Annotated in this window: 55 protein-coding genes and 5 pseudogenes (1 of these 60 only partly in view); 24 read left to right on the top strand and 36 right to left on the bottom strand. The window is 68.1% G+C overall.

The genetic code is table 11. The features are described from left to right. Positions 1-126: 126 nt before the first annotated feature. The 3 genes from ACIRVH_RS25595 to ACIRVH_RS25605 form a co-directional block, all read right to left on the bottom strand. A complete protein-coding gene (locus tag ACIRVH_RS25595) occupies positions 127-1,290 on the bottom strand; it encodes an IS630 family transposase (RefSeq protein WP_403957174.1) in 1,164 nt (387 codons plus the stop codon). Positions 1,291-1,409: 119 nt separating this feature from the next. After that, positions 1,410-2,135 (bottom strand): dienelactone hydrolase family protein, encoded by a 726-nt coding sequence (locus ACIRVH_RS25600; protein ID WP_403957177.1) that lies wholly within the window; start codon positions 2,133-2,135, stop codon positions 1,410-1,412. A gap of 443 nt (positions 2,136-2,578) precedes the next feature. Continuing rightward, on the bottom strand, positions 2,579-2,890 hold the full coding sequence (locus tag ACIRVH_RS25605; protein WP_403957180.1) for a hypothetical protein: 312 nt from the start codon (positions 2,888-2,890) through the stop codon (positions 2,579-2,581). A gap of 424 nt (positions 2,891-3,314) precedes the next feature. Here ACIRVH_RS25605 and ACIRVH_RS25610 point away from each other — a divergent pair, with 424 nt between their 5' ends. Continuing rightward, positions 3,315-4,310, top strand: coding sequence for an aromatic acid exporter family protein (locus ACIRVH_RS25610; protein ID WP_403957183.1), 996 nt, complete (start codon positions 3,315-3,317; stop codon positions 4,308-4,310). Positions 4,311-5,015: 705 nt separating this feature from the next. On the opposite strand, the gene ACIRVH_RS25615 is transcribed toward ACIRVH_RS25610, so the two are convergent. Both ACIRVH_RS25615 and ACIRVH_RS25620 read right to left on the bottom strand, forming a co-directional pair. Next, on the bottom strand, positions 5,016-5,378 hold the full coding sequence (locus tag ACIRVH_RS25615) for a DUF952 domain-containing protein (protein WP_403957185.1): 363 nt from the start codon (positions 5,376-5,378) through the stop codon (positions 5,016-5,018). 7 nt (positions 5,379-5,385) lie between these two features. Continuing rightward, positions 5,386-5,565, bottom strand: a complete 180-nt coding sequence (locus tag ACIRVH_RS25620) for a hypothetical protein (protein ID WP_403957188.1) — start codon at positions 5,563-5,565, stop codon at positions 5,386-5,388. A gap of 930 nt (positions 5,566-6,495) precedes the next feature. Here ACIRVH_RS25620 and ACIRVH_RS25625 point away from each other — a divergent pair. After that, complete coding sequence (locus ACIRVH_RS25625) at positions 6,496-6,846, top strand: hypothetical protein (RefSeq protein ID WP_403957190.1); 351 nt, start codon at positions 6,496-6,498, stop codon at positions 6,844-6,846. 145 nt (positions 6,847-6,991) lie between these two features. On the opposite strand, the pseudogene ACIRVH_RS25630 reads toward ACIRVH_RS25625, so the two are convergent. Further along, positions 6,992-7,336 (bottom strand): annotated as a pseudogene (locus ACIRVH_RS25630) (transposase); the annotation flags it as partial. Positions 7,337-7,480: 144 nt separating this feature from the next. Here ACIRVH_RS25630 and ACIRVH_RS25635 point away from each other — a divergent pair. Then, entirely contained in the window at positions 7,481-7,879 is a 399-nt protein-coding gene (locus ACIRVH_RS25635) for a DUF3592 domain-containing protein (protein WP_403957193.1), read from the top strand. Positions 7,880-7,993: 114 nt separating this feature from the next. On the opposite strand, the pseudogene ACIRVH_RS25640 reads toward ACIRVH_RS25635, so the two are convergent. Further along, positions 7,994-8,388 (bottom strand): annotated as a pseudogene (locus ACIRVH_RS25640) (transposase); the annotation flags it as partial. 238 nt (positions 8,389-8,626) lie between these two features. Between ACIRVH_RS25640 and ACIRVH_RS25645 the strand changes: the two are divergent. After that, complete coding sequence (locus ACIRVH_RS25645) at positions 8,627-9,175, top strand: hypothetical protein (RefSeq protein WP_403957196.1); 549 nt, start codon at positions 8,627-8,629, stop codon at positions 9,173-9,175. Positions 9,176-9,364: 189 nt separating this feature from the next. Here ACIRVH_RS25645 and ACIRVH_RS25650 read toward each other — a convergent pair whose 3' ends face one another. Together ACIRVH_RS25650 and ACIRVH_RS25655 are read right to left on the bottom strand one after the other, a co-directional pair. Next, a complete protein-coding gene (locus tag ACIRVH_RS25650) occupies positions 9,365-10,657 on the bottom strand; it encodes a hypothetical protein (RefSeq protein ID WP_403957199.1) in 1,293 nt (430 codons plus the stop codon). 27 nt (positions 10,658-10,684) lie between these two features. Continuing rightward, entirely contained in the window at positions 10,685-12,223 is a 1,539-nt protein-coding gene (locus ACIRVH_RS25655; protein ID WP_403957202.1) for a methyltransferase domain-containing protein, read from the bottom strand. Positions 12,224-12,350: 127 nt separating this feature from the next. Between ACIRVH_RS25655 and ACIRVH_RS25660 the strand changes: the two genes are divergently transcribed. After that, on the top strand, positions 12,351-13,130 hold the full coding sequence (locus tag ACIRVH_RS25660; protein WP_403957204.1) for a class I SAM-dependent methyltransferase: 780 nt from the start codon (positions 12,351-12,353) through the stop codon (positions 13,128-13,130). A gap of 607 nt (positions 13,131-13,737) precedes the next feature. On the opposite strand, the gene ACIRVH_RS25665 is transcribed toward ACIRVH_RS25660, so the two are convergent. Further along, positions 13,738-14,292, bottom strand: coding sequence for an AAA family ATPase (locus ACIRVH_RS25665; RefSeq protein ID WP_403957207.1), 555 nt, complete (start codon positions 14,290-14,292; stop codon positions 13,738-13,740). Positions 14,293-14,602: 310 nt separating this feature from the next. Here ACIRVH_RS25665 and ACIRVH_RS25670 point away from each other — a divergent pair, with 310 nt between their 5' ends. Genes ACIRVH_RS25670 through ACIRVH_RS25680 form a run of 3 tightly spaced genes read left to right on the top strand, consistent with a single transcriptional unit; the run spans position 14,603 to position 17,786 of the window. Continuing rightward, positions 14,603-15,493: an alkaline phosphatase family protein gene (locus ACIRVH_RS25670; protein WP_403957210.1), complete on the top strand. Its 891-nt coding sequence runs from the start codon at positions 14,603-14,605 to the stop codon at positions 15,491-15,493. Positions 15,494-15,498: 5 nt separating this feature from the next. Next, a complete protein-coding gene (locus ACIRVH_RS25675; RefSeq protein WP_403957213.1) occupies positions 15,499-16,767 on the top strand; it encodes an MFS transporter in 1,269 nt (422 codons plus the stop codon). Further along, the gene (locus ACIRVH_RS25680; RefSeq protein WP_403957216.1) at positions 16,764-17,786 is read left to right on the top strand and encodes a TolB family protein; all 1,023 of its coding nucleotides are present in this window, start codon (positions 16,764-16,766) and stop codon (positions 17,784-17,786) included. The genes ACIRVH_RS25675 and ACIRVH_RS25680 overlap by 4 nt, the downstream gene beginning before the upstream one ends. A 155-nt stretch (positions 17,787-17,941) precedes the next feature. Here the strand turns inward: ACIRVH_RS25680 and ACIRVH_RS25685 are convergent, their stop codons facing one another. Next, positions 17,942-18,736 carry an SDR family NAD(P)-dependent oxidoreductase gene (locus tag ACIRVH_RS25685; RefSeq protein WP_403957219.1) on the bottom strand — a complete coding sequence of 265 codons (795 nt, stop codon included), beginning with the start codon at positions 18,734-18,736 and terminating at the stop codon, positions 17,942-17,944. Between the two features lie 423 nt (positions 18,737-19,159). Between ACIRVH_RS25685 and ACIRVH_RS25690 the strand changes: the two genes are divergently transcribed. Together ACIRVH_RS25690 and ACIRVH_RS25695 are read left to right on the top strand one after the other, a co-directional pair. Next, positions 19,160-19,267: a hypothetical protein gene (locus tag ACIRVH_RS25690; protein WP_403957221.1), complete on the top strand. Its 108-nt coding sequence runs from the start codon at positions 19,160-19,162 to the stop codon at positions 19,265-19,267. A 41-nt stretch (positions 19,268-19,308) separates the two neighbouring features. Next, positions 19,309-20,244: pseudogene (locus ACIRVH_RS25695) on the top strand (IS5 family transposase). A 14-nt stretch (positions 20,245-20,258) separates the two neighbouring features. On the opposite strand, the gene ACIRVH_RS25700 reads toward ACIRVH_RS25695, so the two are convergent. Further along, positions 20,259-20,552: a YciI family protein gene (locus tag ACIRVH_RS25700; RefSeq protein WP_403957224.1), complete on the bottom strand. Its 294-nt coding sequence runs from the start codon at positions 20,550-20,552 to the stop codon at positions 20,259-20,261. 68 nt (positions 20,553-20,620) lie between these two features. Beyond that, a complete protein-coding gene (locus tag ACIRVH_RS25705; protein WP_403957227.1) occupies positions 20,621-21,112 on the bottom strand; it encodes an AbfB domain-containing protein in 492 nt (163 codons plus the stop codon). Between the two features lie 205 nt (positions 21,113-21,317). On the opposite strand from ACIRVH_RS25705, the gene ACIRVH_RS25710 reads away from it, so the two are divergent. Beyond that, positions 21,318-21,629, top strand: coding sequence for a DUF6192 family protein (locus ACIRVH_RS25710; protein WP_403957979.1), 312 nt, complete (start codon positions 21,318-21,320; stop codon positions 21,627-21,629). On the opposite strand, the gene ACIRVH_RS25715 is transcribed toward ACIRVH_RS25710, so the two are convergent. Together ACIRVH_RS25715 and ACIRVH_RS25720 are read right to left on the bottom strand one after the other, a co-directional pair. Continuing rightward, complete coding sequence (locus ACIRVH_RS25715; RefSeq protein WP_403957229.1) at positions 21,556-22,059, bottom strand: VOC family protein; 504 nt, start codon at positions 22,057-22,059, stop codon at positions 21,556-21,558. The genes ACIRVH_RS25710 and ACIRVH_RS25715 overlap by 74 nt on opposite strands. A gap of 497 nt (positions 22,060-22,556) precedes the next feature. Next, positions 22,557-23,195, bottom strand: coding sequence for a TetR/AcrR family transcriptional regulator (locus ACIRVH_RS25720; RefSeq protein ID WP_403957232.1), 639 nt, complete (start codon positions 23,193-23,195; stop codon positions 22,557-22,559). A 69-nt stretch (positions 23,196-23,264) separates the two neighbouring features. On the opposite strand from ACIRVH_RS25720, the gene ACIRVH_RS25725 reads away from it, so the two are divergent. From ACIRVH_RS25725 to ACIRVH_RS25740, 4 genes are all read left to right on the top strand, one after another. Beyond that, entirely contained in the window at positions 23,265-24,869 is a 1,605-nt protein-coding gene (locus tag ACIRVH_RS25725; RefSeq protein WP_403957234.1) for an FAD-binding oxidoreductase, read from the top strand. Between the two features lie 206 nt (positions 24,870-25,075). Beyond that, the gene (locus ACIRVH_RS25730; protein ID WP_403957237.1) at positions 25,076-25,606 is read left to right on the top strand and encodes a hypothetical protein; all 531 of its coding nucleotides are present in this window, start codon (positions 25,076-25,078) and stop codon (positions 25,604-25,606) included. Positions 25,607-25,785: 179 nt separating this feature from the next. Continuing rightward, complete coding sequence (locus ACIRVH_RS25735; RefSeq protein WP_403957239.1) at positions 25,786-26,163, top strand: nuclear transport factor 2 family protein; 378 nt, start codon at positions 25,786-25,788, stop codon at positions 26,161-26,163. A gap of 719 nt (positions 26,164-26,882) precedes the next feature. Beyond that, positions 26,883-29,012: a HelD family protein gene (locus ACIRVH_RS25740; protein WP_403957242.1), complete on the top strand. Its 2,130-nt coding sequence runs from the start codon at positions 26,883-26,885 to the stop codon at positions 29,010-29,012. A 198-nt stretch (positions 29,013-29,210) separates the two neighbouring features. Here ACIRVH_RS25740 and ACIRVH_RS25745 read toward each other — a convergent pair whose 3' ends face one another. Beyond that, the gene (locus tag ACIRVH_RS25745; protein ID WP_403957245.1) at positions 29,211-29,579 is read right to left on the bottom strand and encodes a nuclear transport factor 2 family protein; all 369 of its coding nucleotides are present in this window, start codon (positions 29,577-29,579) and stop codon (positions 29,211-29,213) included. 339 nt (positions 29,580-29,918) lie between these two features. Beyond that, positions 29,919-30,416 (bottom strand): N-acetyltransferase, encoded by a 498-nt coding sequence (locus tag ACIRVH_RS25750; protein WP_403957248.1) that lies wholly within the window; start codon positions 30,414-30,416, stop codon positions 29,919-29,921. A gap of 267 nt (positions 30,417-30,683) precedes the next feature. Here ACIRVH_RS25750 and ACIRVH_RS25755 point away from each other — a divergent pair, with 267 nt between their 5' ends. Continuing rightward, positions 30,684-31,301, top strand: a complete 618-nt coding sequence (locus ACIRVH_RS25755) for an SUKH-4 family immunity protein (protein WP_403957250.1) — start codon at positions 30,684-30,686, stop codon at positions 31,299-31,301. Positions 31,302-31,552: 251 nt separating this feature from the next. Here the strand turns inward: ACIRVH_RS25755 and ACIRVH_RS25760 are convergent, their stop codons facing one another. After that, entirely contained in the window at positions 31,553-32,080 is a 528-nt protein-coding gene (locus tag ACIRVH_RS25760; protein WP_403957252.1) for a GNAT family N-acetyltransferase, read from the bottom strand. Between the two features lie 226 nt (positions 32,081-32,306). Next, positions 32,307-32,528: pseudogene (locus tag ACIRVH_RS25765) on the bottom strand (transposase); the annotation flags it as partial. Positions 32,529-32,746: 218 nt separating this feature from the next. On the opposite strand from ACIRVH_RS25765, the gene ACIRVH_RS25770 reads away from it, so the two are divergent. Together ACIRVH_RS25770 and ACIRVH_RS25775 are read left to right on the top strand one after the other, a co-directional pair. Further along, positions 32,747-33,193, top strand: coding sequence for a hypothetical protein (locus tag ACIRVH_RS25770; RefSeq protein ID WP_403957255.1), 447 nt, complete (start codon positions 32,747-32,749; stop codon positions 33,191-33,193). 162 nt (positions 33,194-33,355) lie between these two features. Further along, positions 33,356-33,580: pseudogene (locus ACIRVH_RS25775) on the top strand (transposase family protein); the annotation flags it as partial. 194 nt (positions 33,581-33,774) lie between these two features. Here the strand turns inward: ACIRVH_RS25775 and ACIRVH_RS25780 are convergent. Beyond that, positions 33,775-34,419, bottom strand: a complete 645-nt coding sequence (locus tag ACIRVH_RS25780) for a dihydrofolate reductase family protein (RefSeq protein WP_403957981.1) — start codon at positions 34,417-34,419, stop codon at positions 33,775-33,777. A gap of 324 nt (positions 34,420-34,743) precedes the next feature. Here ACIRVH_RS25780 and ACIRVH_RS25785 point away from each other — a divergent pair, with 324 nt between their 5' ends. After that, positions 34,744-35,301, top strand: coding sequence for a hypothetical protein (locus tag ACIRVH_RS25785; protein ID WP_403957257.1), 558 nt, complete (start codon positions 34,744-34,746; stop codon positions 35,299-35,301). Between the two features lie 238 nt (positions 35,302-35,539). Here ACIRVH_RS25785 and ACIRVH_RS25790 read toward each other — a convergent pair whose 3' ends face one another. From ACIRVH_RS25790 to ACIRVH_RS25820, 7 genes are all read right to left on the bottom strand, one after another. Next, positions 35,540-35,893, bottom strand: coding sequence for a VOC family protein (locus tag ACIRVH_RS25790; RefSeq protein WP_403957260.1), 354 nt, complete (start codon positions 35,891-35,893; stop codon positions 35,540-35,542). Positions 35,894-37,020: 1,127 nt separating this feature from the next. Next, positions 37,021-37,338 (bottom strand): hypothetical protein, encoded by a 318-nt coding sequence (locus ACIRVH_RS25795; protein ID WP_403957263.1) that lies wholly within the window; start codon positions 37,336-37,338, stop codon positions 37,021-37,023. 414 nt (positions 37,339-37,752) lie between these two features. Continuing rightward, on the bottom strand, positions 37,753-38,274 hold the full coding sequence (locus ACIRVH_RS25800; protein WP_403957265.1) for a hypothetical protein: 522 nt from the start codon (positions 38,272-38,274) through the stop codon (positions 37,753-37,755). 211 nt (positions 38,275-38,485) lie between these two features. Next, on the bottom strand, positions 38,486-38,896 hold the full coding sequence (locus ACIRVH_RS25805; protein WP_403957268.1) for a hypothetical protein: 411 nt from the start codon (positions 38,894-38,896) through the stop codon (positions 38,486-38,488). 128 nt (positions 38,897-39,024) lie between these two features. Continuing rightward, on the bottom strand, positions 39,025-39,558 hold the full coding sequence (locus tag ACIRVH_RS25810; protein ID WP_403957271.1) for a CbrC family protein: 534 nt from the start codon (positions 39,556-39,558) through the stop codon (positions 39,025-39,027). Positions 39,559-39,784: 226 nt separating this feature from the next. After that, positions 39,785-40,168: a hypothetical protein gene (locus ACIRVH_RS25815; protein ID WP_403957274.1), complete on the bottom strand. Its 384-nt coding sequence runs from the start codon at positions 40,166-40,168 to the stop codon at positions 39,785-39,787. A 336-nt stretch (positions 40,169-40,504) separates the two neighbouring features. Further along, complete coding sequence (locus ACIRVH_RS25820; RefSeq protein ID WP_403957276.1) at positions 40,505-40,987, bottom strand: CPCC family cysteine-rich protein; 483 nt, start codon at positions 40,985-40,987, stop codon at positions 40,505-40,507. Between the two features lie 267 nt (positions 40,988-41,254). Here ACIRVH_RS25820 and ACIRVH_RS25825 point away from each other — a divergent pair, with 267 nt between their 5' ends. Next, a complete protein-coding gene (locus tag ACIRVH_RS25825; protein ID WP_403957279.1) occupies positions 41,255-41,569 on the top strand; it encodes a hypothetical protein in 315 nt (104 codons plus the stop codon). Between the two features lie 85 nt (positions 41,570-41,654). Here ACIRVH_RS25825 and ACIRVH_RS25830 read toward each other — a convergent pair whose 3' ends face one another. The 4 genes from ACIRVH_RS25830 to ACIRVH_RS25845 all read right to left on the bottom strand — a co-directional run bounded on the left by ACIRVH_RS25830 (position 41,655) and on the right by ACIRVH_RS25845 (position 46,276). Next, entirely contained in the window at positions 41,655-43,163 is a 1,509-nt protein-coding gene (locus tag ACIRVH_RS25830) for a DUF4246 domain-containing protein (protein WP_403957282.1), read from the bottom strand. A gap of 204 nt (positions 43,164-43,367) precedes the next feature. Continuing rightward, positions 43,368-44,024, bottom strand: coding sequence for a TOPRIM nucleotidyl transferase/hydrolase domain-containing protein (locus ACIRVH_RS25835; protein WP_403957285.1), 657 nt, complete (start codon positions 44,022-44,024; stop codon positions 43,368-43,370). A 153-nt stretch (positions 44,025-44,177) separates the two neighbouring features. Further along, positions 44,178-44,306 carry a hypothetical protein gene (locus tag ACIRVH_RS25840; RefSeq protein WP_403957288.1) on the bottom strand — a complete coding sequence of 43 codons (129 nt, stop codon included), beginning with the start codon at positions 44,304-44,306 and terminating at the stop codon, positions 44,178-44,180. A 170-nt stretch (positions 44,307-44,476) separates the two neighbouring features. Continuing rightward, positions 44,477-46,276, bottom strand: coding sequence for an alpha/beta fold hydrolase (locus tag ACIRVH_RS25845; protein ID WP_403957291.1), 1,800 nt, complete (start codon positions 46,274-46,276; stop codon positions 44,477-44,479). Between the two features lie 464 nt (positions 46,277-46,740). Here ACIRVH_RS25845 and ACIRVH_RS25850 point away from each other — a divergent pair, with 464 nt between their 5' ends. Further along, entirely contained in the window at positions 46,741-47,583 is an 843-nt protein-coding gene (locus ACIRVH_RS25850) for a hypothetical protein (RefSeq protein WP_403957294.1), read from the top strand. A 357-nt stretch (positions 47,584-47,940) separates the two neighbouring features. Here ACIRVH_RS25850 and ACIRVH_RS25855 read toward each other — a convergent pair whose 3' ends face one another. After that, positions 47,941-48,723, bottom strand: coding sequence for a DUF899 family protein (locus ACIRVH_RS25855; protein ID WP_403957297.1), 783 nt, complete (start codon positions 48,721-48,723; stop codon positions 47,941-47,943). A gap of 182 nt (positions 48,724-48,905) precedes the next feature. After that, on the bottom strand, positions 48,906-50,018 hold the full coding sequence (locus tag ACIRVH_RS25860) for an ABC transporter substrate-binding protein (protein ID WP_403957300.1): 1,113 nt from the start codon (positions 50,016-50,018) through the stop codon (positions 48,906-48,908). A 421-nt stretch (positions 50,019-50,439) separates the two neighbouring features. Here ACIRVH_RS25860 and ACIRVH_RS25865 point away from each other — a divergent pair, with 421 nt between their 5' ends. Then, positions 50,440-51,315 (top strand): GNAT family N-acetyltransferase, encoded by an 876-nt coding sequence (locus tag ACIRVH_RS25865; RefSeq protein WP_403957303.1) that lies wholly within the window; start codon positions 50,440-50,442, stop codon positions 51,313-51,315. Between the two features lie 91 nt (positions 51,316-51,406). On the opposite strand, the gene ACIRVH_RS25870 is transcribed toward ACIRVH_RS25865, so the two are convergent. Then, positions 51,407-52,150 (bottom strand): methyltransferase domain-containing protein, encoded by a 744-nt coding sequence (locus ACIRVH_RS25870; protein ID WP_403957306.1) that lies wholly within the window; start codon positions 52,148-52,150, stop codon positions 51,407-51,409. Between the two features lie 159 nt (positions 52,151-52,309). Between ACIRVH_RS25870 and ACIRVH_RS25875 the strand changes: the two genes are divergently transcribed. Both ACIRVH_RS25875 and ACIRVH_RS25880 read left to right on the top strand, forming a co-directional pair. Further along, positions 52,310-52,807 (top strand): aminoacyl-tRNA deacylase, encoded by a 498-nt coding sequence (locus tag ACIRVH_RS25875; protein ID WP_403957308.1) that lies wholly within the window; start codon positions 52,310-52,312, stop codon positions 52,805-52,807. 1 nt (position 52,808) lies between these two features. Beyond that, the gene (locus tag ACIRVH_RS25880; RefSeq protein ID WP_403957311.1) at positions 52,809-53,264 is read left to right on the top strand and encodes a GNAT family N-acetyltransferase; all 456 of its coding nucleotides are present in this window, start codon (positions 52,809-52,811) and stop codon (positions 53,262-53,264) included. A 588-nt stretch (positions 53,265-53,852) separates the two neighbouring features. On the opposite strand, the gene ACIRVH_RS25885 is transcribed toward ACIRVH_RS25880, so the two are convergent. Together ACIRVH_RS25885 and ACIRVH_RS25890 are read right to left on the bottom strand one after the other, a co-directional pair. Continuing rightward, positions 53,853-54,698 (bottom strand): hypothetical protein, encoded by an 846-nt coding sequence (locus tag ACIRVH_RS25885; protein ID WP_403957313.1) that lies wholly within the window; start codon positions 54,696-54,698, stop codon positions 53,853-53,855. A 564-nt stretch (positions 54,699-55,262) separates the two neighbouring features. Further along, a protein-coding gene (locus ACIRVH_RS25890) for a hypothetical protein (RefSeq protein WP_403957316.1) crosses the window boundary here: on the bottom strand, positions 55,263-55,455 show its 3' portion. 326 nt of this gene lie beyond the right edge of the window; the window shows 193 of its 519 coding nt (coding positions 327-519); its start codon lies off the right edge, out of view; it ends in the stop codon at positions 55,263-55,265.

Consider the following 55,455-nt stretch of genomic DNA (forward strand, 5'->3'; position numbering starts at 1 on the left):
ACGCCAACACCAAGCCCGCATCAGCCACTACAAACGACGCGGCCACAGCCCCTGAAAACTAGCCAGCAATCAGAACAAGCACCGTTGCAGTACTAAGTGGTCGGCGCCGTAAATCCTTCGGGGTGATCATGCTGCCAGCGCGACGGAGGATTCTTCGTGGTGATCGGCGTTGTGCCGGTCGAGCCTGGCCAGCAGATCGTCCAGGTCGGAGGTGGTGAACCTCCACTGGAACGGCTGTGCCGCGGTGTTGTAGCGGTCTTCGAAGGCTCGGAGCCTGTCCCCAACCTCGGTGAGGTCAGTGAAGTCGTTGGGCGAGACGACCTTGCGCTGGACGACGGAGAAGTAGATCTCCACCTGGTTCAACCAGGAGGCGTGTACGGGGGTGTGGCTCATCACGGCGTTCGGGAACGCCGTGATGAGCCGGCCGGCCTTCTGCCCGCGGTGGGAGGAACCGTTGTCGACGATCCAGTACACCCGTTTCGCGCTGTCGTAGGGCTCGGTGCTCATGACCTGGGTGACCAGGTTCATGACGGGACGATGCCGGTTCGTTCTTCGGTGCGGCCGAGCACGCGGGCGTGGTGGACGTCGTAGGCGGCGAGATAGGCGAGGGCTCCCGCCGCGGCGGTAGGTGTGGTTGACGCGCAACGCGCGGGCTTTTCCCGGCGGCAGGCCGGGGTGGCATCGGCAGCGGGCCTGAATGGAGGTCTTCTCGTCCGCGCTGATGACGTACTCGTCCTCGCCGAGCGGCTCGCCGTTCCAGGTACGGGCATACGGGTCGAGCACCCGGGCGGCCTTGGCGCGGAAGTCGGGGTCGGTAATGAAGATCCAGGACTGGTGCTGCCAGGGCTTGAGAGCGTCCTCGGTCAGCCAACGTCGCACGGTGGAGGGCGAGATGGGGCCGGTGATACCTCGGGCGGTCAGTTCGGCGGCCAGCTCCGGGCAGCTCCAGCGGGACACCGGCAGACCGGTCTCCGTCGGCAGCTGGCAGGCTAGCGCCTTGGCCTCGGCGCGCCGCAGTGCGGTGGAGACGGGCGGGCGGCCGGCGCGGGGGCGGTCGGACAGCCCGACAATCCCCTGCTCGGCGAAGCGGTTCCGCCAGCGGCGCACGGTGTCCCGGTGCAGCCCCGTCTGACGGGCGATGCGCGCGTTGGAGCGTCCGCGCGCGGCGTGCAGCACCACCTGTGCACGCACCCGCAGCCGGTGTTCGGTCTTGTGACCGTAGGCCATCATCTTCAGCCGCGCGCGTTCGGCGGCACCGAGGTCTATCGGACAGGCAGTGCGGAGGGGCATGGTGGGCGAACCGATCGGCCGAAGTGGATCACTGGCAAGCCGCAGCCTGCCCCGCCAGTGCGGCAGTGGAGCCCAGGCATCGCGGTGGTCAGCGGGCGCCCAAGCTTGGACTGACCAGATCACTCCGTTACGGGCAGGCACTCGGCGAGAAGGTCGACGACATCGCGCCAGGCTCGCTGCGCCTGCCGAGGGTGGTAGCCGACGCCGGGGACCACCGGGTGGTCGACCGGCGGATGGTGGAAGGCATGCAGGGCGCCGCCGTAGACCACGAGGCGCCAGTCGACGCCCGCGGCCTGCATCTCGGCGGTGAACGCGTCCCGTTGCGTGGGCGGCATGATCGGGTCTTCCGAACCGACCCCGGCCCACACCGGACAGCGAATGCGTGCCGCCTCGCCCGGTCGGCCTGTGGTCAGCGCGTTAACTGTCGCGATGACGCGCAGGTTGACGCCGTCGCGCCCGAGTTCCAGCCCGATGGCGCCACCGGTGCCGTAGCCGACGGCGGCGATCCGGTCTGGGTCGCTCCGCGGTTCGGCGCGCAACACGTCGAGCGCCGCGTGGCCGATGCCCCGCATCCGGTCGGGGTCAGCGAGCAGCGGCATGCAACGGACCAGCATCTCCTCGGGGTCGCCTAAATAGCGCCCGCCGTGGAGGTCGAAGGCCAGCGCTACGTATCCCAGCTCGGCGAGCGCATCGGCCCGGCGGCGCTCGACGTCGCTGAGCCCCAGGCCCTCTGGTCCGAGCAACACTGCGGGCCGGCGGTCGCTACCGGCCGGGAGCGCGAGGTGCCCGATCATCGTCAGGCCGTCGGCCGGGTACCGGACCGTGCGCGTGGTAAACGTCGTCATGAAACTGGACGGTAGTGATCGTCGAGCCCGGGCGGGCCGGGGTTCACCGCTGGCAGAACAGCGCGGGTGCCCCTCTGAAATGCGGCGGTGGCTCACAAGATCCGTCACAAACCCCGTTCCCACGGCAGCACTATCAGATCACCTGCCCTGGCCACGGTGCTGGAGACTGACCCCGCCGCAGGTTTCTGGCGTGTCACACAACGGCCTACCCCGCCGACGCCAACACCTGCCCCAGCACCACGCACGACACAGGTTCCGGAGTCAACCCCCGAAGGATTTACGGCGCCGACCACTAAGGAGCTTGACACGCGCGCCGACATTCCCAGTCACCGCGCCGGCCTGTCGCACACAGCGGGAAGCATGCCGCCCACAGTCAGCAGCAGGAGTCCTCGTCCAGGAGAATCGAGTACGCATGGAGCCGCAGTCCAGTCGTTCGTGAAGTCTCACCGAACGACGTTGTCGGAGGGCACGAACAACGCCAACTGGTCGCTGATCCAGGGGCTGAGCATCGCCAACTGGCCCGCGACCCAAGAGTCGGTGAGGTCGTGCGCCTTCCGCTGCTCACCAGCGTACCCGTAGCCGTCGTTCCGGCTTCCGTGTCCGGGGCGGTTTTGGCCGTCACTAACGACCACCTTGGTGCGCTCATCCACCTTGGATGTGGCCGCAGTTGCGGAGCCGCCAGCGGCCAAGAGCGCGCCTCCTACGAATACAGCGGAAATGCCCGCACTCGAAATACGCCACATGATCCTCTTCATGTTCTTTCCTCCTTGCGCAGCTCATTGGCTTGGGTGTTGCGAACGGTGGATGCCGCCGCTGCTACTGCGCTATGGAAGCTACGCACAACCCGCATAGTTGAACAATAAACTACCATAGTGAAACAAATCACCTGCATCACGAGGAAGGGGTCAGACCGGGCAGCGCCACGCCTCGCGCATGCAGGTCCGGCCCAGTCCGTGATCGCTCGCGGCAGGCCCCGCCGCGGCGTAGCGCACACCCGGAACTCCACCCCCCACCCCTGACAGAGGCGAGCCCAGTCGGGGAACCCTGCCGAGGGCGGCAACGACGACATGTCCAGGGGTGCCGCAGGCGACCGCGTTCGACACCACGGGGCCAAAAAGGGCAAAAAGTGCCACTATTAATATCGTGTAAGATTCAACTATCCCGTTGGAGCGCACGGCGGTGACGATCACGGAACTGATGCGTACCCTCACCCGCCGGATCCGCAGCAAGCGAGCCGATCATGCGGTGCACGGCGTCAAGACCGCCATTGCAGCCCTACTGACCTGGGCGGCCGTGGCCCCCTGGGCCCCCGAGAGCCAGCCCTACCTGGCGGTTGCCACAGCCGTACTCATGGTCAATGCCTCCACCGTGTACCGATCCGTGAGGAAGGCAGCGCAAAGCGTAGTGGCAAGGGTCACCGGCCTGGTCCTCGCCCTCGCGACTGCCCGGCTCCTCGGACCGACCGTGGGCGCCGTCGCAGTCATTGCGGTCGTCGCGGTCCTGGCCGGTCCCCGCCGCACCACCGACGACCGTCTCCAGATCGCCTCGACAGCAGTGATCGCACTGACCGCCACCGCAACCGATCCCATGGGCCATCTCTTGTCCCCCGTACTCCAAACGCTCACTGGCGCGGCCGTGGGTATTGCGGTGAACGCCCTGGTCCTGCCTCCGCTGTACCTGAACGAATCCGATTCCGCGGTACGCGACCTCGCCCACGCCTTGGGAACACTGATGCACGAGATGGGTGCCGGCCTCGCTCGGCGACAGCTCACCTCGAAGGCCCACGCCTGGCTGCACCAGGCCCGCAACCTGGACAAGCGCCTCACACATGCAGAGGAACAGGTGCAGCAGGCTGACGAGAGTCTGCGCTGGAACACGCGGTGCGCCGCACACACGCGATGCAAGGACATGACGTACACGGCCGCCGATGCCTTCAGAGTCTTGCGCGGCGTGTCGATCCAGGTTCGTGGAATCGCGCGCACCCTGGCCGACAGCGCCCACGACAACCACACCGATCACCACCTGGGGCAACAGTTCCTCGACCGGTACGCCGAAGCCTTGCAACTGGCTGCGGCAGCCGTCCAGGGATTCGTCGAACCCCGCCCGGTGACGGGCCCACCGAACGCATCTCCCCGGGAGCGGCTGCGCAGCGCGATCAACGGCACGCTCACCTGACACCACACGATGACCGCCATGATCGGCCAGGGCAGTCTCACCAAGCCGGGGGCGTGGCACGTCTACGGCTCGCTCATGACCGACGTGGAAAGGCTGCTGGCCGACCTGGACCGCAGGGCCATTCACTGACCGAGCGAACCCACCCGCGTGAGGCAACCTTCGACCACGCCCGAACCCCAAGGGAGGGCTTCAGCTCCAAGCTGGTCAGCCACGCCGCGCTTCGTCTCGTCACCGATCCCGGCCTGCTGGTGGCCACCGCGGGCACGTTCTGGTTCACCACCCACCCCCAACTCGCTCTTCACCAACCACCTCATGCCCGCGATGTTCGACACCGCCATCGGCCCGGGCATGCCCTTCGTCCCGATGGCTTTCGAGGACTCTCGGCGCAGTCCACGCCGTCCAGCACCACGAGACAGGCATCGCCTTCCGCCCTGCTCAACACAGCCAAGCAGATCGGCGGCGCGCTCGGCCCGGCCGTCCGCTCGACGATGTCCACCGCCTCTGCCGACGATCGGCTGCCGAAGGTGGCCGCCGCCCTCCACGCCACGGCGATCCACACGCGAGTGGCCTCGCCGTTCTCGACCTCGTCCACGAGGGCCGCGGCCCACCTCCTCTGCTCTGATGAGGATGGAGTCGTTGACAGCAGTGCCGGCGGACCCGGAGACAAGCCCCGACCATGACGCTCGTCAGCTGATGTCCCACACGTCAGCTCACGTCCCGCAGTCCCGTCGCCTGGCCGTCCGCGTCCCACTGGATTTCCAAGACACGCTCTACGGCGTCACGGTTGAGCGGACCGAACACATGCGGGAACAGGACACCGTCGGCAGTCCCGGGCGGCGGGGTGGGAACCGCGGCCTCGAAAACACACTTCGCGGTGAGCCGGCCCTCGTCGAGGAGCAGAGCCAGCAACGGCCTCGACGCATCCCGATAGAAGGCGTTGACGACGGCCAGCGTGGTCGCCTCGTCGGGGGCGCAATGGACGAAACCGTCCTGGGCGAGGGAAGCGGGTGTGTATGGCTGGTCAGGCTGCGCCGTCCAGTCATCCAGTGAAACAACGTGATAGATCATGATCTGGTTATACAACCTGCCGGAGGGGGCCTGCCGCAGCGCCCTTGCCCAACACGCTGAACTTGGCAGGGAAGCGCAGGGAGTGCCGCTGGTAGGTCTCGGGCATGCCGGTGACCGCAGTCCGCTCCCGCCGGAACCGCTCGATGAACTGGTCGTAGAGCGCCATGCTGCGACGCGGCGGGGACATGACGGTTTCCGGCCTGGCCCGCGCGGCGACAGCGGACCCCACGTTTCTCTACCGGCACCGGGACCTTCTCGAACGCGTCCTCGGCGCCACCTCGCCGCCACCGGAGGAGGACCAGATCGCGGCGGCCAGCCGGCATCGCTCCGGGTGGACCTGGCCAACGCCCTCGAACGCAATAGGTGTCACGCCGCACGAGTCCGCCAGCTGGAGAAACGTCTTTCCCGGACTCGCGGGGAGGCCGCCTCGGCCGAGTCCGGTCTGGGGGTACCTGCCGACACCGACCAGCTCCAGCGCAGCCTCACCATGCTCGAACGAGAACTCGCGGACACACGTGGACACTTGCAGGAGCGGACCGATGAGCTCGCCGCCGCCCGAGCTGCCAACCGGGAACTGACTTGGGCCCTGAACCAACGCTAATGACAGGTGTCCGTTCGCCACCGCCTCGACCTGGTCCACAGCGGGGACGAGCACTCGTCGCCGATCATCACACCGACACGCTGGAGTCCGCGCTCAGCATCGCGTCCATTGACACCGCCGAGCGAACAGTGAGGCGCCTTCGTGCGCTACGCCGGCTCGGGCCGGCGCCCGGCTACGACAGGCTGGGCCACCCACCTTCAGCGGCGGCCAGCCTGCGCTCACTCACTCATCATCGACCGTCGACTCAACCGCTTCGCCCGGGGCGGTGACTGCTGACGCGGTGGGAGTCCTGCCGCAGGTTCACGCGGTCGAGAGCATCGCCTACACGCTTCGTGCCACGGGCATCGCGAATCCGATACGCGAGCGAGCCCACAGCGGCAGCAGCAGAGATACCGCCGATGATCGTGTTCGGGTCCAACTTCGATCCTTGGCAGATCCAGTACCGCCCTGACGTGGTCGACGGATGCCTTGCCGGCACGGGGCTGCGCTTCGATCCGGCCCGTTGACCACGCGGTGATGCTGATGCCGGCCGCTGACGGCAGCAGGTATGGCAGCATCACCGCCATGTCTTTGGTGACCTGGGACTACGACGGTGATCTGTACTGCGCTCTGTCCACTGAGACTGGCGCGGGTGATGGCCGGATCAGCTATTTCGAGCTCAGCGAGGCCCGGATGCTTCCGAGCGGAGCCCCATCTGCGCCTGCTTCACCGGCTCCGGGGCCGACAGCCGTGACGGTGGTTGTCTATGCCCCAGAGGAGGAGAAGCCACCTATGGTCTCCTTCAACGAGGCGCAATCACTGCCGTTCGCCGTCCTGCAGCGCTTCGTCGCGATCGTAGCCTCCCGGTTGGAAAGCACCGGCGTATAGATCAGCCGTCACGGCAGCAGGCCCCCGACCGACATCGAGAGTTCAAGTTCAGTAGCGACAGCGGAACCGTGAAGCCCTTCCGTCTCTCAATTCGGTGAGTGATCCGAGAACAGCACGCCCTTAGGGCTCCAACTAAGACCGCGTCCTACATGGTCAGCCCGAGGAGCCGTTTGTAGCAGCAGAGTGCGGCTGCCAGTCCGAGAAAGGCCAGGTAGTTGCCGGGTTTGCGCTCGTAGCGGTGGTTGAGGCGGCGGTAGCCGGTCAACCAGGACATGGTCCGTTCGATGACCCACCTGCGGCGGCCGAGCCGCTCGCTGGAGTCGATGCCCTTGCGAGCGATGCGGACGCCGATGCGCTTGCCCCATAGCCATCGCCGCAGGTGAGGGATGTCGTAGGCCTTGTCGGCGTGAAGACGCACGGGCTTGGAATCGGCTGTATGGGTTTCGTGTCCCATGTGGAAATGGGACAGCATCGGCTTCAGCGCGCTTGTTCAATTCACGCAGCCTTGCCCACAACCACCCTGGCGTCCCGTCCGCCATGAGCCGCACCTTCGTGAACCATCGAGCCGGATGCCGCGTCATCCTGGTGTGGAGCCCGTGCCGGGTGGTGCTGTGCGAGGGAGAGCAAGGGACGGATGACGGGTGAAGTGATCGGTTTCGGGCTGTGCGTGTTGGCCGGACTGCTGTGTCTGTGGGGCGGTGTGCGGGAGGTGCGGCTGCAAGCGCGGCTGCGCCGGTTTGGCGTGCACGCCGAGGGGGCGGTGGTGGACCAGGAGCAGGCGCCGTCGGACGATTATTTGACGCCCGTCATTGAGTTCACCGACCGGCAGGGCCGACCCGTCAGGTTCCTGCCCGTGGCGACGGGGACGCGGATGGGGCTGGCCCTCCGAACCCACGTGCCGGTCGTCTATCTACCTGAACAGCCCGAGAGCGCAAGGGTATTCGCCCGGAAGCACCGCCGGTCTCACGTCGGCCTGTTTGCCGGAGGTGTGCTCTTCCTCGGCACCGCGGTTTGGGTCGTGCTCACCCGCTGAGCTTGTTCTCCTTCCTCGTTCTCACTGACGGATCCACAGTCGGATCGCGGCGACGGTGACCGTGCCGTGAAAGACGAACGCTCTCTTGTCGCTCTTCGAGGCTGCACCGTGTGACCTGGCCTTCTCCGCCTCGGCGGCAGGTCTCTCCAGTGCGCCGAGGACCTCCTCGTCCAGGTGCGTCCCGGCCGCGTCGTGGTGAGCACGCGCGATGGCTGAGTCGATGCTGACCAGGGACAGGTCCGCCTCACCCCGCCTCGCCGCTTCCACGATCAGGATCTCCAGCAGGGCCTCGAAGACGCCGGAGTCACGCCACTGCCGGAAGGGCTATGAACGGTCGATCAGGCACCGAACTCCTGCGGCATCTCCCGCCACTGCTCACCCGTCTTGAACCGCCAGATCACACCCTCGAGCTGCTGCCGTAGCCGCTCGGGATACGGACCGTACTCGTCGATCGGCAGAAACGGTCCGGTGAACTCCCACTCCGCGTCTGTCAGGTGCACTCGCGTCACAGAAGAAGATCTACCTGTCCAGGCCTCACCACTGCGCTGCACGCCTTGTCGACTGCCGGTGGGTGCTTGCCCCTATCGGTTTGGTCAACACATGGAGGCGGAGTTGATAGAAGGTGCCGTCACGCAGAGCGATGCGTTCTGGAGATCGTGCTGTCGGTCCCCTGAACGCGCGGTGCGGTGTCAGACCCTGTAGATAGTGTCCGCAGTACTTGGCCATCGCCCTGTCGAAGGAGCTCTCTTGAGTGACGCCTACTCGCCTATCCCTGAACTGAACCTGCTCAAGGAGTTCGAGGACAGCCTAGGAGGGCAGTTCTTCGCGCCGGGATTTGAGCTGATGAAGTACAACAAGGACTTGGACTGGTTCTGCGGCGATGCACCCGACGCGTACCTGGACCGGCTGATCCCCTTCGCCTACGCAACGCACTCTGGCTCGTACTACGCCTTGTGGCGCTGTGACGACCGTACTGACCTAGCCACCCTTCCCGTCATCTTTTTCGGTGACGAGGGCGATCTCTGGGTCGAAGCCGGCAACCTGCGCGAACTCTTCCAGTCACTCGCCCTTGAGTCGGACGACCCCGAAGACCGCGCTCGCCTCGCCTCCGCACGCCAGAGGTATCTCATATGGCTGCAGCAGAACTTCGGGCTCACACTGCTCGACAACTCGGATGACGGGGAGAACTTGGCCGAGTGCGCCCGACGATTCGCCATCTGGGTCTCGGAGTTCGCCTCTGACGACCTCCTCGACCATGTGCTCAGTTCGCTCGGTGTGGAAATAACCACGCCCTGATATCAACCAGGACTGAGGATATCTCCGACCTGGCCGCCGCCCTTCCCCCTGTCAGGGCAGCAGTCGGGAATGAACAGTTCAGTTCGGCTGACCGGCCGTCATCAGCTTACGGACCCCTGCCCTTGGTGCGCCCAGACGGCTCCAGGTGCCGCGCGGACGGCGCCCCGCCGCCTTCACACTGGTGGTTGTTCACCAGGCGACGGTGAGGTGGGTGGGGCCGTGGACGCCGGTATTGGCGATCCCCCCGGTAGGGGTGGTCGGGTCGGTGGGGGTGAGGGCGGGGCAGGTGGTGGAGAGTGCGGTGACGGCGTGGTGGACGAGTCGGCGGGTGTAGGCGGCGCCAGGGCAGTAGTGGATGCCCGCACCGAAGGAGAGGGAGGCGGCGTTGGGGGGCTTGTCGGGGTCGCGGTGTGCGGAGGCGAGCAGGAGCAGCAGTCGTGCGCCTGCCGGTACGGAAGTACCGGACAGTTCGACATGACGGGTCGTACTGCGGAGCCATCCCACCAGCGGTGAGTGGTGGCGGAATGTCGTCTCGACCGCCTCGTGCACCGCGTCGTCGTGGGCGGTGCCGTCGTGCCGGTGGTGGGGCGGCGGCCAGGACCCGGCGGCGCAGAGTCGCGCGACGGTTCCCACGACGGCGCGCGGGAGGAGTTCGCCGACGACGATGAGTTGTTCCATGAGGGTGGAAGCCACCTCGGCGGCGGTCATCCGTTCGCCCTCGGGGCCGGTGTGGGCGATCCACGCGTCGATGAGGTCGCTGTCGCCGGACGGGTGCCGGCGTCGTGCGACGAGGTCGGTGCAGTGGGTCCACAGGTCGGCCAGTGCGTGGGCGGCCTGGAGTTGGCTGCCGGGAGCAGGACGGCCCCAGACGAGGTCGGTGAGGGCGGCGGCCTGGTCGACGATGGTGCGGTGTCCCTCGCGTGGTACGCCGGTGAGCCTGCCGAAGGCTGCCATGACGGCCGGTTGGGCGTAGCCGGTGAGCAGGTCGCCGGTACGGCTCGGGGTGGCGGCGAACGCGGCTGTTGCTCGGGTGGTCTCCTCGGCCATGGCGCGGTCGGTCTCCCGGGCCCGGACGGCGCGGTCCGTGGTGGGGAACGTGGCCGTCATGGCACGCCGGAAGCGGGTGTGCTGGGGCGGGTCGGTGGACGACAGCACAGGGACGACGCCCGTGGCGGCCAGTACGGCTTCCGCCCGGCTGTCGAGTGGGTGGATGGGTGTGTAGGTGAGGGCGGTGGAGTAGGTGCCGGTGGCGTCGCGGAGCACGGTGTCGAGGTCGTGGTGGCGCGAGAGGACCCACAGGTCGAACTCCGGGTCGTGGAAGACGGGGTGGTGTTCGCGCAGGTGTGCATAGAGGGTGTCCGGCGCACCGGCGGAGTGAGTGAGGATGGCGCCGGGGACGGTGGTCGGGCAGTGCGGGAAGTCCTGCCGGGGGCACCGTCCCGCGCCGTGTCCGGTGCGGGCGGTGGAATGGGTCAGTGCCATGGCTTCGAGGGTTGTCCGGTTCGGCGGTCAGGCGGCCGAGGAGGCAGTGGCGGAGTCGGCCGACGGGGTCGGGGGGGCGCCGGCGGGTCGGGGGCGGGCCACCAGCATGACGGCGTCGTCGTTGAACCGGTCGGTGCCGTTGGCGAAGTGGGCCCGCAGCGCCGGGAGAAGGGCGGTGCGCAGGTCGGCGAGGCGGGGGTGGCCGGTGTTCCAGAACTCTGCGAGTACCTGGGCGGCGGCTTCGGCCTTGGCTTCGGGGCCGGGCTCGGGGAAGACGACGTCGACTCGGGCCCGGGTGAAGGAGATGTCCGTGAAACCGTGTTCGGCGAGGATGTGGGCGGCCCGGCTGAGCAGGTAGCCCTGGTGGTCCCGGGGCTCGCCGAGCAGGTCGGCGCAGGTGGTGTTCCACAGGGCGATGAGTTCGTTGTCCGGGGCGCCTTGTACGAGCACCACCTTCGCCTGCGGATGCGTGCGGTCCACCATGCGCGCCAGTTCCGCGGCTGCCTTGTCCAGGTCGTCGCAGTAGTGCAGCACCCAGGTCGCGACGGCCGCGTCGAATCCGCGGTCGGGGAAGGGTAGTTGCTCGGCCCGGCCGGGCAGGACCCGCACGCCCCGGTCTTCGAGGGGGCGCATGGCTGCTTCGCGGGCAGCGTGTGGTTCGACGGTGGTGACCCGGCCGAGCCGCGCGGCAATCTCCCGGACCACGGCGCCCGTCCCGCCGCCCACGTCGAGCACCTCGTGGTTGTCGGCGAGCGTGTCGGCAACCAGGGCCACGTCCTGGCGCTCGAACCGCGCCTCCATTCCCAGCCAGCCCGTCTCGCTCAGCTCGTGCGGGCCCCGGTACGCCTCGGGCAGCGGGTAGGGGCCGGCGAGGGCGTGCGTGGGCGCCGCCGGGCCGCCGGGCTTGATCGCGTAGATGAACAGGTGCTCTTCCTCGCCCATGCCCGGGAAGTCGGGGCAGAACACGCTGAGTTGCTCGTGCACGATGGTCAGGCCTGCGGCTTCCAGCAGGTCGCGGTAGGTCTCGGCCGGGTAGCTGGTACAGCGGATGGTGTGGCCCATCCACTGCAGTTCCTCGTCCTCGGCGTCGAAGGGCACGGTCGCGAAGACGAACAGGCCGCCCGGCACCAGCCATTGGGCGATTCCTGCGAGCGTGGCGTCCAGGTCGGTGCGGGGCATCTGGAGGAGCGGGAAGAACGCGGTGATTGCGTCCCAGCTCCCCGGCGCCTCAGGCAGGGTCCGTACGTCGGCCAATTCGAAGTGGGCTCCGGGCACTTGAGAGCGGGCCAGGTCGACCATGGTCTGGGACACGTCACAGCCGGTCACACGGTGGCCGGCCGCGGCGATCCGCTCCGCCGTGGGCCGGCCGGTGCCGGAGCCGATGTCCAGCACTCGTGAGTTTCGCGGCAGTCGGGCGAGCAACCAGTCGATCGCGGCCAGTTGCTCGGGCAGGTGCGCGTACGTGTCCTCGTACGTCTTGCCGAGCGCGTCGAACGGGCGGGCGGCGGTCTCTGCGGAAGCGAGAGTGGTGACTGGGGCCGGGACGGCGGACTCCACGGTCATCATGCGGTGCTCCTCTTTCCGGACGTGGTGATCATCAAGCCGGACGGGACACTACACTGCGAAGTCGATCAAGCACGGACAGTCGTCAACCTGTGCTGACCCATGCCCGTTTCCCCTGGAGCTCCCATCCGTGACCGGCCCCACCGACGTCGGCCACGCCCACTACTTCGCCTTCCGCGACCGTCTCCTCGGCGACCTGCGCACCACGATTCTGACCGGTGAGCAGCTCTGCGAAGCCGGACGGCTCATCTACCGCCGCCCCGAGGCCTTCTCCCTCTACGGCATCCCCGCTCCGCGCATGGCGAGCGCCGACATCCGCCTGCTCGGGCGCACCGCCATCGAGTGCTGCATCGACGACTACGCTGCCGCCGTAGCCGACGCCCTCCTCGATCAGCACGCCCTACTGCCCGATGACGGCGAACAACTGCAAGTCGTGGACCTGTTCTGCGGCTCGGGCAACTTCTCCCACCACTTGGCCGCCCGCCTCGGCACCCGTGTACAGGCCGCCGAACTCGACCCGGACGTCTACGAGGCGACACGCCACAACCTCGAACAGGTGGAATCGGCGATCGACCTGCACCACCTCGACTACCGCGACCTGCTCGGCAAACTCCCCGCCCAGAGCGAACGAGACACCTACTTCGTCGAACCGCCCTGGGGCCCCGCCTTCACCCCCGCCGGCCTCGACCTCACCCGTACCTCACCCCCCGTCCCCGCGATCCTCGACGACATCCGCCGCTCCCGCGCCGGTCATCCCTGCGTCATCGCGATCAAGACCAACGACCACATCGCCCACGACTCTCTCAACCGCTCCTTCACGGGCGCCCGCCACCTGCGAACCATCACCCCCGAGCCCGCCCTCCCCCACGGCGCCAACATGGACTTCCACCTGTACCAACTCACCAGCTGACAACGCGCCCACAGCACACATCGACCTGACAACACCCACAGCCATCGAGGGCGCGTAGCCACCGGCGCCGGGTACAGGGCAGTAATCGCGGTGCAGTGCGTGGGCGAGGACGTCCTCTCCCACGCACGCCGCGATGGACACAAGCGTCATCCCATCAGGGCTCCCGGTCGTCAGCCGTTGCCGTCACTGTTGGCGGTGCCGCCCCTCCGAGGGGACGGCTTCGCGGCCCGGGCGGCGACGATCAACCGACGCGAGGCGGCTCGCTGACAGCGACATCATCCGCCTGGACGACGGCCCCTTGAGGCGCAGTACGACTGGGTCCCCGCGACCTGGTGCCGTCAGTCTCACCTCTCGGCCGTGGCAACCCTGCCCGAGGGGGCAAGATTTTCGCGAACTGCCCTATGAGCTATGCCACTTTGCGGGGACGGACGGTGCAGCAGCCGGGGAGGCTCCGGATCGCGGATGTCGTCGCGGACCGCGTCGGCTTCCCACCTTGCTCGAGCCGACAGGTGTTGCAGGCCGTCCGGGGCCGCGTCCCCGGCATACTCGGCAAGCGTCCAGCAGTTCTCGTGGCCGTACCGATGCCCGGGCCAGCCCGCCTACTCCATCACGCTCTGCGAGCGGCGTGAGGCCCAGCCCACCCGGTGGCAGCCACCACCTCCCGCGCGATGTCCACGACAGGCCGTCCGTCCGTCACCACCCGTACCGTTTCCGCCGGGGCTCTCTGGTCCAGGAGCCGTGCCTTGCGGGCACTGCCTTCCAGCTCCTGCTCCAGTTCCGAACCGAGTTCCCGGCCCACCAACCGCTCGCGAGCGGTGGCGTCGGAGGCGGTGAGCAGGACGCGTGTGATCCCCACCCCGGCTCCCATGGCACGCTCAAACATGCCCGTCGCCTCAGGCAGCACACTCACGGTGTTCGTATAGATCAGGCGCCGGTAGCCGCGCCGCGCGAAGTTCGCCCACACGGCAGTCAGGTTGCTCTCGGTGATCTCCGCGCGGTGCGGATCTCCCTCTGGTGCCGGATGCACCTGCCCCATGAAGTCACCCTCGATGATCGCGTGAGAGACCGCTGCGGCGCGCAGAAGCGCCGAAACCTCCCACCCCACCGTGGTCTTGCCAACACCAGCTCGTCCTCCGATGAGCAGTACTTCCGCGTGATTCATGAGGGCAGCGTGCCAGCGGGTGACAGCCTCACGCGATCCGATATCGATCCGTTCGCATGAGGGCAACTCACTGCGCTCCAGGGCGCGTAGGGGACGGGGGCGCAGCGAGGTGCGGGTGGGTTGACCGTCTCCAACGAGGGGCACCGTTCCTGTGACTTGCGGCTTTTTCTGTGCGTGACCTGTGCGTTGCGTGACCTTCGCCCAACGAGGCCCACCGTTCGTCTGCCCTTCACCCAGTGCCAGTCCGGTGCTTCTAGGGTTACGGCGCCGCTCCCCCCGAACGTCCGTCACTTCTGTCCGGAGGACAGTCATGACCGTCGTCAAGGCGCCCAAGCGCAACCGACGTCCCCTTACCGCACTGGCCGGGGCTGTCGCCCTCACCGCCACGTCGATCGGCCTGTGGACCGCCACAGCCTCCACCGCTCAGGCCGCCGCTCTCCCGACCCCCGACCACGTGGTGGTCGTGGTGATGGAGAACCACGCCTACTCGCAGGTGATCGGCAGCTCCAGCGCCCCGTACATCAACAACACCCTCAAGGCGGGTGGCGCGAACCTCACCCAGTCCTACGGCCTCACCCACCCCAGTGAGCCGAACTACTACATGCTCTTCTCGGGCTCCAACCAGGGCCGCACCGATGACAGTTGCGTCACCGTCGGTTCCATCTCCGCACCCAACCTCGCCTCCGAGCTGATCGCCGCGGGTCAGACCTGGAAGAGCTACAACGAGTCGCTGCCCAGCCAGGGTTCGACGGTCTGCAGCAGCGGCAACTACGCGCAGAAGCACAACCCGTGGTTCGGCTTCTCCAACGTGCCGACGAACACCGCGATGACCATGGCGCAGTTCCCGACCGACTACACGACTCTGCCCAAGGTCTCCTTCGTCGTCCCGAACCTGTGCAGTGACATGCACGACTGTTCGGTCTCGACGGGCGACACCTGGATCCAGAACCACCTGGGCGCCTACGCCACCTGGGCCCAGACCCACAACAGCATCCTCGCCGTCACCTTCGACGAGGACAACAAGCTGTCCGGCAACCGCATCCCCACGGTCCTGTACGGGCAGCACGTCGCCCCCGGCAGCTCCAGCTCCACTACCTACAACCACTACAACGTACTGCGTACCGTGGAGGACCTGGCCGGTCTGACCACGCACGCGGGCAACGCCGGTTCGGCTGCCGACATCACCGGCATCTGGAACTGACGCCCGTGTATCTCGCGGACTCCCGCAGCACCAAGCCCGCCGTCGCCTCGGACACCCGTCCGGGGCGGCGGCCGGCCGCCGTGCCCGGCACCGTGCTGGCCCTGGGTGCGGTCAGCCTGATCACGGACGTCTCCTCGGAGATGGTCACCGCGGTCCTGCCGCTCTACGTGGTCGTGGGCCTCGGCCTGTCGCCGCTCGGGTTCGGGCTGCTGGACGGCATCAACAACGGTGTCGGGGCCCTGGTCCGGCTGGCCGGCGGGCACCTCGCCGACCGGGGAGGCCGTCGGCACAAGGTGGTGGCGGGCCTCGGCTACGGCCTGTCGGCTGTGTGCAAGCCGCTGCTGCTGATGGCCCACACGCTCCCCGTGATCAGCGCCGTACTCGCAACCGACCGCACCGGCAAAGGGCTGCGCACCGCCCCCCGGGACGCGATGATCTCGCTGGCCACCGAACCCGAGCACCGGGGACGGGCGTTCGGGGTGCACCGTGCCATGGACACCACCGGTGCGCTGCTCGGCCCGCTCGTCGCGTTCGCCGTGCTGCGGGCCACCGTCGACGGCTACGATGCGGTCTTCGCGGTCAGTGGCTGCGTCGCCGCATTGGGGGTCCTGGTGCTGGTGCTCTTCGTGCCCCGTCGCATCGCCCCCGCCCATGTCGTACAACTGCCCGAATCGGCGCGGCCGGTGCTGCGCGATGCGCTCGGACTGCTGCGCCGCCCAGAGCTGCGCCGGCTCACCGTGTGCGCGACCCTCCTCGGCCTGACCACCGTCAGCGACTCCTTCCTCTATCTGCTGCTCCAGCGCGAAGGGGACCTGCCCGCCCATCTGTTCCCGCTGCTGCCGCTGGGCACCGCCGCCGTCTTCCTGCTCCTCGCCGTCCCGCTCGGCTCACTCGCCGACCGCATCAGCCGCCGCCGGCTCTTCCTGGGCGGCCACGGCATCCTGCTGCTCGGCTACGGCCTGGTGCTCTCCCCTTGGCACGGCGTACCGGCCGTGGTCGCCGTCCTCGTGCTGCACGGCACCTTCTACGCCGCCACCGACGGAGTCCTCGCGGCCGCCACTGCCGACGCCGTGCCGGCACAGCACCAAGGTGCCGGGCAGGCGCTGGTCGGCACCGGCCAGGCGCTGGCCCGATTCACCTGCTCCCTCGCCTTCGGCGCGGTCTGGAGCCTGTGGGGCGGGCAAACCGCACTCGCCGGCACCGCCGCCGCACTGGCCGTCAGCGCCCTCGTGGCCTCGTTCGTCCTTCGTCCCGCCGATGAGGTGTCCACATGACCAGAAGCACCCGACTGGTGATCCTGCTGGCCGCCGTCCTGGTGCTCGGGAGCATCGGCACCGGGGCGGTGCTCTACGCCGCCCACCGGTCGGGCATGCGTGACCAGCAGCAGGCGAACGGTCCGACCGTGCGGCCCGGAACCGTCTCGCTCCGGCCGGCGGCCGGACGTCGGCTGCTGGTTCGCAACCTGGCCTGGGGTCCGCACCGCGACGAGATCTCCACCGTGCCCGCCGACGATCCCCAGGGCCCGCGCACCGCATCGGGCGTCAAGTGTCTGCGTTTCCACGCGGCTGCCGGTACCGGCATCTGCCTGCAGGCCGTGCACGGCGCACTGCAGGACACCTACCGGGCGGTCGTACTCGACTCGCACCTGCACGAGCTGCACCACTTCCCGGCAGCGGGCATCCCCACCCGGGCCAGGGTCTCACCCTCCGGCCGCCTGGTGGCCTGGACGGTCTTCGTCAGCGGCGACTCCTATGCCGGCACCAACTTCTCCACCCGCACCGCCATCGTCGACACCCGGACCTGGGCGATGGACGACAACCTGGAGACCTTCCGCATCACCAAGGACGGCCGTCCCTACCGCTCCGCCGACACCAACGTCTGGGGTGTCACCTTCGCCGACGACACCCGCTTCTACGCAACACTGGCGACCGGCGGCCGGACCTATCTGGTCCGCGGCGATGTCGCCGCACGCACCCTCACCACCCTGCACCGTAACGTCGAATGCCCCTCCCTCTCCCCCGACGGCACCCGGATCGCCTACAAGAAACGCGTCAAGGGTGCCTCTCCCGACGCGCCCTGGCGGCTGTACGTCCTCGACCTGCACACGATGAAGGAGACCGCGACCGCCGAACAGCGCAACATCGACGACCAGGCTCTGTGGGCCGACAACTCCACCCTCGTCTACGCCCTTCCCGGCGACTACGGCTCAGACCTGTGGACCGTCCCCGCCGACGGCACCGGCACGGCCCGCCGACTGATGACTTCCGCTGTCGCTCCCGCCTACCTGGGATGACAGCCCGCCGGCCCCTTGAGCAGGCCGTCCTCTGGCCGCCGAGCTGCCCGGGAGGCGTGGGCCCGGTTCGCCAGCCACCTGCTCCGGCCGGGTCCCGGTTCCTCAAGGAGATGGGCGACGCCGACCGCGACCAGTGGACGTAGTGGCGCGAGCGATCACACCGTCTTGACTTGGCCACCGTCGATGGTGAACTCGGCGCCGGTGATGTTGCCGGCAAGTGGCGAGGCGAGGAAGAGAGCCAGATCGGCGACTTCGTGAGGTTCGGTGACCCGTCCGGTGGAGATGCCCATGCTCTGCGGCACGAGTACATCGATGGCTTCCTGTGCGGTGGTGCCGGCCTGAGCCGCCGTCGCGTCGGCGAAGCCGCCCGGAGCGGTCCAGAAGGGCGTGCGGACCGGCCCTGGGGCGATCGCGTTGACCCGGATGCCCCGCGGTGCGAACTCCTCGGACAGTGACTTGGTCAGGCTGGTCAGCCCGGCTTTGGCCGCGGAGTAGTCCACGACCATGGGGAATGGCAGGCGCGCGTTGATGGAGCTGATGTTGATGATGGACCCCTCGCCCGCGTCCAGCAGGTGAGGAAGGGCCGCGCGACTGGCTCGGACCGCGCTGAACAGGGTCACATTGAAGATCCGTTGCCACTCGGCGTCGTCGATGTCCAGGAAGCTCGGACGGGACGTCGCGGTACCCAGATTGTTGACCAGGATGTCGACCCGGCCGTACTGGTCCGCCGCGAGCCTGACGAGGGTGTCTGGTCCGTCTGCGGTGGACAGGTCGACCGGAACTGCGGTGACGCCGTAGTTCTCATGGAGTGCTGTGAGCTCAGGAGTGACGCTCCGGCTGCCGGCGACGACGTGCGCGCCTTCACGGGCGAACGCATCGGCGATGGCGAGGCCGATGCCCTTGCTCGCCCCGGTGACGACAGCGACCTTGTCTTTGAGCTGGAGGTCCATGAGGGTCCTTTTCTGTGTTGATCACCGCATATGTCGAGAGTACGCGGAACCGACGCCACCGGCTCAGGCGAGCGCCCTCGCTCGGTCGCGCAGCGACCCCTCACCCGCCAACCGCACGGCCCGGCCCGGCCCACACAGCGGTCATCGTCCACAGTTGGCCACTCTCCTTGACCCGGTCGGCGAAGCCGGCCTGCGCTCGGGGTCGCAGCCGGCCACCGATGACCTGGGGCAGCTGATCTGCCGCTGATTGCACAGGTCGATCGCGTGAAGTTCTCCTCGGGTGATGGGGCGCTGGAGATCGAGCCGATGCGTCCGGTGGGCCGTCGATGCGGCGCGACAGGGAGGACCTGTTCACCGTCACGGAGCCGTTGCAGCGGCCGGTGGGGCGAGCGTCCTGTCGCGGTGGACGAGTAGGTGCGGGCCGTGGCCGGCCTGACCCGCGACAACGAGGTCGCTGCCCCAGTCGCCGCCGACCAGCTGAAACGGCCGACGGTCACCGAGCACGTCGCCCCCCCGCCCAGAACCTGCTAGGGCGTGCCCCTTCGATCAGTTAGCTCGTTGCTCTGGCCATGATGAGTCGGGGGGATCTGACGGACGGTGAGTGGGCTGTGCTGGAGCCTCTGCTGCCGGTCAGCACCAACCGGTGGGGCCGGTGGCGGGATCACCGGCAGGTGATCAACGGGATCATTCACCGGCTGAGCACGGGCGTACAGTGGTGCGAGCTGCCCGAACGCTTCGGCCCGTGGAAGACCGTCCACAAACGGCACGCGCTGTGGTGGGCTGACGGAACCTGGGAGACGCTCCTGCGGCACGTCCAGGCCGCCGCCGACGCCGAGGGCGACATCGACTGGAACATCAACGTCGATTCCACGGTCGCCCGTGCTCATCAGCACGCAGCGGGCGCGCGCAAGGATCCACCGCCGTTGCTGCCGGACTCTTCAAAAGGGCTCCGCGAAGATCGGTTCAGCATCTGGCGGCGGTGGTGCGCCTGCGCGACCTGCTGGAGGAGGCGGTGCGGCAGGCGAAGCACTAGGCCGTTCCCGCGGCGGGCTGACCTGCAAAATCCGCATTGCCGCGGAGGGCCGCTGCCGCCCACTGGCTTTGCTCGTCACGCCAGGCCAGCTGGCGGACTGCACCCAGTTCGAGCCTGTCATGGACAAGATCCGCGTTCCCCGCCGGGGACCCGGCCGTCCTCGTCGCACGCCGGACAGCGTGAGTGCCGACAAGGCATACAGCAACCGTAAGGTCCGCGGCTACCTCCGCAATCGGGGCATCCGGCATGTGGTCCCGGAGAAGAAGGACCACAAGGCGCACGCTTGCGCCGGGGTTCACGCGGGGGACGGCCCCCGGGCCTCGACAAGGCCCGGTACAAGGAGCGCAACACGGTGGAGCGGGCCATCGGGAAGTTGAAGCAGTTCAGAGCCGTCGCCACCCGTTACGACAAGCGCGGATACGTCTACCTCGGCAGCGTGACCGTAGCCGCACTCCTCATCTGGCTCCGCTCGTAGCCCGGAGGATTTGCTCACTCCTGGGTCTTGAGGTCTTCCAAACCGGCCGCGACCAGCAGCGGGGTGAACTCCACAACGCTGTGCGTGGCGACGCCGTTGAGGACGTACGGATCGGTGGCGAGAAGGCGGTCAAGCTCTTCGGCGGGCATCCGGGGGACGAGGTAGACACCACCGACCAGAGGCACCTGGCGCCCGGCAACCAGAAGCAATTTCCGGGATATGAGCTGGTTCAGCCAGTCGCCGTGGGCCGGCCTCCAAGAGTCCACTTCATCCAGCGGTGCCGTGTAGGTCACTGTGACAACGAACATGCCCGGACCGTAGCGGAACACCAAGGACTGCAGCGATCACATTTCATGATCCGGAAGACAGGCTCCGGCTAATGCGGTCCCGGCGGTTCCGGGGAAAGGCCGGGGATCACCGTGAACGTTGCGTCCTTCCGGGCCAGGTCGCTGTCGACCTCTTCGACGAAGAGGTGGAAGTCCCTGTGCCGCAGGAACCGGTTGGGGAAGTTGAAGGACCGGAACGACACCGCCTTCGGGTTCGCGAGTCCCGGGACCATGGCGAACGTGGCATCCTTCCGCATCTGCTGCAGGTCCGGGGACTCGGGCGGAGGTGCCGACCCGGGGGGAACGAGCGGGGAGTTCGGGCCTTCGTGGAGTTTGACGCGGAAGTCCTGGTGCCGCAGGAAGTGGAGGGGGAAATTGACAGACCGGAAGGACACGAGGCTGTGGTCCGCCAGGCCGTTCACCATGTCGAAGGTGGCGTCGTCGCGGTCCAGGTCGCTCGCGACGGCTGACAGCTCGCCCAAGAAGTTCGCGTGCCGGACGAAGTGATCGTCGATGTTGAAGGACTTGAGCGAGGAACCCATGGTGTGCACTCCCTTGCGGCCGTCGGAGGCAATCGCCTGTCAGGAAAACGCCCCGAAAGAAGCGTCTCTCCGTCCGGGCGACCCCACCAAGCCGGATCGTCCCTTTCCTGCGAATGGCGGCGGTGAGGGTGCCTCTCTACGGGTGCGGGCGTAGTATCCGGCCGCCCGGGCCGGAGTCGGCTCCCGGACTCTGAATTTCAACAATCTGGGCGACGAGACGTGCGACCGGATCCGCGAACGCATCACAGCCGTCCGTACGATCCAGCACACCATCCAGTACCCCGACCTGGCCGCCTCCTGCCACACCTTCGTGGCAGCCTTGAGCCGGATGGACCCTCATCTGCGCGGACAGGAAGCTTACCGACGGCGAGCGCGAGACCGTCCGCCGTCAGACCGGCCGGATCCGCGCGGCGCGGGCGATGCCGAGGGCGCACCGCCGCCCGTCACCGCTCGGTCGCGGTCGCAGTCCGGTCCGGAAAGAAGTCGGCGCCCTGCACGTCGTTCATCGCCTTGGTGAACTCCGGGTCACCGAGGCGGCGTTCCATCTCCCGCGGGCTGACGTCCTCCACGCGTGTCTGGATCCAGTACAGGTTGCCCAGCGGATCGCGCACGCGGCCGACCCGGTCGCCGAAGAACAGGTGGGTGACCTCGGTGACCGAGGTACCGCCGGCCTCGATGGCCTGCCGGTGCACGGCGTCGGCATCCTCCACGTAGAGGCGCAGAAAGCCAGGGGTCGGCGGCCACTCCGGGCGCGCGTCGAACAGCATCACCACCGAGTCGCCGATCCGCACCTCCGCATGCTCGATACTGCCGTCCTCACCGGCCAGGCATGCGAGTTCCTCGGCACCAAAGGCCCTCTTCATGAAGTCGATGAGCCGCACTGTGTCGCGAGAGATGATCCACGGCGTCACGGTGTGATAGCCCGCGGGAACCGGCTTTACCGACATGAGAACTACCTCCATGCGAGCGGATGCCTCAACAGTGAAGAATCTAGGAAGCATTGAGGCCAGATCTTGTCCTACTTGAGCCGTGCAGCACCCTCTTGAACCAGCCCACAAGAACACCGCCGTCGAACCACGGACGCAGCCGGAGGCGGACGCCGCAACCGCAACGGCGCATCTGCAGCCGCCCCCTGCCCCGGTCCACCCTCGTCAACCAACCGCACTGCCTCACCTCCCGCTGAAGCAACGGATCCCGGCCGACACCCCCGTCAGGCACCAGCCGGGATCCGTTGGTACGACTTCCACCCGGGAAAGTGAGCCGGAAGCGGTGCTGCGCATCGCCCATCCCGGCGGCCGGTAAGCGTGCCGAGGAGGGTGGGGTTGTTCTGGCGGTGCCCGGCTTGGTTCACGACAAGCGTCAGTACCTGAGCGGGACTTCGGACGGCTCCTTGCGGGTGGATGTTCACGGGTTGGACAGCGGGGGGTGCGGGTGTCAGTCCGGCTCAGGTGTTTTCGTCGCCGGCGGCGAGGATGGTGCGGCCGGCCGCGAAGAGCCGTGCGCAGCGTTGCGTCATGGCTTCGGGTGACTGGTCGGGGTGGTTGACCCACCAGCGGACCAGGGCGGTACACAGGCCGCGCCAGGCGTATTTGAGGGCGTCGGCGTCGAGCGGGTCGCTGGATCCGGCCGCTTGCAGGAGGTCGGCGGTGCCGGTCGCGGCGAGGTCGTCGATGGCGCTGCGGTAGTGCGCCGCGCGTCGGGCGGCGTCACTGTCGGGCGGCAGCGTGGCGTCGTAGAGGACGAACCACGCCTCGCGCTGCCCGTCCAGCGCGGTGAACAAGGAGTGCAGCACGCGCAGGGAGGTGGGCGGCGCGTCGGAGGCGTGTTCGGCCATCGCGGCGCGGATGGCGTCCAGGAGTCGGTCGCCCACCGGGTCCAGGCAGGCGAGGTAGAGGTCCTGCTTGCTGCCGAAGTAGTGATGCAACAGCGGCTTGGTGACGCCCACGCGGGCGGCGACGGCGGCCACGGTGGTGGCGTCGTAGCCGTGGCGGCCGAACTCCTCGGTGGCCGCTGCCAGGACCTGTCGTTCGCGCGCGGCCCTGGGCACGCCCTTGGTGCCGGCCCTGGAAGGGAGCGTTGTCATGGGACCTGATATTACCCTAGGGTAATTTTCCGTTGGGTAAATTACCTGGACCCCGCTGGGAGCACACTCATGCCCGCCACCCCGTCCCGCCCCGGCACCTCCCGCACCCGCTCCTGGTGGGGCTGGGGCTATGCCGACGCCCACCCCGACGACGCCGAATGCATTGCCATGGGCGCCCTGCTGCCGGGCACCCTCGCCCGCCCGCTGCCGATACCCCAGGTCACCGACCTCCCCATCGCCCGACCCGCCGCGACACCCCCGCCCGCACTGGCGCACCTGGTCACCGCCGATCCCCAGGCGCGCGCCGCCCATGCCATGGGCAAGGCCTACCGCGACGTCATCCGCGCGCTGCGCGGCCGCCCCGGCAGGATCCCCGACCTGGTCGCCCGACCGACCGGTGATCAGGAGGTCGCCGACCTGCTCGACTGGGCCGGCGAGCACGGCGTGGCCGTCATCCCCTTCGGCGGCGGCTCCTCGGTCGTCGGCGGCGTGGAGTACCGCGGCGACGCCCACCGCGCCGTCCTCTCACTCGACCTCACCTCCATGGACCGCGTCCTGGAGATCGACACCACCAGCCGCTCAGCCCGCATCCAGGCCGGCGCACTCGGCCCCGTGCTCGAAGAGCAGCTACGGCCCCACGGCCTCACCCTGCGCCACTTCCCGCAGAGCTTCGAGTTCTCCACCCTCGGCGGCTGGCTCGCCACCCGCGCCGGCGGCCACTACGCAACCGGCCACACCCACATCGACGACTTCGTCCAGTCCCTGCACGTGGTCACACCCGCCGGCGCCGGCACGTCCTGGCGCTTGCCCGCATCCGGCGCAGGCCCCTCCCCCGACCGCCTCTTCCTCGGGTCCGAGGGCGCCCTCGGTGTCATCACCGAGGCCTGGATGCGCCTACAGGAACGCCCGCGGCACAAAGCCTCGACGTCCGTGGCCTTCACCGACTTCCGCCAGGCACTCGACGCGGTGCGTGCCATCGCCCAGTCCGACCTCGCCCCCGCCAACTGCCGCCTCCTCGACCCCGGTGAAGCACTGCTCTCCGGCGCCTCCCACGACGGCTCCTCCGTCCTGATCCTCGGCTTCGAATCCGCCACCACCCGCGTCGACGGCCGCCTCAGCGACGCCCTCGACCTGGCCCGCGCTCACGGCGGCCGCGCCGGGACACCGACCACGGACCGGGACGCCCCAGCCGACACGGCCGTGATCGCCTGGCGCTCCGCGTTCCTGCGCATGCCCTACCTACGCGACGGTCTGGCCCGCATGGGCGCCGTCATCGAAACCTTCGAAACCGCAGCCACCTGGGACAAGATCCCCACCCTCATCGACGCCGTCCGCACCCAGGTCAGCGCCGCCGCCCTCAAAGCCACCGGACACCCCGCCACCATCAACTGCCGCCTCACCCACGTCTACCCCGACGGCGCCGCCCCCTACTTCACCGTCGCCGTCGCCGGCCGACCCGGCAACGAACTCGAAATCTGGGACGACATCAAAGCCGCCGCAAACGACGTCCTCAACCGCCACCACGCAACCATCACCCACCACCACGCCACCGGCCGCGACCACCGCCCCGCCTACGACCGCCAACGCCCAGAGCCCTTCGCTCTCGCGCTGCGCGCCGCCAAGGGCGCCCTGGACCCCCATCGCATCCTCAACCCAGGCGTCCTCGTCGACTGACAACACTCCCACCCTCGGTGCCGCCCACGGCCCGCGCCCGGCCCGGCCCGGCCCGAAGACCAAACCCCGCGACGCCGCCGCATCCCCGCGCACAGTCGCCGCGAGAGAAACCAGCCCCCGAACTCTGATGGGAATCCTTGAAAGGACGGCAAGTGGAGACGGCTCCCTGTAGGAGGCGTCGGCCCTCCTGATGGTGGGATGTGCTGGTGTTCTACGAAGAGCTCAGCGCCTACAAATACTCCGATGACGGAGACACGTTCACCGACTGCACCACTGGCGTGCGCTTTGTCAGCTTCCAGCCCGCCTACGAGCGGCTCAACGTGGGCTGGCTGGAAGCCGGTCGGCCCTGGAAGCAAGGGCCGGCCCCCGACGGCTTTACCGGCGAGCTGCTGGGAATCTTGGCAGCTCAGGAAGTGAACGGGACGCTGGGCCTGCACGACTGCGACTTCTGTCCCGGACTAGACGCCTCCGGCCTGTGGTTCACTCCCCGGCCAGGGGACCGCTGCGCCGGCGCGGGCACCAGCGAGATCCGCGTCCCTGGCCCGCCCGGCATCGCCTTCGCCGCTCCGCAGCTGGTCGGACACTACGTGGTTGACCACGGCTACCTGCCACCTCGCACATTCGTCGACGCCGTGTTCGCCTTCGATCTGGAGAAGGCGTCCTCCACCTTGTACCCCTGGATCACGTTCCCCTGGATTCCTGATGGTGCCGACTTGTACGACGCCAGGGTCGAGTGACGCCGACTGCAGGGCGGATGCCATGGCCGTCACGGAACTGCGGCCGGAGCCTTGAAAGCGGCCAGGTGTGACGTCACCCCAGTTCGTTGCACCCATATGGGGAAGGTGGGGAGCGAAGAGTGGATCCTGGCTTGGGCGTTCGATGAGTGCTTGTCAGTGGGGGCTGTCAGGATGCGGCCATGGATCCTTCGAAAGTCGTTCGTGCACTGTGGGAGCGCATGCAGGCCCGGGACTGGGCCGGGTTGCGTGAGTTGCTGGCCGAGGACCTGGTGGTGGAGTGGCCGGTCAGCGGCGAACGGATCGTAGGGCCGACGCACTACGTCCGCGTCAACGCCGAGTATCCGGAGGGGTGGTCAATCCGGGTGCTGCGGGTCGTCGCCGAGGGCGACCAGGTGGTCTCCGAGGTGGAGGTTCCGCACGAAACGATGGGCGTGCATCGGGTGGCGTCGTTCTGGACAGTGCGGGATGGAAAGGTCATAGCTGGCCGGGAGTATTGGAGTGAGTTGGGCTCCGATCCGTCGCCGGAGTGGCGGGCTGGCCTGGTGCAGCCGTTGTGAGAGAACTGGCCGACGCCTGGGGCCCGCCGACCGTCAGGTTGGCGGGCCCCTGAATCCATGGCGGTCACTCGAAGGATGCGCAAGCGGCCGCGGTTCTAGGCGACGCTCCGCTGGGCGGCCTCGCTCAGGTTGTGCCGGAGATGGCACAGGTCGGCGACCTGGACCGCCTGCGGGGCTCCTGCCGCGGTGCCCTCGGCGGCGAACGGCGCGCGGTCCCGGCAGACGACCTCGACCCCGGGTTGCTGTGCGAGTCAGGTGAACGGAAGCCAGGCGAGCAACGGCCCGGCCTGCCAGGGCGAGACCAACCGCGGCGATGGACGGAAACAACAGCTCCATCAGCCAGAGCACGGAAGCTGGTGGACTCCTCCACCGCCCGAACCGTCGGAGGTGAACTTCACCCCGCTACGTGAGCAGGACCTGACCGTGGCCGGCTTCGGTCCGGCCATTGAATTCGGCGGGGAACTATTCGCTGCGGGCAGTGCAAGGGCGGGCTCTCTCGTGCCGGTGGGCAGGGCAGCAGGCAGCGAGGTAGGGGTTTCCTCCCGCCCCAGGCAGCGGGGCGGCGCAAGCAAGCGGAATTCGAAACCGGAACCGCAGGCGGGCGTGGTGCCGCATCAGAGGACACATTCCACCTGGTTTGGTCAAGATTTACTTTTCCGGAATCCGTCTGCATAGTGGCGCCTCGAAATAGTGCCGGGCTGGACACGGAGGGCCTTTTCTTGTCGCAGATCAACGACGGTGCCGCACGCGAGGTGGAGCTTGAGCGAGTTCAGGTGTCCGTCATAGGCGAGCTGTTGGACGAGCGACTGGCCGGTGCGCGGGCGCAGCTGGCGCGCGTACTCGCCTCGCCGCCCGGTGGTGCGGGCGAGACGTACGAGCGGGAGGTGACGGCCGGAAGGCTGGCGGGGGAGGTTCGTCGGCTGGAGGGGGCCGAGGACGGGTTGGTCTTCGGCCGGATCGACCTGGCGGACGGGACTGTCCTGCGGATCGGGCGGCTGGGTCTGCAAAGGGACTTGGACGAGCTGCCGCTGCTGGTGGATTGGCGAGCCGAGGCCGCGCGGCCTTTCTATGAGGCGACACCAGTTCATGCCATGGGGCTACGGCGGCGCCGCCATCTGCGCCTGGCGGAACGCACGGTGGTGGGGGTGAGCGATGAGCTGCTTGACGGCTCCGCACCCACCGGACAGGACGTGGTCGGCGACGGCCCGTTGACGGCGGCGCTCCAGGAAAGGCGCACCGGGCGGATGGGTACGGCGGTTGCCACGCTCCAGGCCGAGCAGGACGCGATCGTCCGGTCGCCCAACCGCGGGGTAACGGTGGTGCAGGGTGGTCCGGGCACCGGAAAGACAGTTGTGGCGCTGCACCGCGCCGCGTATGTGCTGTACGCGTTTCCGAAGGCGTCAGAGCGCGGCGTGCTCGTGCTGGGGCCGAACGCGCGGTTCCTCGACTACATCTGCCAGGTCCTGCCCTCGCTCGGGGAGAGCAACGTCGTCTTGGCGACGTGCGAGGAACTGGCCGGCGTCGTGCCGGGCACTGCTGACCCCTTCGACGTGGCACGCCTGAAGGGGAGTGCCGCACTGGCAGACGGGCTGGCCGCCGTGGTCCGCTCGCGGCAGGCCCCGGGCGGCGACTTCGACGTCCGGGTCGGGCAGGAGTGGATTCGCCTGCAGGACAGGGAGGTCGCACAAGCGCGGGAGTCCGCACAGACCAGTGGTCTCGCGCACAACCGGGCGCGTCAGCTGTTCAAGGAGCTGCTGGTCGACGCGCTCATCCGTGAACTCGTCCGCAGTGGCGCCGAGGCGCTTGAACGTATCGACGCTGAAGTCGCGCAACTGACCGGCCTCGACCTGGACCGGGCTGCGGCAGCCGACCTGCGCCGCCTCGGTGTTGACGACACGCCCGCCACAGGTGCCGACGAGTTCGACGCCGACGCCGTGCGCGCGGACCTACTGGACGATTCCGTGCTCGATCAGGCCGTAGAGGACCTGTGGCCGCGGCTCACGCCCGGCGACGTGGTCCACGCCCTGCTGACGGATGCTGACGCGCTGGGGGCGTACCTGCGGCAGTTCACCGACGACCAGCGGGCCCTGCTGTGGCGAACGCCCGGTGCGCCCTGGACGGACGCTGATGTGCCGCTTCTCGACGAGGCGGCGAGCCTGGTTGACGGCCCGGCTGAGCAGGCCTTCGGGCACGTCGTCGTCGACGAGGCACAAGAACTCACCGTCATGCAGTGGCGGATGATCGTGCGTCGTTGCCCAGGCAGGTCGATGACGCTGGTCGGAGATTTCGCCCAGGCAGGCCCGGCGACCGTGGCCCGGGACTGGAAGGAGGCACTCGGCCCGGACCTCGGACGGCGCTTCGACCTGCGAACCCTGACCGTCAGCTACCGCACCACGCAGGAGATCCTCGCCGCCACAGAGGACTTGCTCGCTCGGATCGCCCCAGGCCGGCCAGCGATCCGGTCGATCCGGCGTGGCGAGGCGCCTCGAACCCTCGCCGCGGCACCGGACTCGCTCGTCACCGCCCTGGTGCGGGAGCTGCGCGAGCAGGGCACCGCGTATCCGGGCGAGTTGATCGGGGTGATCTGCGCCGATGGCAGGACGGAGCAGCTCACGGCTGCGGGGATCGAGCAGCATGCCCGACTGGTCCCGGCCTCTCAGGCGCGCGGCTTGGAGTTCGACGCCGCCTTCGTCGTCGACCCTGACGAGATCACGGCTGCCCGCCCTGGGGGCGAGCGCGACCTGTACGTCGCCCTGACCCGGGCCACCAAGCGATTGTGCACGATCACTGTCCCACCCGACAGCGCAGATCACGAGATGAGGAATGCTCGGGCGGCCAGGGCCGGGTAGCAGTCACTCGGTGTGCACGGACCACAGGAGTTGAGCCAGAGCCGCTCCCCGTGGCCAGAACCGGCGAAGGGCACCTCACCGTCCCCAGGATTCAGGTGGGGCAGGCACCCCGGGAGCTTCCAGGGTGCCTGCCCCACCTGGGGATGCATCCTGAGGATCCACTTGCGGATCCTCAGGGACCGTCCCCGGGCGAAAGTCTCATGCCTGAGGGATCCGGTCGAGGAAGCCGAGGACGGAGGTGATCCGGCCGTCCTCGTCCAGGGTGACCACGTCGGAACCGGCGACCGGCGCCGAGCCGTCGGCGGTGGACACCAGCTCCCAGCCGAAGCGGGCGATGTGATGGTTGCCGTCCACATCACCGGCCAGCCTGAACTCAAACCCGGGGAACTGCTCGTGCGCGCCCCGGATGACCGCGGCGATCTCCTCGTGGCCGCGCACGTCGGCCAGCGGGTCGGTGTAGGTGCCGTCCTCGGACCACGCCACGGAAACCGCCTTGGCGAGCGCGCCGGCATCGGCGGCGTTCCACGCCTCGAAGTAACGGGTGACAGCAGCAACGTAGATCGACATGACAGGACTCCCGTTCCAGTGAAGTGGCATGCCACTCAAATCAGTTGGACCGGGTCTCGGGCCGGAGTGCGCCGGCCCGAAACCCGATGACCCCACCATGCCGCGCCCCACCCGGGCCACGCGATTACCACCCAGGTAATGGCCCTCTGCCCCACCAACACCCCACCCACCCCGGACTCGTAAGGAGGACGGCATCACGCCCGTCGCCCCATTTCCGCGGCCCCGGCGGCGTGCTGGTGAGCGCTGACGATGGCGATGGTGGAGCCCAAGGCCAAGAGCACATCCACACAACGATTAGGCGATCTTCAACGGCACAATCCAGGCACCGCCGCGAACGTGTCACGAGACGCGCGGCAGCGCGAGCCAGTCCTGCCAGGAAATGTCGCGGCCCAGGTAACGGGGCTGCTGAAAAGTCCAGTCGGCAGCGATCCACTGCGGCACCAGCGCGTCGAGCGCGCGCTCCACCTCACCGCCGACGAGGTCGTCCACCACCCACCAGGAGACCTCTCCGTCGGAGCCGGCGCGCTCGGGCGGATCGATGTAGACGCAGCCGAGAATCGCCGTCTCCTCCTCGTCCAGCAGCGCGTAGTTGAACGACTGGTGCGCGGCTATCTCCTTCTCGTGCCGCAGCAAGTCGACGCGATCCTCTTCATACGTCATCGTCTCCTTGGGCCAAGCCCAGGCCGGGCCGAAGATCTCCCACAAGCGCTCACGGGAGCCCATCACGGCGGGGTAGTCGAGCGCGGTGTCCGCCTCCCGGATCGGCCGCAGGTGAAGCGCGGTGTTGGGCACGGGAACGTACACGGGGTGGACGAAGTCGTCAGGCAGCCAACTCATAAGGGCCGAGGCTATACGCCGTTTCTGATGACGGCACACCACACAGGACCGACTGGTTCGTTCAGGGGGTGCCGCTGCTCGCCGGTCGGAGATGTGGAACTCTTCGCCCGCGGACAACAAGCTCGTTCCGTAAGAGGACGGGTGAGCGGGCGGGGCAGAATCGGAGCCGCCGAAAGCGCCTCGATCCGCAACGCTGTTGTTGTTACCGCTTCCATCCGCTGAGAGTCCCACGGCGCCCGCGCCGCCGTGGAGTTCGGAGTTCCAGCAGTGCTCTTCGACATCACCCGCAGCGAACTCGCCGACATCTTCGGCGAGAACCGGATCGCGACCGTGCCCGCCACCGCCTTCCCGCCCTCCACCGCGGACAGCAAGGGCGCCTGCCTCCTGCAGACCGTCGGCGTCCCCACCGGGACGCTCCATTTGCGTGAGCCCGACGAGGACTCCGGTCGGCTGCCTCTCGTCCAGGACGTCGTCGACGCCGAGGACTTCGAGGACGCCTCGCAGTACGCGGGCGAATGGCCCGTCATCGGCTGGCTGCTCAACGCCCACCTCGCCCTCGCCCCCGGCACGGGCAAGGTGCACGCCTTCGACGCCGACGAGGAGACCGTGCAGGAACTCCACACGGACGTCTCCTCCCTCGTCCAGGTCACCCTCCGGTTCCAGCGTCTGCTCGATGAGTTCAACTTCAGCGGCGACGCCGGTGACGAGGAAGCCGACTTCGAGCGCCTGGAGCGCGAGGTCGAGCGTATCCGTCAGGAGACGAGCAGCATTGACCCGCTCCCTTTCCAGGACGACGAGACCGTCTGGTCGGTGGTCGGCGAGGAGATCGCCGCGGGCCAGCGCTTCAAGGGCCACAGCCCGGGAGCCCGCTCGCTCTACGGGTGATCGCCGGCCGATGTCGCCCACGCACCGCACGGTCTGCGCGATGCGCGGGCCGCCTTCCTGCGGACCGATCTCCTCCCCGACCTGCCCGACCAGCTCCGCACTCTTCCTGGCCTCGGCCTAGTAGGCGCGTCATGCACGAGACGCTGCTGCATTGATCAGACGCCGGTGCAGATCAGGCCTGCTGCGATGCAGACGAAGGCGAGGAAGTGCTCAGCCTTTCACTCGTATCGGCGGTTGAGCCAAACGATCAGTCAGTCGCCCAGGATCCGCTCCCACAGCAGCGCGTCCCGCCAGCTCCCGTCGAGAAAGATCGAGGAGTGCGCGACGCCGTACGGGCTGAACCCGTTGCGCCGCAGCACGCGCTGCGACGGCAGATTCTCGAGATTGGTGGACGCCTCGGCGCGGTGCAGCCCGAGTTCGTCTGTCATCACCCGGAGTACGAGGTCGACGGCGCGCCAGGCGTGCCCTTGATTCTGGGCAAGGCTGGCGATCCAGTATCCGACGGATCCGCGGCGCAGGTGCGGCTGCGGCAGGATGCCTCCGACGGTGACCTGCCCGATCACCTCGTCGTCGGCGAGCACCACACCCGGCCAGACCGTGCCGGCCCGGTATCCAGCCAACAGGCTGTCGATCCGATCCGCCTGGCCCTCCGGGGTGAAGAAGTCGGCCGGCTGGGCCGGTTCCCACTGCCGGAAAGCCTCGAAGTCCCGCACCCTATGCGCGGCGATCGGGGCGGCATCGGTGGGCTCTATCAGGCGGATCCTGGTGCTGTTGTGCATGGACTGATCCTCGTCGCGGTGCGTCGGATGAGACCGGCCAGCCTATGCGAGCCCCAAGAGCCGAACTTCTGACCAACCGTTTCATTCTGAAACGATCAGTAAGCCTCTCTGTATATCGCAGCAGTCTTCCTCTGGACCGAAATCTAATAGACAGGCCCTAAAGGTCTTCTCGTAGCTCCGTAACTGTGCTGCTTCGGTACGGGTGTTGCTGTGCTCCGGGATCAGATCAGCCGGCGAGGGCGAGGTTGTGCATGTGGGCGACGCTGCTGGTGACCCAGTGGACGCCGTCGCCCTTGAGGCGGCAGTCGCGGAGGATCCTCCAGTTCTTCATGCGGGCAACGACGTGCTCGACGCGTGCCCGCACGCGGCGGTGGGATGCGTTGTGTTCCTCCTTCCACCGCGCCAGCCGTTCCTGTCCAGCCTTACGACGGTCCGGGGTCAGCAGTCCGCGGTCCGCCGGTGGTGGGGAGCCTCACGCCGTGGGCGCCCTTACGCCGGAAGTGGGATGTCACCCGTATACCCATTCGCATATGTGGCCGAATGATCCACACCGCACTACGGTTGGCGCTATCTGCCCCTTTTGTCCGCCGATCCCGCCTGTGGTGGTGAGACGCGTGACCTGCGGCAACCCGCCGGCGGCAGACTGAGAGAAAGGAAGCCGCGTACATGCCTCCCATCCCGGTACAGCCTGGCATCTACAAGATCCACGCCCACCTCATCGGACCTGGCCTGCTGGTGACGGCCACGGAGCACGCCGTCAAATACGGTGCGCCCACCATCGTCGATCGCCCGTCCCCCGTCCCGTTCGAGCAGGAGTGGGCCGTCGAGCCCGTCGAGCCCATCCCCGGCGCGCCGTACGTGATCCGCCTCGCCGCTGCGGAGCAGACGGGCCTGGTCATCGGTGACGACAGGCTGTACGTGAACAACGTTCCGCGCGAGGAATGGGCGAAGTTCACGTTCGAGGCGGTCATCGGTGGGGTCAAGATCGTGTCGGAGAAGGGCCTCACCTGGGTTGCGCAGCACCGCGGGGCGCAGATCGAACTCGTGCCGCCGAATCAGGAGTTCAACAGTACCTGGACGCTGGAATTCGTCCGTCCCCTCGAAGGGGAGTAGCCCGCGGTCAGGGTGGGGCGGCCTGGGCCGGACGGTCCGGTCGCCCCACCACCACGGGGCCGCGCCCCGACATACCCCGAGTCCTTGTTGTGACCGTGGTCGTCGCCATGCGTTGGTCCGTTCGTGCAGGTGATCTCTACTCAGCGTCGTGAGTTCATCGAAGTGTTCACCGGGCTTCGACCAGGACAGTTTCAGCGGTTGGTCAAGGCCGTCCACCACGCTGGGGGCAAGGCCCTGGATCCCGGACGGCCAGGCCGCCCGTGGTCGCTGCCCCTGGAAGACCGGGTGCTGCTGATGGTGATCTGCTGCCGCACCAACCTGTCCATGCCACAGCTCGCCCCGCTGTTCGGGATCTCCACGGCAGCGGTCGGCAGGATCATCAAACGGCACGACCCGCTGCTGACCCTCGCGCCCGCCAAACGCAGTCCGGGCCGTAACGACGTGCTCATCGTGGACGGAACGCTCGTGCCCACGCGAGACCGGTCGGTCGCCGCCTCCTCGAAGAACCACCGCTACTCGGCAAACATGCAGGTGCTCATCAAGGCCGACACGAAGCTCGTCCTCCCTAGTCGGCCCTCCCGTCACCTTCGCCAGAACAGGTGGTGCGTCACGCCGCTCGAGCTGGGCACGACCTCCAGGTGGAACCGGTCGAGCAGCTCATCAGGTGATTCCCAGAGTCGTAGTCCGGACCCGAGGGTCACCGGTGAGACCGCCACATGCATGGTGTCGACGAGGTCGGCTTCAAGGTACTGCCGGATGGTGGAAACCCCGCCGCCGAGTCGAACATCCTTGCCCTGTGCCGCCTCCCGCGCCCGTTCGAGGACCGTGGCCGGGTCACCGTCGACGAAGTGGAACGTGGTGTCGGAGAGCGTGAACGAAGGACGCTTGTGGTGAGTCATGACGAACACCGGCGTGCGGAACGGGGGCTCGTCGCCCCACCAGCCGCGCCACTCATGGTCCTGCCAGGGCCCGCGCTGGGGCCCGAACTTGTTGCGGCCCATGATCTCGGCGCCGATGTTGCGTGCGAAGTCTCGCGTGAAGTAGTCGTCGAGACCCCGGCTTCCCCCGGCATCGGTGCGCATGGGCCAGCTCGCCGTGGCGCCGGCCCAGGCGAACAACCTCTCGGGATGGTCGAGGCCGAACGGCCGCTCAAGAGTCTGGTGCTCACCGGCACCGATTCCGTCACTCGAGACGTTGAAGTTCATGACTCTCAGCAATGGATCCACGTCTTTCCTCGTCAGGTCCTGTCGCGTCATCGTGTGGCGAGGCGCCCCACACCATGACGTCGAACGGGACGTGGCCAGATCGACAGCGACCCGTAATCTTTTTTCCCAGGCATGCCGGGAAGCGGCCCCGTCGGCGGCGTGGCCGTGACGTGCCGTGACAGACGCGGACGGCATCGAGGTGGCCGGGATGGCTGTCGCGCGACTGTTCACGTGCGTCGCGATGGACGTCACCGTCCATTCTCACAGACTGCGCTGCGCAGGGTGCTGTCGCCGGGACCGATAACCGGTGTTGGTGCCGACTGGCCTGGTGTGAAACTTCGGGCCATGACCTCACCAAAACTCAGCGATCTGGATTACCTGCGGGAGATCGAGCGCCTCGCCTACCGCGTCAAGCTGGCAGCATCGAGCGAAGGATGGCTTTCGTACCAGGAAGACCCGGAAGGCGCGACAGAGCTCCAGCGCAGCGTGAATGCACTTGCTCGGGTTCTGTGTCACTACCACTTCGATGGCGACGGCTGCATCGAGGAGGACCGGCCTCTGGTGCGACTCGTGGGAGCCTCAGTGCTGAAGCCTGGGTCCATGCCGGCCGGCGTGGAGGAAGGGTACGAGGAGGCATGTGCGCGAATCGGCGTCGAGCCCAGGCCTGAGGGCTGGGCTCTGTGGAACACCTGGAGTGACGGGGAGCTGCAGGTGACCATGGTGGTGTCCGCGGTCGAGACGACCGAGGGACTGTTTGAGAACTGGTCCCGTGGAAGGGCCCTCGATCCTGTGTCACCCCTGCCGTCACAGATCGCTCTCATATGCCGGGGCTGGATAGGTCCGATGACGTTCTCGCCTCGTGGCGTCAGCCGGACGGGTCTTGGCGGTCGGCCACTGTCCTAGCTTTTGACGATCAGTGTCGGGGCCATATGAGGATCGCGGCGAGGTGTGGTGCGGCCTGGTAGGCGATGGCAAGCTTGTCTCCTGCCGACGTCCAGGGCTTCTTCGTCCTGCGGGTGACTGCCGGCGGTGCGCACATGAATCCGTGGACATCGAGCTGGTCCATGACACCCAAGAGGTGCTCAACAGTCGGCCACGCCGCATCGGCCCGTACGAGCTGACCCACCGTCTGAAGACGCGGTCAGGCGGGCTGCCACAGCTCGATCCGATTGCCCTCAGGATCGGTGACCCAGCCGAATCGACCGACACCGTCCATGTCCTGCGTTCCTTCGGCCACGTCCGCTCCCTTGGCGCGCAGTTGCGCGAGCATCGCGTCCAGGTCGCGGACCCGGAAGTTGAGCATGGTCTGCTGGGCGCGGGTCCCGAAGTAGTCGGTCTCGGAGTCGAACGTCGCGAACACCGTCGGCCCGGCTTCCTGACGCCACAGGCCGTTGTCATCGGCGTCCAGGCCCAGGCAATCGCGATACCACCGGCTCAGGGCCGCCGGGTCGACGGCCCGCAGGAAGTAACCACCGATTCCAAGCACACGTTCCATGCCGCTATCTTGCCAGGACCGCGATCGGGCGGGCCGGCACCACACCATCCCCCGCTTCACCACCCGTCTGTGGCTGGGCGCTCTGGTTGGCCCGTCCGGCCAAGGCGGTGCTCGGGGTGTCGCTCGTCGGGTCAGATGGCCGAGTGTCTCAACAACGGCCGGACGCCGTGGTTGTCCGGAGCAAGGGGCAGCCGCGTAATGCCCTGGCCTGAATGCTCAGTCGGGCTCCGGCAGCACGAGCCAGATCCCGGAGAGGGAGAGGCCATGCTCGCGACTCACCACCCCGCAGGGGCAGCGCAAGGTGGCCCGAAGCCAATCGCAGGTCACGGTCCACGGGCTGTCCTGGCCTCCGCACTCGGGGCACTCGATGGTTTCGGCTGTCCATACGCCCGTCGCGGGTCTGGTGTGGCGACGGAATCTGCCCACGTATCGGGCCTGCCAGGGCTCGACCAGCGGTGTGAGCGGGACAGCGCCGGGCACGCGCGTAGCGGCAAGGGCAGTGAACAGTGTGGTCAGGTCGAGGAGCAGGGCTTCACCCGCTTCGGTCGGAGGCGCCGCGCCTTCCGTTGTCCCCGGCACGGTTACATACCTCGGAGCCGCGGCCGCGAGGGGTGGGTTCGGAGCAGCGTGCCAGGGCAGTAGGGCGCGGGCGACGGCTGCCAGGAGCGCGGTGGCAGGTGGGCTGACGGCACCGGCGTCGAGGTGGTGGACGGTAGTCCGCAGTATGCGTTGAAGCCGCCTGTCCCGGTCTGTCGCCCGGGTTTGCGCCGCTGTACCGCGCCGGGCCGGGAGCGGGGCGGTGAGGCGGGCAAGGACAGCCACCATCGCCTCGGCGTCCGCCGAGGACAGGCGCCACTCGCCTGCGGTGAGGAGCTGCCGGGCTCGCCCCGCCTCCAGGGTGAGAGCGTGTGTCAACAAAGGGAGGGGGCTCGATGCTGCCGGCGGCCGACCGCGCATACCTGCCATGCATACCGCTCCTCACACATCGAGCACGAAGGCATACGCGACGTTGGACGGATCAGTCTGGTCCGCCCGACGATTGCTGCAGATCGCGACCGTTCAGATTCCCCTCTGGGACTGGACTGTCAACGCCCCGGTGCCTCCTCCGGTGCGATGCGCTTGCTGACTCAGCTGGACTCAATGGTGGGGCTCATGCCGTTGTCCGTGCCGTAGAAGCGGCCCTGGTCGCACAGGGCGTCGATCTCGGCGTTGTCTTCCTCGCTCAGTTGCGCATCCAGTGCGACGCTGATGACGCGTCGGGCGCTCGCCAGTCGCCGAGCGACATCCCAGTCGACGATGAATTTGCCGACGGTGTACTCGTCGGCGGTTCCGGATGCCTGGCGGGATCCGAGTCGATCGAGGGAGACCACGAACTCGTTCAAGTCCTGGAGGACTGCGACGACCTCATTGAGGGGCATGCGGATCTCTCGGGAGGACATGTCCATCGGCCGCTTCAACTCCAGAGTTCGTGCTCGGGCCCAGATCCTGATCTTGCTGGTCGAGGCTGGTCCGGGAACGGGTGCCGCCATCGGTGATCATGGGTGGTTGAAGACGGAGGATCCGGCAGTGGCCGCAGGTCACAGCATAGGTCCTGCCCTCTGGCAGGCCGCGGCCCGCCGCAAGGAGGCCGGGATCCCCCGACGCCGTCGGCTTCGCCACGAAACCCGCGCGCCGCCCAAGTGACGGGAGCGGCGGGCCAACCGCCGACCGCGCGGGAGCCGAGGCGGTCGTACCACCGGGATTCGACCGTGCCCGGCACGCCCGCAGAAACGAAGTCGAGCGGTGCATCAATGCACCCGAAGGGTCCAGAGCCGTGGCGACGGCTCAGACGCCCTTCCGCGGCAACTCGGACGATTCGCTCAGTCGTCGGCGGCGACGAGGACCGTGATCTGCCCAGCGGAACGGTCGATGAGCACGAATTCGTGGAAGCAGTTGTGCACGCCGCCCCAGTCATGGAAGGCATCGTCCCCCAGCTCGCTCAGGTAGTAGATGTGATCGGCTGCGGACAAGCGGTCGAAAACCTCCTGCCGCAGATCCGCCTCCAGCTCGGCGGGCACGCCTGCGAACTCGTTCGCCCACTCCCAGAGGATGTGCGCGCTCTTCTCCCGGCTGACGGGTTCGTAGACGTCGGGAGTCACCAGCCTCAGCCAATACGGGCCGTGCCTGGTTCCCTCCGGCAGCACCCCACCGCCGGCATAGTCGTCCCGGAACTGTTCATGCCCGATCAGTGCCGCAAGCAGTTCCCTGTCGCCGACGGACTCCGCAGGGAACCGGAGACGCTTGATATCGACCCACCTGAAGCAATGCGACCCCGGATCCTGGAACTTGTAGTCCCGAAAATTGATGAAGGCGCTGCCCTCGTGAGTGAGTGTGTTCTCCATAGCGCCACAGATTAAGGAGCCGAACAAGGCGCACCAAGCGGACCCATCGGACGGGCCCTAGTACGGTCACGGGCCAACTACAGCGCTCAGTCACACTGTCTGAATCACGGGGAAGTCGTTACACGACCTGGGCAGCCACCTCGACCAGGTTGGGCATCGTCTGCGCTGGGCCCTGCGGGCGGACGGCCGTCGCGTCAGGCGCTGCCGGATATCAGTCGCCGGGTCGGAACCGGAGCGCCGACCAAGTGTCGTCGATGGCAATCTGCCGGACGGGCCGCACACCCCGCTCGGAAAGCGCGGCGGCCAGGGTGTCGCGGTTCAGATCTGTTCCGAGCTTTCCGCCCTTCGGGTAGGCCACCCAGGCAAGGGCATCGCGCTGCGCGGCAGCAAGCGCCGCCTGTACATGCGCCCCGAGGAGATCACCGGAGTTGGTCACGAAGGCGAGCACCGCATCGGCCGAGGCCGCGTCACCCGCGGCCTCGATCTCCAGGTGGACGTCGTTGGGCTTGCCCAGTACCACAACACTCTGACCGGGCTTGATCTGCAGCTTGGTAATGACGGACACCCCCTGATACTGCCACCCGAACTGCGGCGTCGTGCGCTGGCGAGACTTGCAGGTCATCCCAATTGGTGTGAGACGGCCTGCTGCGGTGGGGGTCGTTGAGCGACTGGTGCCGAATGCGCTGTGGCCTTCACCAGCATCGCCTGCACCATCAACTGCTACTGCGGACTCGCCACATCAGACGATCTTCAGGATGCGTCGACGTAGGCGAGGTGGGCGCCGCAGACGGTGCAGCGGAAAAGCATGGCGGTCGCGCCCTCGCCCAGGTGGGTCAGGAAGTTCTCCAGCCGGTTTTCGTCGTGCCAGCCGTCGAAGCGCATGTCGGCCCGCAGTTGGTCGAGGGCGTCGGGATGCGCTGCCAACTCGGAGTACCCGACTTCACCCACAAAGGCGGCCGCGTCCTGGCAGTGGACGAGCCAGTGCGGATCCTGCCAGGCGTGGAAGCCAGGAGTGCGGCGGGTGACCTCATGCAAGACATCCTCGCTGACACCGCCAAGCCCGTAGGAGTCGGCGAATTCACCCGCGAAGCGTTCAGCCGCGCTCCCGTCTGCGATACACCATGGGCAGAAACGTCCGTTGACCTCGTGGGAGGTGTAGAAGGTCGCCGTGTAGATCCATCCCGTGCTGCGCTTGCAGCAGGCGCACGTCTCGGCAACCGCGCGGATGGACCCACTTGCGAGAGGATCTGGGTGATAGCGGAAGAAGGGCAGGCCGGCACTCATCGCCGCTTCCTGATCTGCGCTTCTGTGGCCATGCCTGCTGATTCCATGGATGCCAGTCTGGCCGCGCGGAGGTCCATGATCAAGCGGCGGCGTCGGACGCCTGCTGACCCGGCCAATTGAGATGGCTCCTTGGACGCCGCTTCTTCAGCGGCCGCAGGGCAGGTGCCGACGACGCGCCTGTGATCGGGAGGTGCTGGCGGCATGCCCGATGGCAGCCTGCCGACGATCAGGGGTGGTCCTTCAACGCGGCGTATGCTCGCTCGACCTCACTCAGGTACTGCTCCAGGCGGAAGCGAACCGCGTCGATAGCCCTGCCGTCGAGGCCCGGGTACATCAGGTCGGACCAGATGACTGTCTCGCCCCGAAGTTGGACCCTGATGGTCAGCCTGCCCGGCCCTGGGTCGGGCTGCTCCTCGGCCGCCACATCCACCATGCGCGGCATGTCCGTTGGATAGAGCGGCCCGCCTGGGCGGAGCAGCCGCCTCGGGCCGAGGCCCGTCATCCTGCCATCGCTGCGCGCTACCAGGTCGAGGCCGTCGACGAAGAGGTACGTGTGCACGGCAGCACACACCGACGGCCCAGGACACGCGCTGATGAGCAGCGTGCTCACCGCACCGTCGCTCTGCCTTTCGGGCACGGTTGCCCTCAGCTCGCGCGGAGGGATCTACGTGGCATCCGCCTGATGTGACGTCATGGGCCGATCGTAGCGGTTACGTCGCACCGGTTGGGAAGACGGCTTATTCGGATGAGAGCACCCGTCGGGAGGCTGAGCTCAACAGGGCATCCCGACGAAAACCGTGGCCGTTCCCCAGTGTGCAGTGTGTGCCCTCACCAGCTGGTGCGTAGATGCCAGCTCCGGCTCGTGCTCGCTGGATGGTCCGGAGCCCGGTCGTCCAGGTCGCTGGGATCCGTCGCCGTCCGGCGACGTTGACGTCGGCTGGTGATGTCAGACCGTGGGGTGTTCGTTCGGCAGCGGAGCGCGTACGAACTTGGTGCGTCGCTCGTCGCTCGCCCCCAGAGCGCGGAAATTCCTTCGGGCTTCCGTGAGGCTCAGCCGGCCGTTGGGACCGCCGCGAACCCGGTCAGCATCGCCGTCGTCCTGACCGTCATCCTCCCAGAAACACACAGGACAGATCTCGAAGCAGCCGCGCTCATCGAGGGTCAGGAAGCCGCAGCAAGGACAGGGGTACGGGCCGTCCTCGGCCTTCCCATGGATGTTGACGTACGGAGTGACCACCACGGCATCCTGCCCTGCTGTGCTGCCAATCGCGAGCCAATAGCCGTGGACTGTCTGCCCAGTTGGGCCACGGGCTTGGCTGTGTGTCGCCGTTGTCACGCAGTCGGGCACGCAGTGCCGCCGCCACTCATAGGCCTGCGGGAGCTTCGGAGATCCGTCGTGCCAACTCCTCGACGACCTGGGGCACGACATGCCCAGCGTCCTCGTCTTGCGCGGCTTCGGCGAGTGCCTGATGGACCGCCGCGAACGGCTGTCCCGCGTGTGAGGCGCGGGTCCGGTCAACCGCCCGCACGTCCGGCGCCCCCAGGCGAGCTAATTCGTTCGACGCCGTTCGAGATCGTGGCACGATGTACGGCATGACGACGCACCGAAAGGTCCATGCCGCGTAGACGGCCAGGACGCATCCGGGCCGGCATTCCCCGCCACCGGACACACGAAGCAAGGCAGGACATCGACGGCGTGTCCTCGCGTGCACTGTCCGAGATCTTCCTTCTCGAACGCACCCGCAACTATCTGCAGCCAGGAGACGTCAGCGCGGCCGTACGGCTGTGGAAGGACTACGTCCACCGCCCTGAGCGCCAACTGTGGCAGGACTACGAGGGGGACAACGTGGACTGGTATTGCTGCGGTAATCCCCTCGAGGCCCGTGCTCTCCTCGACACCGTGATGCAGGCCATGTCCCCTCGAAGCGCTCGCGAACTTCGCCAGATCGTCAGCCGGTTTGACGCGGTCTGGAACCAACCGTCACTGCCGTACGACCCGGGTGAAGGTTAGAGGCGTAGCTGGCCCTGCTCACTCGGCACCATCGTCCAGGCCGTCCACACCCTCATGACCTGCATGTATTCAGGATGAACGAGGTTCAGTGCTCGCAGAGGGAGAATTCTCGTTCGTAGAGCTGCTCGTTGTGCTCGTCGACGAAGAACTTGCGTTCCTGCATGAGTTGTTCGCGGTAGTTCTTGGCCTGTTCAAGCGTCATGGTCGAGGTGTCGGACCATGGTTGTTGCGGTGGCACATCGGATGTCGAGACGATCCTTTCCGACGGGTCGACCAGGAAGAACGCGAGAATTTTGCGATATCCCGGGCGGGTGGGGTCCGTGAGGCGGAATGAGCCGACGCGGTGTTGCAGGATGTTCGGGAACGCCAGGCAGCGGCCCGCTGGGGTCGATGTCGATCCCAGTATCTGGTTCAGTGCGTCTTCGTCCTCCAGGCCGTAGGCCTCACGCATACCGTTGTCGTCGTTCTGTTCGTAGTTCGGGTCGTCGAGTGCCGCCCGGAAACTCAGCCGGCTTTCGGTGATGTTCTCGCTGTCCCAGTAGTAGATGCCGGTCGAGACGATCCGCTCGTTCATCATTCCCTCGACGTGCCAGGAACCGCCGGGGTACTCGGGCTTGTCCGGGGTGAGACGAATGGTGGCGAGCTTGACGATGACCTGGAGACGGCGGCCGCACAGGTCGACTCGGGCGGATTCATCGGGCAACTCGGGCGGGGTGAAGGCCGGGGCGTCCGGGATGACCGGGCGACGGTTTTCCCACCAGTCGTCCTGGGCCTCTTCCCATGCACGGAGGGCTTCTGCGTGGGCCCCGTCATCACCGTAGGAGGATTTGTCCGGATACTCCGGCTCCGAGTCGTACCACCCGTAAGGATCGGCCTCGATCCGCAGGGGTCGAGGATGGCGCAGATCGGTGAGCACGTTCTCCAGCAGCGGGCGCAGACGCGCGAACAAGTCCGGTAGGACGGAGGCCAGTTCGCGATGAGTCTCGGGGTGGACGTTGTTGACGTACGAACGGAAGGCGACATCTCCGTCGTCACTGACATCTACGTCCGTGGGCAGCCACTGGAATTTCTCCGAGAATTCGTACCTCGAGTAGCGGTCCGTCGGGTTCTGCCAAGCCCGCTCGGACGCGCCGCTCGCCTCTCTCACCAGGCAGAACAGTGAGGGATGAACGAGATCCAGTACCTGGCCGTCGGATCCGGGATGCCAGTCCTGTTCTCCTTCGGGGACCTCTTCCAGAACGCGAACCGCTTCGCGCAGCCGGGATCTGAGCTTGTCGTCGACCAGTGTGTCCGACTGCCACACCCCGTCGACGGCGGACACCTCGACGCCGGTTCGTCCGTCCCGCAGCGCGGCGTAATGCACGAGTTCGGCAAGCACGTAACGAACCTGCGCTTCGGTGAGGCCCTGGACGACCGCTTCTTGCGTCCACCTGGCGACGATGTCGGCGTCGTTCATCTTGTCGAACCACCCCGGCTTCGCCCTGATGTGGGCGCTGCACTGCATCATCTGAAGTTCCCGCAGCGTTCGGGGCGTCGCGAACGCTATGGAACGGGACGCTTGAAAGGGCAGCGGGAAAGCAGACAGGCCAGTCAATTCTCTTGGTCCTCCCAGTCGGTGTGCGGTGGCTGGAAGGGTACTTCAGCGGACTGACACCGCCGCCGTGGTTCCTGTCATCGCCGGTCCGGGAGCCAGGGCTGCGGCGTAGTCGCGTGATGTCCGGTTCGCGCTCGTCCGAGGCCGAGGAGCACGAGCGGGAGGTCTGCGACGGGGGTATCGGCCCCGAAACCAAAGCGGTCTTCAGACGTGCGTGAGGAGGCGCTCCAGCGGCCGGGGAACGCGCTCGATGTGCAGGTGTGTGACCAGCGCCTGCGCGTAGAGCGCCTTGCGGCCGCTGTGCGTGCCCATGAAGCGCCGCAGTTGGTGTTCCACGGGTCGTTCCCGCTGTGCCGGCTGGCTCTGGAAGGTGCGGAAGGGACGCATCTCGCCCTGGGCCTCGATCACTTGCTGCACGCCCTCGGCCCCGGCAGCGCGGATCAGCTCGTCTTCCAGGTCGGCCACGCAGACATGGAACCCCAGTGCCTCCAGTTCACCGTGCGGGAGATCGGACCCGAGGCCGACCCGCTCGAGATGGCGCCGGAAATGCCGTTCCTCGCCTATGTCGTAGAGACCGGCCAGTGGGAGGCCGAGCCCCGGAGGACCGCACACGTCCAGGAATCGTCCGATGTTCGTCGCGCCGCCGAGCGCAACCACCGCGACGCCCTCTGCATCGAGGTCGCGGCCGTAGCGCGTGGCCAGCGCTTCGAGCGCGACCTGATCACTGGTCCCCTCGACGAGTACGATCGTCCGCACACCGTCGCCGGCCAGTTCCCGCGCCACCGCGGCCGCCGCATCCGCCTCCGCTCCGCCGGCCGCCCACGCGGTCAGTGCCAGGCTAAGTCGCCTCAACTCGTCCACGAGACCTCGCTTCCCGACGCCATCCTGGCACGGCCGAGATCCCGTACGCACGTGCGTTTTCCGGGGGTGATGACTCAAGACGTCGTAGGAGGTGCGGCTACGCATGAACGGTCAGATTCGAGTGGTCCGGGTCGAGGGGGTCGCATTGACGGGTCACACGGTGGTGAGTCCGATTTCGGCGCAGCCCTGGTGCAGCGTGTCGAGGTCGAAGGCGTCGATGGGTGAGACGACGCCGGGGGTGAGGCCGCCGTACGTGGCGAGTCGGTGGGCGGCCCAGGCCATGAGTGCGCCGGTGAGGGTGTAGATGCAGGGTCCTTCGAGGCGGACTTCGGCGAGCGGTGTGCCGCCCGCGGGGGCCGAGGCCGTGGCGACGACGTGGGTGCGGGTCCTCGCGCGTTCCGCGGCGTCCGGGCCGCCGGGCGGCCCGATCAGGGGCGGGTCAGCGTGTCGATCTAGCGGCCGGCGCGGTGCCGGGCCGCTGTGTCGGCGAGGGCGGACAGGACGGTGGTGGGGCGGCTGAGCGCCGGGAACCAGCTGTTGTAGACGGTGACGGCGTCGAGCAGGGGGAACCCCTCGGGAAGGAAAAGGACGTCGGTGCCGGAGACGAGGAAGGCGTTCTTCCGGCGGCCGCGGACGGTGAAGGGGTGGACGTGGGCCGCGGTGCGTTCTTCGACGAGGCGGCGCTGGTTCCATCGCGCGGACGGCAGGGTCAGGCCGTCGCGCATGGTGGCGCGCGTGCCCTGGCTCAGTCCGTGCAGGAGCGGTCCCGTGGCGAAGTAGCCGATGTCGAGCGCGCGCACGGCGTCGCCGCCCTGCCGGGCTGCCAGGGTTCCGGCGAGGATGCCGGGGACGTAGTCGTAGCCGAACGCGGGCAGCAGCACCGACCCCGTCTCGCGGGCACGGTCGTGGCAGCGGTCGCGCAGTGCGCGGACGAAGCCGACTTCGCCGGTGGAGTCGATGTAGTGCGCGCCGGCCTCGACGGCCGCCCGAGCCGGGGAATGTCCGTAGCGTTCGAAGGGACCGACCGTGGTGACGAGGACGCCGCCGGGGCGCAGTAGCTTGCGCACGGTCGCGGGGTCGTCGGCGTCGGCGACCGCGTGGTCGAGCCCGCCGTGCTGCGCGGCGAGGGCGGACACGGTGGTGGGGTTTCGTCCGGCCAGGACCGGTTCGAGGCCGCGGCCCAGCATGGCGTCGAGGACGAGCCCACCGGTGTAGCCGCTGGCGCCGAGGAGGACGATTCGGCTGGTCATGTTCGTGTCCTTTCCCCGACACCGGCCACGGGGACATGGCGCCGCAGGAAGTCGAGTTGATCGGCGACGACTCGTTCGAAGGCGTCGCCGCGGTAGATGGCGAAGTGCCCGTCGGGTAGCAGCGGATCTCGCCGCGTGGCGCAGGGTCGGCTCGGCGGGGGCGACGGAGTCGGTCTCGCAGACCGCGAAGAGGGTCGGCACGGTGATCCGCGCGGTCCGGAGTCCGGGGCGGTAGCGCAGGATGTCGAACACTGCGCGTGCGGCGACCTCGTTGCGGAAGTCGCGGCCGGGCAGGACGAGCCCGAGGTAGCCGGGCTCGGCATCGGGGGCGGTCACCAGCGCGGTGCTGTACTCGGGCCCGGCGGTGGCGATCAGGTGCGGGGACCGGCCGAGCCAGCCGCGGACCATGTCGCGGGCTCCGGCGAGGGTGGCCTTCACGGAGCTGACGGGGTGGACCGCCAGAGCGGAGGCGATGCCGTCGGTGAACGGGCATTGGGCGATCGCGGCGACAAGGCCGGCCGGGCGCCGCGCGGCCGTGCTGATCACGTGGCCGCCGCCGAACGAGGTGCCCCAGGCGACCGGCCGGTCGCCGTCGACCTGGCTCAGATTCCGGGCGCAGAACAGTGCGGCCGCCCAGTCAGCGAGCTGCTTGCGCGGGGAGAGGAGGTGGCGCGGCGTCCCCTCGCTGGTGCCGAAGTGACGGTAGTCGAACACCAGACAGGCGTAGCCGGCGGCACTGAAGCGTTCGGCATGGGCGGCCAGGCCCATGGCGCGGATCGCGCCGAGGCCGTGCGCCATCACGACGACCGGGGGCTTGGCATCGCCGACGGGGTCGGGCAGGTAGAGGGTCGCGGCGCAGCGGTCGCCCTGGACCGGGAAATGCACCTCGTGCTCGGTCACGGAGAAGGCGCTGGGCGCGGCCGTTCCGGATGCCTTGGCGGTCTGGGCGGTCTGGGCGGTGGTCCGCTCGGTGTGCTCGGTGTGCTCGGTGTGCTCGTTCATGCCGGCACCGTCCCGGCCGCGTCTTCGCGGGCGCGGCGCGCGGGCGCGCTGTCGACGGGGACGGTCGACGGCGGTGCGGCCCGCCGGGCGCCGGGCGCCGGGCGCCACGGCGTCGTTCCACGCGCAGATCGCGCATGTAGTCGTCGAAGTCGACCTGGATGGTGTGACGCTTGGAGGCTACGTAGCCGCGGTCGAAGAACGAGAAGCTGATCTTGTAGCCGGTGCAGAGGACCACCAGATCGGCCGGCACCCGCCACCCGTCCGTGAACACGACCTCGTCCCTCTCCTTGCGACCTTGCTGCGGCCATACCGGGACCACGGCTGATCAAGCGTCTACGCATGCGGGAGTCCCCGGGGTCGATACAACGCGGCGCCGTGCCCGCTCTCCGCGCCGGCTTTCCGACGGCTGGGCGGGACGGCGTTTCCCGCGCCTTCCGGTCCCGTCCGAGGTCTAGGCTCGGCCCGTGCGGCAGCCGGAGCAGCGCGCCGAGGGCGCGGGACCGTTCACTACCAGGCTTACTTGGCACCCTCCCGGTGGCGGCACCGCGGTGTGGGAATCACGGATCGCGCGTCGGCGTGGAATGCTCGCCGTCCGTCCGCCCGGTGCGGCGGACAGCCGGCCCACCCGCGCGGATGCCGTTGCCATCGGCCGACTGCGCAGACTCAATGTCATCGCGGCGCTCGCCTTCGTCGTCGGCGGGGCTCTCTTCGCCGCCGGCGCCGCCGTTGCCCAGTTCGGCTCGGGCGACGCCACCACGTGCGCCTCGATCTACTTCGTGGGCGGCTTGTTCTTCAACACCGGCGGCTACGTCTCACTGCTTCAGGTGATCAACTCACCCCGCCACGTCGCCGGCGGCGAAGGCCGGCTGGTCACCCACCACTGGCGGTGGTGGAGTTACGAGCCGATGCGGGTGGACTGGCTGAGCGTGTTCGTCCTCTTCGCGGGCACGCTCGTCTTCGCCGTCTCCCTGCTGGACTCGTTCCTGCGTGGTCTGAGCGTCCAGCAGATCAACCGGCTCATCTGGGCGCCCGACCTGGTCGGCTGTGCGCTCTTCCTGGTCTCCGGGCACCTGGGCTTCGTCGAGATCTGCCACGGCCGGCTCTGTGTCCGCCCACACAGCCTCGGCTGGTGGATCGTCGCTGTGAACCAGTTCGGGTCCGTCCTGTTCATGGTCTCAGCGGTCGCCGCCTTCACACGCCCCGCCACCGGAAGCCTGGTCAACGCCGACATCGCCAACTGGGGCACCCTCGTCGGTGCTCTGTGCTTCTCGCTCGGCGGCGTCCTCCAGCTCTACGAACACCCCTAGCGCTTGTGCCGAGCCAACCCGCTGCCGGTACGCGATCTCGCCCGGTCCGAGGCGTGGTACGGGCGCTCGGCTACCAGCGGACAGCCGAGTTCGTCGAGCAGGTGTGTTGATCGAGCTCGTGCTGAGCCATCCGGCCGGCGGACCGGCCCTGGCGCTGCGGCTCGACCTGGGCCGCTGCATGACCCCGACGGTCACGAGGTGCGTTTCTACACCAGCGGGGAACACACCTCGCGTGAGCCCGGCGAGGTCATGCGCATGGTGGACCCGCAGGAGAGCGCCGAGCAGGTGCCGCCCGCCGCACCATAGGCGGTCCGACCGGAGGTTAGAACGGCCCGCAGGTCGGCCCATGAAGGCGCGTCAGTGGTGGTGGCCGTGTCGGCCGAGGGTCTCCACGGGGGTCGCGCCGGGGCGGGTCCACTGCGGTACGGGGCGGCTGGTCGGGCCCCAGGTGGTGTTCCCGTCCGCATCCGAGCGCCAGGACCAGCACGGGCTGCCTCCTTCGGGCCAGCCCTCGGGGTTGTCCTCCCACGCCTCGCCGCGGCCGTAGGGCGTCATGTCGAGCAGGCCCAAGGACCCGTTGACCCGCTCGTTGCCGCGGCCCGTCGTGGAGTAGGTGAGGAACACGCGGTCGCCGCCGCGCAGGAAGCTGGTGATGTAACCCATGTCGCCGCCGACCGGCGCCTCCACGTCGCGCACCGAGTACCAGGGCTGGGTGTAGCCCATGAACTCGACGTAGGAGGCCACCTCGTCCCACGGGCCGGTGGTAAGGATGGCGAACGAGACGCCGCGGGCGTTGAGGTAGACGGCGTCCTTCAGGTGCCAGGCCGTGGTGGTGCAGCCCTCGCACTGCCCCTGGTGCGGCGCGCCGTCGTACCACATGTGCTTGTAGACCACGAGCTCGTCGCGACCCCGGAACAGGTCCAGGAACGGGACCGGGCCGTCGGGTCCGACGACCTCGACCGTTCCGTCGAACTCCACCATCGGCAGTCGGCGGCGGGCCGCGGCGATGGCGTCGCCCTCGTGGGTGTAAGCCTTCTCGCGGACCAGGAGCTCGTCCCGGGCGGCCTTCCAGGTGGCCAGGTCGACGACGGGCGGCCGGCCGGGCAGCGCGGTGGTCGGGTCACTCGGCGTGGTCGTCATGGTGTCCTCCGTGGTGTCTCGTGCCGGGCAACGTCGTACGCCTTCCTAACGACGGTCACCAGAACAGACTCGTCCCCCGGCCGGAACTCATCGCGGCGCGGGATGCCCTCGGCCGAGCGTGCACAAATCACGTCGGGCCGACGAGTTCACGGACGCGCTTTCAGTCGGACCTGCGTGCTCTCTCAGCCGGTGTGAAGGATCCGAAAGCGATCGGGTTTCGCCGGATCTCGGTCGACGACTTGGACTGGCGCCCAAGCCCATTGCCGCACGCTGATGCCTGGTGTGCGGGAGAGCCGGATCTGCCCGCGGGTGCCTTCGACTGCAACGCGCGGCCAGGATTCGGCAGTGCGTGCCCGGTCCGCGCCGTGAGACCGCAGCAGATCGGCGAGGACGGCGACCGTGTCGTAGCCCTCGAAGGCGACGAAGGAGGGCGCTTCGGCCAGCCGCTCGCGGAGGGCCTTCTCGATTCTTGCGCCGAGTGGGCTGAGGCGCTCGGGAAGGTAGCGCAGGAACGGGATCGCGGCGCCGTCGTCGCCCAGCAACGTCTCCCATTCGGCGAACTCCGGTTGCCCGGCCGGAGCGCCGATCATGATCTCGGCGAGGCGCTGGTCGCGGCGGACGGCCTTGACGATGGGCACGGCCGGCTCCGGGTGGCCGACCAGAAGAAGGAGGGCTGTCGCGCGATGGTCGACGAGTTCGTCGCATATGGCTTTGGGGTCGAGCTCGCGCGTGTCGAGTTCGACGACGGTGCCGCCGCGTGGAGCGAGGTAGTTCCGCAGAATGCGGGCCCCGGATGCCCAGTAGACACTCGGCTGGGTTGCTACGGCGATTCGGCTGTGGCCCGCGCCGAGGAGGAAGTCCGCGTAGATCTGCCAGCCGTGGGACTGCGCCGGGGCGAGGCGCGCGACCCATTCCGTCGGCTGTTCGGTGAGCGCGTCGAGAACCGCCGACGAGCAGAGGAACGGCAGGTGGAGGGTGTCGGCTCTGGCGGCAGCGGCCCGAGCGACGACGCTGTGGTACTCCCCCGCCAAGGCAGCCACGCCCAGGTGAGCCAATTCGTCTACGGCCGCAGTGGCCCTCTGCGGATCAGCCGCGGTGTCTCGGACCACCAGTTCGAGTGGTCTTCCGACGATCCCGCCGGCGTCGTTGACTTCGCGAACGGCCAGTTCGAGTCCGGCCAGCAGGTGTCGGCCCGCCTCGACCCAGCCAGGCCGAGTGAGCGGAACGAGGGCGCCGATCCGGACAGGTGATCCGTCAGTCCGCTCCGCCCCAGGTGGCGAGGGTGGCGTATTCATGCGTGGGCGTCTCCCGTGTGGCGATTCGGATGCGGTTTTCCCGGATCGCAGAGTGGCAAGGCCCGGTGGTACGCGTTCGTCTCATCTCGCCGTGGCGAGCGCACCTGGGTGACCATGCCGGACATTGCATCCACCAGCATCGTCAACAGGCAACCGATTATTTGTTCGCCGAGCCGGCAGGCCTCAAGAGACCTCGTCTGTTGAAGATCGCCGGGCGGGCGGCCGGGAAGCCGCCGGAACCTTTAAAAGGTGCCTCTGAACAGCATTCGGACATGCCAGACAACCGGTAGAGCCTCAGCCCCCAAGCTCGTGGTGCAGCCGCACGATCAGCAAGATCACGATCTACGCTGCCGACGTCGTGGCGACGGCTCACGTCTGGGAAAGCGCCTCCCCCAGCGGGGTGCGTCAGGGATCATGAAGCATGCGCCCGGATGACTGGCACCTCACCGAAGACATCGATGGCTTTCTCGCCCGAGCCGGAGACTTCCTGCGCTCGCGCCCCGCCCTGCACAACACGCCGCTGACGGTGATCGAGAGACTGCGAAGGCGTGGGGCGGACGCATACGGCGCCGAGGCCACAGTCTTCGGCCACCTCGAGCACTCGGGCGAGGTCCGCGCCGTCTTCTACCGCCTTGCGACCCACCGCCTGACCCTCACCCCCCTCTCCCCCGAGCAGGCCGACGCTCTCGCCGCCCATCTGGCCGACCTCGGCCACTCCTTCTCCGGCGTCACCGCGGACCACGACACCGCCACCGCGTTCGCCGAGGCATGGCAGCGGCATACAGGCGCAGCGCCGGTACGCGACTGGCGGGGACGTCTCTACCGACTCGGCACGCTCACCCCACCGGAGCCGCGCCCCGACGGCCGGGGTCGGGTCCTGGACGCGCAGGGCCATCAGCAACTCATCCACTGGTGCAACGAGTTCGCCGCCGACGTCGGAGAAGCCACACTGGACACCGACTCCTGGGCCAAGTCACGCTTCGCCGACAAGCACTTCACGTTCTGGGAGAACCCGGACGGCACGCCCGTCTCCATGGCAGGCTCGACTTCGATGGTCGGGGGCATGATCCGGGTGGACCCCGTCTACACCCCGGCCCACCTCCGGGGTCGCGGCTACGCGGGCGCCGTGACGGTCGAGGTGACCCGGGCCGCGCTGGCCGCAGGCGCTACGGACGTCGTCCTGTTCACGAACCCGGCCAACCCCACCAGCAACGCCCTCTACCAGCGCATCGGATACGTCCCGGTCACCTACTTCACGGGGTACAACCTCTCCGGCAACGCACCGGAAGCCGGTTAGGAACACGACCGGCGACCGACACAAATCGCACCTGTCACGCTCAACAGAGTGAGATCTCTTCGGCAGTCGTTTCTGGGTCCACGCACTTGGGTCAGCGGTCGGCCACGAGTAGCCGGTACCCGACGTCGATGGTGTCGAGGGCGAGCAGTTCGGCGTGGTGTTGGTGCCATCGGCCGGTCACCAGGTCCTCCGCGAGGCGGGTCAGTCCGGGCGCGAGAGTGTCTTCGCCGGTCTGGGCGAGCATGGAGATTCCCGCGCGCACCTGCGGGTCGAGGTAGGCGCTGGGGCGGCGCCAGTAGGCAGCACCGAAACCGTCCGTGCAGTCGTGGGGGATCCGGACCGGCTCTTGGCGCGCCCCGCCGAGCAGGTCGACCAGCTGGTCCGTCGGGGTGGCGCGGGTGTCGTCGAACGCGGCTGCCTCGGGGAGGTAGTCCCGGACGAGCCAGAACCGTTCACGGAAGATGTGCTGGTCCCACGTCAGGATGACGATGCGGCGGCGGGCGACCCTGCGCAGTTCACCGATTCCGGCTGCGAGGTCGGACCAGTGGTGGACGGTCAGCAGGGCCATCACGGCGTCGGCGGCGTTGTCACGCAGCGGGAGGCGTTCTGCGACCGCCCGCACGGCAGGCGTGGATCCCGACTCACGCTGGGCGATCATCACCTGGCTGGGTTCGACCGCGAGGGCCGTCTGCGGAGGTTCGTAGGAGCCGGTGCCCGCACCGACGTTGATCACGTCGGTCACGTTCCCGAGCGCGGCGTGGACCTGGGCAGCGATCCGCGGATCAGGCTGTCGTGTCCGGGTGTACGTTGCGCCGATCGTGTCATAGGTGGCCATGCCGATCAGTATGCGAAGTCGCCTTCCTTCCAAGGAAGTTCGAAGATGTTCGTCGGATCCGGGGCGCCACAGCGGGCACGGCGGGCACGGTCACTTGGTGCCGACTTCTGCTCCACAAAGGGGGATCGACTCTCGTCCCTGCACGGTAATCTCGGCCCGGTGAATGCTCCCGCCCCCATCGGTCCGCCGGAGGTCCTCGCAGCGCTCGGCGTGTCCTTCCGGCTGCGGGCGCACCCCGACGTGGTCAGCCCCGTGGAGGTGTGCGCTGCGTTGGGCGTCCCACTGGAGCGCACCGTCAAGACGTTGGCATTCGTCACCTCCGAGGACCGCCTGCTGCTGGCCGCGCTGCCCGGACATGCGCGGCTTCGGTACAGCGCCCTCGCCCGCGCAGCCGGGATCCGCCGAGCCGACCTGTCCCCCGCCGACGCCGGGCGGCTGGCACGGGCAGGGATGCAGCCGGGCGGGGTGTGTCCGGTGTCGGCGGACCGGGCTGCGGTGGTGGTGTTCGACGAGTCCGTCAGCAGCCTGGGGCGTGTGCACTGCGGCAGCGGCCGGCCCGACAGCAGCATCGAGATCGAAGCAGCGGAGCTCCTGGCCGCCGTTCCGGCAGCCAGGACGGCGCCGATCGCCGACCTCCCGGCGATCGAACCGGCATGACATGACCATCCGCGACGCCACACCCTCGGACGCCGATGCCGTCTACCGTCTGCTCAGCGGCTTCGTGACGAGCTACGCGCCCGACCGAGCGGTTTTCGACGCCGTCACGTTCCCCCGGATCATCGACGCCGCCGCCGACGGCAGAGCCGAGTTCCTCGTCGCCGAGCAGGACTCGAGCGTGGTCGGGTACCTGCTCGCACTGCGTATGCCCACCCTGTTCGCCGGCGGAACGATCCTCGAACTGCTCGAACTCACCGTGGATGCGCCCGCGCGTGGCCGCGGTACGGGTTCCACGCTGATCCGGGCCGCGCAGGCAAGGGCCCAGAAGGCAAAGGACGTCGAGGTGACCGTGCCGACCCGCAGAGCTGCCGGCTTCTATCGCGGTCTGGGGTTCCACGAGACCGCCGTCCATCTCAAGTGGTCCACTACGTGCTGGTCAACACCGCCGGGGTCCTGACTGACAGCCACCTGCGATGCCAACCGACACCGGCACCATGCTCGGCGCCCAGGTACTCGAAGACCTCGTGACGGACTGGCTGGAGCCGCTCGCGGCCGCCGAGATGGCCGCAGGGGCGGACCCCTGCCACGGCCCGCCACCGCGCCAGACTGGGGCTTGCCACCGTCCGCGGTCTGTTGCTCGACCTGCTCGCCACCGGTGACCGCGCCGGCGTCGACGCGGCGATGGAGGAGTTGCTCCGGCTGTTCTACGGCTCGGAGTCCTCGGAGGGACGGAGCCGCCGATCGGGACGAGCAGGTGCGGCAGACGATGCACCGCCTTCGAGCAACGGCCGCCGAGGCGGCCCTACACCGCTCCGCAAGCTTCCTGAGACACATTTGAGTGTCTGGAGAACCAGCGAACCCTGGGCTGAGAAGTCAAACCGCCGGGCAGGGCTCTGGGCACGAGCAACTGGCCGCGGGCCGGACCCGTGCCACAGAGCCGTACGGGCCTAGCTGCGCCGACGCGAGGACGCGCCCGCGGTGCGGCAACCGGGTCGGGCCGGCCACAAGGCCCGGCGGCAGTGGCGTGAAGGCATCGCGATCCCGCTCACCAGTTGTCCCGATCGTCGCGACCATGCCGACGCTCGTCGATCACCCAGAAGCTGGCCAAGTTGCCGGTGGGTGTCACGCCGAAGGCGTCGTCATGGGGCCCTACCGTGGCGAGGGGAGCACCGTTGTCGCAGACGGGCCCGTCGAACACGTCGACGGCATGACGGCTGTCATTGCGGATGTTCAAGGACGTGGCGCCGTTCAGGAGGACCACGGTGATGCAGTCGCCCGGGCGGCTGCTGTACGTCCGCTCGTTGATCTGGATCCGGCCTTCTTCCTCCTCCTCGTGGCCCCTGTTGCCCTCGTTCTTACGGCCGGGGTTACCCACATTGCCGGCAACCCCCCCGATGCCGACGACGCCCTCATTGCCCTTTCCTGCACTGGTGCCGCCGACGACGCCGTTGCCACCAATGACGCCATTGCCGCCAATGACGCCATTGCCACCGATGACGCCGTTGCCACCGATGACGCCGTTGCCACCGATGACGCCGGTGCCGCCAACGTTGCCGGAGCCAGTGCCGGTGCCACCGCCGGCGCCGGGAGAGCCGCCGGCACCGGTGTCAGGGCCGGGAACGCCGCTGGCACCGGTGTCAGCGCTGGGAGCGCCGCCGGCACCAGTGTCGGTGCCCGTGCCCGTGCCGAGGAAAGAATCGCTGGAGGCATCCGGCTGCTGGGCATCCGGCTGCTGGGCGGCCGGAGCATGGGCAATCGGAGCGTGGGCGGCCCGCCCGTGGGCTGCCGGCGTTTGGGTTGTCGGCCCGGAGTAGGCCGAGGCGTAGGTGATGCCGCCCGCGGCCAGGGCCACGGCGGCCGCGGTGACAGCGGTGGACCGGGTCTTGCGCATGCAACTTCTCCCGTCTGAGAAGGGTCGGCCGGGGCAGTCGGCACGGGACTCAACGCACTCACTATCTCCATGGCCGCCCTGTCGCACATATCGGAAAAATGCCCCCAGGGGGCCGAATGAGGGATCGAGGTGCACCCACTCATCCCGTCGAATGCACATCAAATTCCATGAAAGGAAGGGGAGTTGGGTCGCAATGGATCCAGATGATGATTATCTGATTTATCGTCACCCGTTCGGCAGCGGGTGGCAGCGCAAGAAGCTGAGCGGCTGTCAGGGCACGCGACGCCCGGCGGACACGATCGTCCCCCCATCAGCGGCGACCAGACGCTCCTCGTGGCTCCTGTCGCGACGGTCGGCGGGCTCCCCCCAACCGAGTCCCATGGGCACGCTCCAGGCCACGCTGCTACCGGCCTGACCCGACGCCCGACAGGCTGCAAGGCAGCCGCAAGGTGCTACCAGATCAGGCACCAGTAGCTGCCGGCCTGCCCAGTACCCACCGCTGCGAGGCCCCCTGGGAGCAATGCCGGATCTGGCTGGCCGACGGCCGACAGTGAGCAGGCAGGGTCACCGACCACTTTGGCGGCGGCCATGCGTTGAGCAGCAGCCGTTGCCGCCTGACTCGTGTACCACCGTGTCGACGGCGATCTCAGCCGTGACGGAGGTGATGAGGACGATGAGGGGGACGGCGGTGACGAGGGTGACGGAGATGATGGCGGTGGTGACGGGGGCAGCGGCGATGACGGTGGTGACGCGGGTG

The organism is Streptomyces sp. NPDC101165 (assembly GCF_044768135.1).
Taxonomy (GTDB): domain Bacteria; phylum Actinomycetota; class Actinomycetes; order Streptomycetales; family Streptomycetaceae; genus Streptomyces.

Excerpts from the sequence above, each read along its gene's own strand:
- ACIRVH_RS25635 (WP_403957193.1), top strand. The coding sequence starts at position 7,481 with ATGACGGGTGAAGTGATCGGTTTCGGGCTGTGCGTGTTGGCCGGACTG.
- ACIRVH_RS25860 (WP_403957300.1), bottom strand. The coding sequence starts at position 50,018 with ATGAATACGCCACCCTCGCCACCTGGGGCGGAGCGGACTGACGGATCA.
- ACIRVH_RS25795 (WP_403957263.1), bottom strand. The coding sequence starts at position 37,338 with ATGGACATGTCCTCCCGAGAGATCCGCATGCCCCTCAATGAGGTCGTC.
- ACIRVH_RS25620 (WP_403957188.1), bottom strand. The coding sequence starts at position 5,565 with ATGTCCCCGCCGCGTCGCAGCATGGCGCTCTACGACCAGTTCATCGAG.
- ACIRVH_RS25855 (WP_403957297.1), bottom strand. The coding sequence starts at position 48,723 with ATGACGACCACGCCGAGTGACCCGACCACCGCGCTGCCCGGCCGGCCG.
- ACIRVH_RS25820 (WP_403957276.1), bottom strand. The coding sequence starts at position 40,987 with ATGTCGTGCCCCAGGTCGTCGAGGAGTTGGCACGACGGATCTCCGAAG.
- ACIRVH_RS25880 (WP_403957311.1), top strand. The coding sequence starts at position 52,809 with ATGACCATCCGCGACGCCACACCCTCGGACGCCGATGCCGTCTACCGT.
- ACIRVH_RS25595 (WP_403957174.1), bottom strand. The coding sequence starts at position 1,290 with ATGCCCCTCCGCACTGCCTGTCCGATAGACCTCGGTGCCGCCGAACGC.
- ACIRVH_RS25605 (WP_403957180.1), bottom strand. The coding sequence starts at position 2,890 with ATGAAGAGGATCATGTGGCGTATTTCGAGTGCGGGCATTTCCGCTGTA.
- ACIRVH_RS25705 (WP_403957227.1), bottom strand. The coding sequence starts at position 21,112 with ATGGGTTCCTCGCTCAAGTCCTTCAACATCGACGATCACTTCGTCCGG.
- ACIRVH_RS25810 (WP_403957271.1), bottom strand. The coding sequence starts at position 39,558 with ATGAGTGCCGGCCTGCCCTTCTTCCGCTATCACCCAGATCCTCTCGCA.
- ACIRVH_RS25805 (WP_403957268.1), bottom strand. The coding sequence starts at position 38,896 with ATGACCTGCAAGTCTCGCCAGCGCACGACGCCGCAGTTCGGGTGGCAG.
- ACIRVH_RS25655 (WP_403957202.1), bottom strand. The coding sequence starts at position 12,223 with ATGATGACCGTGGAGTCCGCCGTCCCGGCCCCAGTCACCACTCTCGCT.
- ACIRVH_RS25840 (WP_403957288.1), bottom strand. The coding sequence starts at position 44,306 with ATGGCCTGGGCCGCCCACCGACTCGCCACGTACGGCGGCCTCACCCCC.
- ACIRVH_RS25680 (WP_403957216.1), top strand. The coding sequence starts at position 16,764 with ATGACCAGAAGCACCCGACTGGTGATCCTGCTGGCCGCCGTCCTGGTG.
- ACIRVH_RS25800 (WP_403957265.1), bottom strand. The coding sequence starts at position 38,274 with ATGGAGAACACACTCACTCACGAGGGCAGCGCCTTCATCAATTTTCGG.
- ACIRVH_RS25665 (WP_403957207.1), bottom strand. The coding sequence starts at position 14,292 with ATGAATCACGCGGAAGTACTGCTCATCGGAGGACGAGCTGGTGTTGGC.
- ACIRVH_RS25615 (WP_403957185.1), bottom strand. The coding sequence starts at position 5,378 with ATGATCTATCACGTTGTTTCACTGGATGACTGGACGGCGCAGCCTGAC.
- ACIRVH_RS25720 (WP_403957232.1), bottom strand. The coding sequence starts at position 23,195 with ATGACAACGCTCCCTTCCAGGGCCGGCACCAAGGGCGTGCCCAGGGCC.
- ACIRVH_RS25625 (WP_403957190.1), top strand. The coding sequence starts at position 6,496 with ATGCTGATGCCGGCCGCTGACGGCAGCAGGTATGGCAGCATCACCGCC.
- ACIRVH_RS25885 (WP_403957313.1), bottom strand. The coding sequence starts at position 54,698 with ATGCGCAAGACCCGGTCCACCGCTGTCACCGCGGCCGCCGTGGCCCTG.
- ACIRVH_RS25670 (WP_403957210.1), top strand. The coding sequence starts at position 14,603 with ATGACCGTCGTCAAGGCGCCCAAGCGCAACCGACGTCCCCTTACCGCA.
- ACIRVH_RS25715 (WP_403957229.1), bottom strand. The coding sequence starts at position 22,059 with ATGTCGGTAAAGCCGGTTCCCGCGGGCTATCACACCGTGACGCCGTGG.
- ACIRVH_RS25770 (WP_403957255.1), top strand. The coding sequence starts at position 32,747 with ATGCCTCCCATCCCGGTACAGCCTGGCATCTACAAGATCCACGCCCAC.
- ACIRVH_RS25735 (WP_403957239.1), top strand. The coding sequence starts at position 25,786 with ATGGATCCTTCGAAAGTCGTTCGTGCACTGTGGGAGCGCATGCAGGCC.
- ACIRVH_RS25600 (WP_403957177.1), bottom strand. The coding sequence starts at position 2,135 with ATGACGACGTTTACCACGCGCACGGTCCGGTACCCGGCCGACGGCCTG.
- ACIRVH_RS25700 (WP_403957224.1), bottom strand. The coding sequence starts at position 20,552 with ATGTTCGTTGTCACAGTGACCTACACGGCACCGCTGGATGAAGTGGAC.
- ACIRVH_RS25790 (WP_403957260.1), bottom strand. The coding sequence starts at position 35,893 with ATGGAACGTGTGCTTGGAATCGGTGGTTACTTCCTGCGGGCCGTCGAC.
- ACIRVH_RS25750 (WP_403957248.1), bottom strand. The coding sequence starts at position 30,416 with ATGAGTTGGCTGCCTGACGACTTCGTCCACCCCGTGTACGTTCCCGTG.
- ACIRVH_RS25760 (WP_403957252.1), bottom strand. The coding sequence starts at position 32,080 with ATGCACAACAGCACCAGGATCCGCCTGATAGAGCCCACCGATGCCGCC.
- ACIRVH_RS25685 (WP_403957219.1), bottom strand. The coding sequence starts at position 18,736 with ATGGACCTCCAGCTCAAAGACAAGGTCGCTGTCGTCACCGGGGCGAGC.
- ACIRVH_RS25845 (WP_403957291.1), bottom strand. The coding sequence starts at position 46,276 with ATGAACGAGCACACCGAGCACACCGAGCACACCGAGCGGACCACCGCC.
- ACIRVH_RS25650 (WP_403957199.1), bottom strand. The coding sequence starts at position 10,657 with ATGGCACTGACCCATTCCACCGCCCGCACCGGACACGGCGCGGGACGG.
- ACIRVH_RS25785 (WP_403957257.1), top strand. The coding sequence starts at position 34,744 with ATGACCTCACCAAAACTCAGCGATCTGGATTACCTGCGGGAGATCGAG.
- ACIRVH_RS25725 (WP_403957234.1), top strand. The coding sequence starts at position 23,265 with ATGCCCGCCACCCCGTCCCGCCCCGGCACCTCCCGCACCCGCTCCTGG.
- ACIRVH_RS25745 (WP_403957245.1), bottom strand. The coding sequence starts at position 29,579 with ATGTCGATCTACGTTGCTGCTGTCACCCGTTACTTCGAGGCGTGGAAC.
- ACIRVH_RS25870 (WP_403957306.1), bottom strand. The coding sequence starts at position 52,150 with ATGGCCACCTATGACACGATCGGCGCAACGTACACCCGGACACGACAG.
- ACIRVH_RS25865 (WP_403957303.1), top strand. The coding sequence starts at position 50,440 with ATGCGCCCGGATGACTGGCACCTCACCGAAGACATCGATGGCTTTCTC.